Genomic DNA, 57671 nt, shown 5'->3' on the forward strand with positions numbered 1-57671 from the left:
GAATTCCATTGCGTCAGCGAAAGATATCATTGTTCATCTGTGGTGAAACCGTATTGGCGGGACTGTGCTAAAATTCGGGACGGTCGCGTGACGCACCATTTCACGCCGGGACTCATCGTGGGAGGGGGCTGTGACTCTGCACCCGCGCCGACTCCATTCCATCGCCGCCCTCGGCCTCGCCCTGTTGTGGATGGGCCCGGCCGCGCCCTCCCTTCGCGCGCAAACCGGAAACGACCCCACCTTTGAAGAAGACACGGCGGGGGAGGTCCACCCCCTGCAACAGGAAGCCCGCGCGCTGTACCACCGCGTGGTCAAAATCTACAAACAGAAAAAGCAGATCGAGTCGCCCGACGCCCAGTGGTGGTACGAGCTGGCCAAGGCCTGCGGCCTGCTCGCCTACCGCGACCCCACCTCCCTCACCCAGGCCCTCGCGAAGTTTGAACAATTGTTAAAACAAAAACCCGACGTCGAGGAAGCGAAGGATGGGTTGAGGTTGGCGGAATTGACATTGAAGTTTAAAAATTAACGCATAAGTATTTTTGATTTGAATGTTGTAATAAATTATTTAAAAATATCGAAATACCAAATAAAAAATACTAGTATTCAATTTTTCGGGGGTACAAAAATATGGCAGAGGCGACTTTTAGATCCCCACAGATTAAGTTTGGAAAACCGAGTCTTCGAACAACCTTTCAGCTTGTAGCTGAAATTCCATTAAATGGTAGAAACCCAAATTCTGTTTTTTTAAGTGCTATTAAGATTGCAATTGACTGGTTACAAAGCAAGCTATCCCAGTCAATTGATGGAACTGCTAAAAATGGAGATAGTTTTAAAATTGAGGTACCTGGTCAGCAAGTGGAATGCCTTTCAGTTCCAGAATTAAACCTCTGGGCACTTAGGTTTGATCACCCTGATGCTCCCTTTAAAGACAAACCTGCTGTGCCTGGAAGAACATGGCATACAGACATTTCACTGATTAAAAAGAAGGAATCCATTGGACTGGGGATTAAAGTTACGTGTGCATCACTGGAGTACTCAAAAGAAAATATAAGCTTTACCCGTCCTAAAATTGTAAGGGATATTGCTAGGGAATTGGGTCTTAGAGAAGCAAATAAAATAACTGAAAGTCCCTGGAAACTAAAAGACGAGTCTGATCTTTTGAGTTTCAAAAGTTTTTTAGAAAATAAAAAGAGAAGTCTGCCAGTAATTGTTCTTTCTCAACCTGACCGAACCCAGCCTAATGTTACAAAAGTTAGAGAATTTGTTCTTGACGCAGATTATCTGGCTAGACAAGCCTTAGGTTTGGCGCATGTTGTGTTAATGCCTTGGGAGATTGGTTATAAATGGACTGGAATTGTTGGAAAACCTTGGTCCGTTTATTTGGGAGCAGTAAAAACCTATTTCCCAAATTTAGATTTTAATGAAGATCCCCCTTATTTCCACCCGAGAAGAAAGTTAGAAGAAATATTATTCTGGCGTCACAATGGAGATATTGCGGAAAAGGCGTTTACAGAATTCTTGATTGAAAAAAACTTTCATTTTGCTGCGACTAAGCGGATAGATTGGAATGGTTGTCTTTTTTACTGGATTTAAAACGAAAAAAAGCTGAATTAGATAAGTTAAAGACTACTGAGGATGAGGACTGGAAGCAAACCTACGATGAACAGCTTGAGGCTTTAAATGAAAAGATTTCCGAATTAGAAAATGAGAAAAATGAATATGTTGATTTGGTTACTGAAGCTGAACAAGAGAGAGACCTTTACTTTCAGCAGTATAAGACATCACTTTGGAGGGTAAATCAACTGGAGGAAGCCATAAGGGCAGGTAAGTTTGAGGATACTGGAGAAGAGGATTACCCTGGAAGTTATGAAGACTTACCAGATTGGGTGGATAAAAATTTGAGTGGGCGGATATTTCTGCATACCCGCGCATTAAAGGGTTTAAAAAAAGCAAAGTTTGAAGACTTAGATTTGGTATGTAAGGCCTTGCAAATTTTAGGAATTGAGTATCGATCAATGCGACAGGGAATCCAAGGGGGTAAGGAAAAGTTTGATGAAAAACTTAAAGAGTTACACTTAGAAATTAGTGGGTCTATTGATCTAAGTCGTGCGGGCCAAGAGGGTGAACAATATTTTGTGCGTTATCCAACAGCAAACTCTCCGAGGCAATTTTTAGATAGCCATTTGCGCAATGGTTCAAAAAAGGACGACAGGTATTGCCTTAGAATTTATTTTTTTGGGATTTAGAAACACAACAGGTTGTCATAGGTTGGTTGCCTAGTCACTTGGATAACCGGATGACATAATCCTCTTAAATCTTGCTAAAACGAAAGTTTGCGCCTAGCTCTTCTCGGAGTTGATGAACTTTTTGAGGAAGGGGAACATGGCGCCGCGTTTTTCGATCATCTCCTCGCGCGACTTCTTCACGACGTGCTCGTCAATCAAGGCCACGCCGCGTTCGGCGGCGAACTTCTCGATGCCCTGCACCACCATGCCGCGAGCAAAAGAGGGGATGCGCTCCAGCCTCTGCTTCGCCTCCGGCGTCCATTTCTGACGGTACTCCACTTCCAAGCCCAGCGTGTCTTCGACTTTCAGCTCGATGGCCTTGCCGCCGTGCTGGCCCGGTTCGTAATCGCAGGACGGGTCTTCCGCCATGTAGTTGCCGGTCTCGGCGAACGCCCGCGCCCGGCAGCCGGAACACATCGCCGAGAACTCGCACGAACCGCATTTGCCGTCGAGGCCTTTGCGTTCACGGAGCTGGTTCATCAGCGGTGCGTTGTACCACAGGTTCTGGAAGGTGTCGGATTTCAGGTTGCCCACGGATTCGGCGATGAAGGGGCAGGGGGTGAGGTCGCCTTCCGGGCTGATGCGGCTGTAATGCGTGCCCGCCGGGCACCCGCCCGCATAGGTGCGCTGATAGACGGAGTCGGGATCGTTCTCGTACACGACGCGTTTGTACTGCGGCGCGCACTTGGAGTTGATCATCAGGCGGCCTTTGTACTTCATCTGTTCTTGGTACAGGATCTTGAGCGCTTCCTCGTAGGCGGCATTGCTGATGTCGGTGTTGCCCTGGCCGCGTCCGGTGCACACGAGGAAGTAGAGGTTGAAGGCCACCGCGCCGATCTTCTCGGCGTAGGCGATGACGTCCGGGATCTCTTTGTAGTTCATGTCGGAGACCGACATCTGGATGAGGAAATCGACGCCGACGTCGTTCAAAATGTCGAACGCCTCCATCGACTTCTCCCACGCTTTCGACACGCCGCGGAACTGGTCGTGCTTGCCAGGGTCCATGGAATCGATGCTGATGCCGACGCCGTGCGCGCCCGCGTCCTTGATCTTCTGCGCGTTCTCGCGGTTGATGATGGTGCCGTTGGTGCCGAGCACGACCATGAACTTGCGGTCGGCGGCGTAGCGGGTGATGTCGTAGATGTCCGGACGCAACAAGGGCTCGCCGCCGGTCAGGATCAGGAACGCGTTGGGGTTGACCTCGGCGATCTGGTCGATCACGTTGTAGCATTCCTGCGTGGTCAATTCGTCCACGCGGAAGCCGCCGCGGAAATCGGCGTCCAGGTAACAGTGCTCGCAATTGAGGTTGCACCGTTTGGTGATGTTCCAGGATATAGAGTAAGCCCGGTAGGGGCTGTTGTTGGGCGTCGGTGAAAAATCGATCTGAGAGGATTCCATGATATAGTCGCAAAACGTGTGGTAAATGGCTCAAAAACCGGGCGGTTGCGGCGGGTTCGCCGATTACGGCCCGGGAGCAAACTGAAATGTTAACACATTATTCCTGAAATGGAAGGGATACGCAAACCCCATGCGCGATTTCCGCCAAATTCTTTTAATACTGACCGTTACCGCGCTTCCCCTGTTCGGGCTGGCCTGTGGAAAAGGCGCCCCGGCGGGCGGGGTGGGGCCGGGCGTCGGGGTGGTGCAGGGCGACCTCGTGGGCATGCAGACGCGCTGGGTGGCGAGCGCCTACTTCGACCGGGCAATGGACACCACCGGCTCGCGCTTCCGCGTGGTGTCGATGACACGGCTGGTCGAACGCTTCGGCGACGCGGCCACCGATGCGGTTCTGCTCGACTGTTTCGACGACTACCAGGGCCTGCTTCCAGTAGCGGACATCCGCGAGCACGACCTGCAATTGGCGCTGGAGCTGGATATCGATCCGCAATTCAAACGGCCCGGCTGGTTGCAACCGATGCTGGTGATCGTGCCCAACGGGCAGGACGCGCCGAAGCAGGAACGGTTCATGACGGCCAACATCCGCGCGCTCCGGTTTGTGAAGCTGGCCGATTACTACGCGCCGATCGCCAACAAACTGCCGCAGGATGAAAAAGTGCAGGCGGGGTTTTCGTTTTTCACAGACAACTGCCTGTTCTGTCATGCGCTGGAAGGGGTGGGCGGCAACAAGGGCGCGCGCCTGTTGAGCGCGTTCGACTATCGGAAAAAGTCCGACCGCACAAAATTTGAAGCCGCGTTCAAAGCATTCCATTCTCCGGACAATCCGGACAAACAGAACATGGAGCAGTTCGTGAGCGGAGGCGAACTGGAAAACGTGGCGGCGTTCCTCGCCGCGTTGCAGTGAAGGGGTCCGTGTCGGGAGACGGCTTGCGCCGTGAGACGGCCATGCCGTTGTTTTGCCTTTTCAACGTGCTTGTACTAGAATGAGCGCACAGTTTGGGCCGCACCCTGGCCGCATATAATAATGAGACTCAACCCTGACCAACGCGTCTTGTTGGTATTTTGTTCACCGGAGTTTATATTGTGAGCTTTCCCGTCACCATTGTCATTCTGCTTTTTACCTCTGTCGTCGAGGTGTTTTCGCTGTCCTGGCTCGCCGGGGTGATCAGCACCATCAACACCATCTCGTGGGTCATGTTCACGCTGCTTCTGGGCGTGGTGATCGGCCGCGGTTACGGCGAGGAGTGGTGGGACAAAATGCAGTGGAACCTGAAGTCGCGCGAGATGCCTGCCGAGGAAGTGATCAACGGCGCGGTGATGCGTTTCGGCAGTTACCTTCTTTTGATGCCCGGCGCGGTGACGGATTTCTTCGGCCTGCTCATCATCATTCCGCAGACCCGCTTCATCGCCCGCGCCGTGGCGGCCGGCCTGTTCAAGCGCAAGCTGGCGAAAGGTGAGAAGTGGTTTTTCTTCAAGGAAGCCGAAGCCGGGTAAGGCCGGTTTCGATCGCCCAGCATGTTCGCCCCTCCCCGCAACCTTCGCGATGAACTCCTGGACCTCGACCAGGCCCCGTTCGAGGAAGTCAAAGACAGCTTGAACGACGTGCGCCGCGTGAACCGGTACCTCAGCGGCTACAAGGTGCTCTTGCACCACATGCGCCCGTTCCTCGAATCGCAACCGGAAGGCAAGCCGCTGACCGTGCTCGACGTGGCGACGGGATCGGCGGACCAGCCCATCGAACTGGTGCGGCTGGCCAGGCGCATGAAACGTCCCATCCGCGTGGTGGGGCTGGACATCAACGCGAAGATGTTGCATTACGCGCAGGAGGAGACGCGGCGGTATCCGGAAATCCGTTTTGTGCAGGGCGACGCGAAGCACATGCCGTTCCCCGACGGCGCGTTCGACGTGGTCATCAACAACCTCGCGTTGCATCATTTCTCGGAAGAGAATGCGGTGACCCTGCTCGAGCAGTTCACGCGGTTGTCGAAGCGGGGGGTGGTGGTCAACGACCTGCACCGGAGCCGCGTGGCGTGGGCGTCGATCTACATCCTGACGCGCCTGCTCACCAATAATCGGCTGACGCGCTACGATGCGCCGGTGTCGGTGATGAACGCGTTCACGCCGGGGGAGATCGCCGACCTCGCGCGCAAAGCGGGCTGGCGGGATTTTCAAGTTCACCGGCACTTTCCGTACCGCATCGCGCTGGTGGAAACCAAACGACCGGAGCCTGCCTGAATGACAGAGGAAAGTGTGATGTCGAAAACGTATGATGCGATCGTGATCGGAGCGGGACCCGCCGGCGCCGCCACGGCCCTGCTGTTGCAGGCCAAAGGGTATGAAGTGTGCGTGGTCGAGCGGGCGCGTTTTCCCCGCGATAAGGTGTGCGGCGAGTTCATCAGCCCCGCCGCCGACCCCATCCTAGAAAAATTGGGAGTGCTGTCGGCGATCGAGGCAGCCCACCCTATCCGGTTGCGCGGCGTCGCCATCTCTGCCTACGAAGGCGAGGAGCTTGCCATCGACTATCCGCCGCATGAAGGGCGTGCGATGACGAGCCTGTCGCTGTCGCGTCTGTCGTTCGACCACATCTTGTTTTCGAAAATGCAGGAGCGCGGCATCATGATTTTGCAGGAGCACCAGGTGGACGACCTGGTGTTCGACGCGGGGGTGGTCACCGGCATCACCGGGCGCGATGCGGAGAACAAGCCGTTCACGTTGCATGCGCGGGTGGTGGTCGATGCGGGCGGCAGGAACGCGGTGTCGATCCGCAGGATGGGATTGAAGCGCGGACCCCGACTGCGCCGCGGCAAGGTGGCCCTGGCGGCGCACTGGAAAAACGCGAAGCTTCCCGCCGACTACTGCTACATGCACGTCAGCCGTCCGGGTTACACCGGCATGGCTCCCGTAAGTGACGACACGGTCAACGTGGTGCTGGTGGTCGATGCCGACCGCGTGAAAGGAGAGGACATCAATGCCCTATACCGCAAAGTGGTTTTGGGCAACGCCCGGCGTCGTGAGATGTTGATGGATGCGGAACCGGCCGAAGGCGTGCGCACGGTGGATTCGCTGGCGTTCGACGTCGCACCGCTGCCCTGCGGCGGGTTGGTGCTGGTGGGCGATGCGATGGGTTTCATCGATCCGTTCACCGGCGAGGGCATTTACCTGGGATTGCGCAGCGCGGAACTGGCGGCGGCGACACTGGATGTCGCATTGCAGAGAGGGGATGTGTCCCGCTGGATGCTGGAACGGTATGCCATTCGAAGGAAGCAGGAGTTCCACAAGAAGTTTGTGTTAAGCCGGATTTTACAGAAGTTGATTTACCGCCGCGGACCCTGCCGCAGCGTGGTGGGCCTGCTCGCCGAGAACCCGACTTTGGCGGCGACGCTGGTGGGGGTGATCGGCGATTACATTCCCGCCGGGCGCGTGGTGTCTGTCCCCTTTTTGTTGAGATTGGTCTCAGCATGGGTGCGGTCGCCTGCCGGCGCGCGGTCCATCAAACTCTCACGCCACTCCACGCTCGACAAGCGTCCCCTCCCGGAGGAGGGGTGACGGTCGCTGTTCTTCAACTGGCTTCCGGTTCCAGTGTCTCCAGCATGCTTTCCAACTTGTCCTTGCAGATCAGTTTCTGTTTCTGAAATTTTTTCTTTTCCAGTTCTTCTTCCGGCGTCAGGTAAGGACGTTTGTTGAGTTCCTCGACCTGGTGTTTCAGACGGGTGTGTTCATCAAACAGGGGTTTGAATTCAGGGATTTCACTTTTGGCTTTTTCAAGGACTTCCGGATCGATGTCCATGGGTGGGTCTCCTTCCTCTAAATTATATGTGGGTCAACCTTTGTAATTGAGTTCGGCCTCGGATTTGCGGATGTATTGAATCTTTAACGTGTTGAGATCGTAAGAGCGCTCGCGTTCAAATCGCGTTGCCGCCCACAGGGCCGCACCGGCGGCGACGCTCCGGACCTGTGCCGTTTCTTCCGTAAGAAAACAGTCGCCCAGTTTTTCGCGGAATACATTCTGATAGACAGTCGCACCGGGGCCGACGAACAGGGTGGGTTGCTCGATACAACCGCACAGTGCTTCCGGGGCCAGAACCCGGTCCTCCATGTCACGTGTCCACTGGTTTCGCCCGCGGGAAAAACGGGCGGCGTACACTTCCTTTTTACGGGCGTCGAGCACGGCACAAAGGGCCACCTTTTCCGTTTCTACGGTGGCGGCCAGGGCATCGAAGGTGCCGACACCCAGAAACGGTTTTTCCGTCGCCAGCACAAACCCTTTCAACAGGCTGATACCGACCCGCAGTCCGGTGAACGATCCTGGTCCGGTGGTCACGGCAAAACCGTCCACCTCCTCAAGACGAACTTTGTTGTCGGTCAACACGCGGTTCACCAGCTCCAGAAGCCGGTTGGAAAACGCGGGTTTCCCCTGTGAGGTCAATTCCTGAAGGATGTTTTGGTCTTGAAGGAGGGCAACGCTGCATTGCGGGGTCGATGAGTCGATTGCCAGAATTCTCATCGTACTCCCTCTTCAATGTAATTTTGGTGAATCCTTTTCATGGTTCTGTCCGCCCATAAAAGGCATTCCATATCACCATCAACTTAGGCCATTCTCGGACAAAAGTCAACGCCACCCCAAAATGGCTTAATCAGCATAAATCAGGGGGTTTACGAGGAAGGTCCGGGCCAAATGGTTGATTCCAAAACGGAAAATATATCGGCTCTCACGTTGCCGGAAAAAATGAAGACGCGGCGTCCAAACCGTTTCCACAGGGGGCCCAGAACCGGATCGACAAAAGGTTCCGGGTCAGGTTTTACATCCTTAATTATTGATTTTATTGGGTTTATTTTCTTGACAATAATCCGGCTTACGGTTAATTTACAAGGCAGACTGCAGAATTAGTTATAACTAACTGAATTTATTATTTTTACATGATTAGTTTTGAATGTCGTGAGGGGATGGGGAACCAACATTTCATTCAAAGGGGAGGACGATCATGTTCTACCAAGTCAAGATTCTGGATGCCCAGGGCAATGTCAAGAAGGTGATTTCTTCCAACAAACTCAGCCGCAACCACTGGAAACAGAACGACCAGGCGCAAGATCACAAACTGACGGTGGAGTTTGAGGAACTGGAGGAGGAATCCCTCAATACGCAGACTGTAGGAAGCAGGGTCTCGGTGTTCAAGCTGGACGATTCGGTGGATTGAGAAGCAAGAGCTGAATGGCACTCTACGTTCGCTGCCGTTATAATACCCTCATTCAGTTGGAAACAATGCTTCGATGAAAATGGAACCGGACTTTACGAAGCCGGGTTTTCCGAGGCTGCCGGGGCCAGAGGGCCCCGGATAGAAATTCGAGATGCCATGTATGTGACCACCGAAAGCGGGTTGGCCGACCTGATCGCTCAACTTCAGGATTGCGACCAACTCGCCATCGATACGGAGTTTGTCCGGGAAAAAACCTATTTCCACCGCCTTGGGCTGGTGCAATTGGCATGCGATGGCATATGCGCCGCCATCGATCCGATTGCCATTCCCAACCTCGATCCGCTCATCGACCTGCTCAAGCGGCGTGATATTTTAAAAGTGTTTCATGCGGGCAAGCAGGATCTGGAGATCCTTTACCGGCTGGCGGGGGAAGTCATCGAACCCGTGTTCGACACGCAGGTCGCGGCGGCCATGATTGGCTGGGGCGCCCAGATTTCATTCGCCAAGCTGGTCAAACGTGCTACCGGCAAACGTCTCCATAAAAATGAAACTTACAGCGACTGGTGCCGGCGTCCCCTGAGCCCCAACCAGATCGAGTACGCCCTGGACGACGTGCGTTTCCTGGTCCCGGTGTACGAGAAGATCGTCGCCCAGCTCAAAAAGCTCAACCGGCTCGACTGGGTGCAGGAAGAGTTGAAATCCCTCACCGACCCAGAGCAGTTCGAACTTCCCGATCCCCAGACCCAGTTCATGCGCGTCAAAAACGTGCGTACCCTCAAGCCGAAACAGATGGCGGTTCTGCGAGAGGTCGCGGCCTGGCGGGAAAAGGAAGCGCGGCGCCGTGATTGCCTCGCCAAGTTCATTATACGGGACGAGACGCTGTTGCAGATGGCCCGGCAGTGCCCGGAAACCCCCCGGCAACTGCAGGACCTGCGTGGCATGAACGGCAAGGAAATCCAGAACCACGGCGACACTCTGGTCAAACTGATCCAGAAGGGGCGCTCCATTCCTGAAGACCAGTATCCCGAATTGCCGGAAGGCACCAGCTACGCCACCACCCGCGGCGTTGAGGAATTACTCGCAGCCTACGTGCAGATCCGTTCCGAGGAGTTGCGCATCGAACCCCATATCCTGGCCGACCGTAAACTGATTCATTCCTTCGTGCGCTTTCATGAACAGGAGGAAAACCTGGACGAGCATCCCCTGTTTCATGGCTGGCGCAAGCACCTCATCGGCCGCGATCTGCATATGATTCTGGAAGGGGAACAGGGGCTCATCATCAACAAGAAGGGCCGCGTGAGCCTCATCAACCCCCAACCCAACCCCAATCCTTCCTGACCGCTTCAAACCTTCACGTTTAACAACGGAAATTCACCCCAACGTGTTCATCCACATCTTGAACGCATCGGTCTGGCGCAGGGACGCGAGGTCGGGATCTGTCCGTATGGCGTCGAATTCCCGGTACCCCAGCTGAACCGATTGCTTGAGTGCGTCCAGTGCTTCGTCGGTGTGGTTCTGCAGGGCGTGGTAGCAGGCGAGGTTGTAATACAGGTGCGGGCTTTTCGGTTCCATCTCCTTCAGGGTATTGAGTGTCTTGAAAGCCGCGTCGAATTGCCGGCCCTTCAGGTAGGCAGTGCTGAGGTTGATGTACACCGGATGCAGGTGCTTGTCGTGGCGAAGAGCCATATTGTAATTGCGGACCGCTTCTTGCCAGTCGCCGCGGCTCAGGAATCCGTTGCCTTCGTTGTAGTGGTGAATGGCCATGCGGGTCTCGTCGCTGGCACGGTTTTTTGAGCCTTCGGAAAACCCGCTTGGCTGGGCACCGCCCGGAGTCTTTGTGGCGGAGCCTTCGCGCGCGCCGTTTTCCTTGGGTGAAGGATCGTTGAACGAAGCCTGGTCGCTCCACAAGGCGAGTCCCATGAACAGCACTACAAGCACAGGCAGGTAGCGCTGGACAATATGAGGGGGAATCTTCATACCCCTAGAATACCCGAGTTGCGGGGTCGATTGCATCCCCAACAGGGCAGGGTTTCAGTGAAGTCCGGCGGGGGTTGCAATCGGCCGCGATTGGTTTAAAATCCGGGAAGTTGTCCGCTTCGCAGGCGGCATTGGCCGCCACACTGCTTGCCCGCCAACCGGGACCCGGTGCCATGACCATCCAGATATTGCCAGACAGTCTTGCCAACCAGATCGCCGCCGGTGAGGTGGTGGAACGCCCCGCCTCCGTCGTCAAGGAACTGGTCGAGAACGCCATCGACGCCGGGGCGACGCGCATCGCCATCGAGGTCGAGGGTGCGGGCAAGGAATCGATCACCGTCCGCGACAACGGGTGCGGCATGAATCCGGATGATGCAAGGCTGGCGCTGGCGCGGCACGCCACGAGCAAGATCTCCCAGCCGGAGGACCTGGTGTCCATCCGCACCCTGGGGTTTCGCGGCGAAGCGCTTCCCAGCATAGCGTCTGTGGCAAAGGTGCGGCTCACCACCTGCCATGCGGAAGGGCAGGCCGGGACGGAGGTGACGGTCGAAGGCGGGCAGGCTGCGGTGATCAAAGAGACCGCGTGCCCCAAGGGAACCACGTTGGAGGTGCGGCAGTTGTTTTTCAACACGCCGGCGCGACATAAGTTTTTGCGGCGTGACCAAACCGAGGCGGGGTACATCACGCAGGTGGTGCAGCAGCAGGCACTGGCGCATCCCGGAATTCAGTTTTCCCTGTCACACAACGGACGCACGGTGATCAACACCCTGCCGACGGACCAGGTGTTGTACCGCATCGCCGAGTTGTTCGGTTCGGAACTCACCCGCGAACTGCTTCGCGTGGAAAAAGAAGAGGGACGCTACCGGATTGAGGGCTTCATATCGAGCCCGATTCTCACGCGGTCCAAGCGGGACGATCAGTTCAGCTTCATCAACCACCGTCACATCCGGGACAAAGTCATCCTGTCGGCGACGCAGAAGGGATACAGCCACCTCCTTCCACGTGGCCAGCATCCGGTCCTGTTTTTGTATTTCACCATGGACCCGGACCTCCTTGACGTAAACGTGCATCCGGCGAAAGCCGAGGTTCGGTTTGCGTACCAGAGCGAGGTGTACCGGTTTGTGATGGAAGCCATCCAGGAAGCGCTGGCCGGAAACGAAAAATCCGGCCTGCCGGAGCAGAAACCTCTTGCGCCTTCCGAATCGGCAGGTCAAAGCGCAGTCCCCCATGTGGCTAACGGAGCGTCGGCGGAGACCTACGCCAGTGTGCCGCGTCCGAACCTGGAACACGCCCCGGCGGGCCCGCCGCCACGGTACCAGCAGACGCATTCGTTTCAGGAGATGGGTCAGGCACTCCAATCGTTTTACGGCAAAGGCGGGGGACACGACTCCGTGCAACCCGGCAGACTTCCGCCGGAGATCGACTTGTTCCGCACCAAGCCGCGTGCGGTGTCGGATATGATCTACTCCGACTTCGAACCTTTGGGTCAGCTCAACAACTCGTTTATCGTCATGCAGGGGCGGCGTGGCGTGCTGGTGGTGGACCAGCACATTGCCCACGAGCGCGTCCTGTACGAACGGTTCAAGAAGGCGGCGATGGAGCGCAAGGTGGAGATTCAGAACCTGCTGTTTCCATTGGCCATCGAGTTTGCGCCGGCCGAAGCGCAGGCGCTGGTGGAGGAATTGCCGGAGTTGGCCAAGCTCGGTCTGGAGATGGAAGCGTTCGGCACCAACGGATTCTTACTGCGGTCGGTGCCTGCAATACTCAAGTCCCACGACCACGAAGCCGTGGTGCGGGAGATCGCCGCGGCGCTGGCCCGGGACGAAGCCCAGCACAGCCTGCAGGACAAGTACGACGACGTCATCATCATGATGTCGTGCCGCAACGCCATCAAGGTCAACCACCCGATGGAGCTGGACCAGATCAAGAAACTGCTGCATGATCTGGAAATGACCGAGATGCCCTACACCTGTCCGCATGGGCGCCCCATCGCACTTCTCTTCGATATCGAAGACATCCTCAAGCAGTTTCACCGCAAATAAAAAAGGCGTCCCCCTGTTGAAAGGAGACGCCCTGTTATCGTTCCGGAATAGCCCCGTGGTCACTTGACCGTGATCTTTTTGATCGACTTGACCATTTTTTTGAGCTTCTGTGTGTTCTTGGCTTTCAGCACTTTTTTAGGGGTCTGCGCGCCATTGCCTGCACGTTTGCGGCTGAGCGCCCAGTCCTGAACTTCCTTGAGGCATTTTTCCCTTGAACGTGGAGTCAGCTTGCGGTAATGGCCGAGCAGTTTTTTCTCGTTGGGTGTGGCGGTGATGTAGAAGTCTTCCTTGATGCCCTTGAACATCAGCCGGCCCTCGTTGAGCGACCCGCCGACCACCTCGATGTTGTCCGCTTTCACCGGCGGCAGTTCGCTGTCCGGCCGGGTCAACTCCTGCACGCTGACCCGGGTGGTCAGCAGGCGGTCGAGAGAAATATCGGCCAGCCGGGCAAGCTTGATGAGCACCGCCACCGGGGCGTCGCGTTCCCCGGATTCATATCGAACGTAGGTTCGGAAGCCAATGTCCATGATTTGGGCGAAAGCCATCTGCGTGCATTTCAGACTTTTCCGGATCGTTCGCATGTTCTCAGATAAAACCGTCATAGTACCTCTTTGGAAAAAATTCCCGGATGGGTAAACGGTTCCCGTCGGTACGTTGATCCTGTTTTCAGTATAGAAAAAGGAAGGGGGGCTTTTCAAAAAAACATTCCCGTTTCGGCCCAAAAAATGAAGGGATGAAAACTCTCCCAAATGGAGGAAAACGGATGCGGAAACTGGAAGGGACCCTCAGGCCAGCTCGATGCCGTTTTTGCGCAGGAATTTGTAGGCTTCGTCGATCCAGCGGCGCTCTTTTTCCAGCTTGTAGTCCGGAAGGTCTTTCGAGGAGCCGATGATGCTTTTCATGTAATCGATGGCTTCCTGCTTCTTGCCGCGTTTGTCGAGCAGTTTGGCGTAGTGGTAGTACGCCTTGAAGAAATGGTAGGAATTGATGACCGCTTCGTAGGTTTCGAGGGCCTTGTCTTCCTGCCCGGAGAGGCGGTAGCACTCCGCAAGCCCGAAAATGGCGTTGCCGTAATCGAACTTCTTGTCGATCTCCACCAGTTCCTCCAGCACCTCGGCGGCTTCAGAGAAACGGCCCTGGCCGTAATAGCATTTGGCGAGCCCGTAACGTGCCTCGTTCATTTCCGGGTCGCGCTTGACCGCCTCCTGAAACGGCTCGATAGCCAGGTCGTATTTCTTCTGTTCCAGGTAAATCTGGCCGAGCTTTTCGTAGTGGTAAGCCTTGTCGTATTTGCCGATCAACTCCTTGAGTTGCAGGGTCTCTTCCGTGTCCAGTTCCTTGCGCGGTGCGCTGGGTTGGAAGAAGGTCGACCGGCCCGAGCTTTGCTGTTCGGCTCCGTTGGCGGACGGTGCGGAAACGCGGTTTTTAACTGCAAAAAGTACGCAATGGCACCCACCGGCATCAGCACAATCATCACGATGATCCAGACGAAGTGCTCCTTGCGGTTGATGCAGTCGATGCACATGTATGTGGTGAAGATCAGCGAGGCGATCCAGAAAATTTCCGTCATGAAAAAGCTTTTTCAGAAAAGGCCAAGGCCCCCTGCCTTTCAACGACCTGATTGGACTCGTTCAGCAGAAGAACTTTGGGTTTGTAATCATTACTCTTATTTACACTCATCATACCATAAGCGGCAATTATAATGCGATCATTTCTCTCGACCATCCGGGCGGCGGCGCCGTTGACGGAAATGCGTCCCGAATTGCGGGGCCCGGGGATGACGTAGGTCAGAAAGCGGTTGCCGTTGTTGATATTATAAATGTGGACCTGCTCATAGGCCAGGATGTCCACCTCGTCCATCAGGTTTTCGTCGATCTCGATGCTTCCTTCGTACTCGATGTCACGGTCGGTGACCGTGGCCCGGTGGAGCTTCGCGGTCAGCATGGTTCTTTGCATGGCACTCTCTCAATCAAACAGTTATCGATCAACCTGGCTTTCCCGACGAACACCGCCAGGGCCACCAGGGCCTTGTCATGAATGACTTCCAACTCCTCAAACGTGTCCGCATCGCAGACCGATACGTAATCGATACGCGCATCGGCATACGGAGCAAGCACGGATTCGATTTCGCGGCGCAGCAGGGCGGCGTCGGCTTCCCCCGCTTCGATGCGTTCCCTCGCCATCTCCAGCGCGCGGTTCAGGGACAGCGCGGTATCACGCTGGCCCGCACTCAAATACTGGTTGCGCGAGCTTTTGGCCAGCCCGTCGGCATCGCGCACAATGGGGCATCCCACAATCTCTACATCCAGGTTCAGGTCCTCCACCATCCTGCGGATGACGTGCAACTGCTGGCGGTCCTTTTCGCCGAAATAAGCCGTGTGCGGCTGGACGATATGAAACAATTTCAACACCACCGTGGTCACCCCCTGGAAGAATCCGGGACGGCTTTTGCCGCACAGGTGGTTGGTGATGCCCTCGACGGTCACCGTGGTTTGGAATCCTTTCGGGTACATGAGATCGCGCGTGGGCAAAAACACCGCATCCACTCCCAGAGGCTCCAGCAGGTCGCGGTCCGCCTCCCAGTTGGCCGGGTAGGTGCCGAGGTCTTCGCCGGGACCAAACTGCTTCGGGTTGACGAAGATGCTGACCACGGTGAGATCCGAGCCGGCGAGCGATCGTTGGACCAGACTGAGGTGCCCTTCGTGAAGCGCCCCCATGGTGGGGACCAACCCGAGGGAGCGACCCGTACTCCGGACCCTTTGAGACCACGCTTTCATGTCCGCGATGGTGCGAAGGATTTCCATGATGCCGCCATCCGGGGATTCAGGAGGAACCCTGATTGCCCGCCTCCCTGAGAGGTTTGCGTTTCAGGTTGTAGGTGTGTTCGGCGGTGGGAAAGGCGCCGGTCTGCACCTCGTCCACATAATCGCGGAGCGCGCCCTGTACCGCCTCGCCCAGTTCGGCGTACCGTTTGACGAATTTGGGGGTGAACTCCTGGTTGAGGCCCAAGAGGTCGTTGAGCACCAGGATCTGCCCGTCGCATTCTTTGCCCGCTCCGATGCCAATGGTGGGGATGTCGACTTCACTGGTGATTTCGGCAGCCAGTTCCGCCGGTATGGCTTCCAGCACGATGGAGAACACCCCGGCCTTCTGCAGGGCCAGAGCGTCCTTTTTGATCTGGCGCGAGTCGTAGTAATTCTTGCCCTGCACGCGGTAGCCACCGAACTGGTGGATCGATTGTGGCGTGAGGCCGATGTGGCCCATCACCGAGATACCCGCATCGACCACGACACGGATGCGGTCGGCAAACTTCTGGCCGCCCTCCAGCTTCACCGCTTCGGCGCCGCCTTCCTGGATGAAGCGGCCCGCGTTGCGGATGGTTTCTTCGTCCGAGACGTGGTAGGACATGAACGGCATGTCGCCGACCACCAGCGCGCGGCCGGTACCCCGGCGCACGGCACGGGTGTGGTGGATCATCTCGTCCATCGTTACCGGAAGGGTGGTGTCGTATCCCAGCGAAACCATGCCGACGGAGTCACCCACAAGCACGAGATCGATGTCAACGTCATCCAGCAGGCGCGCCATGGAGTAATCGTAGGCGGTGACGGCGGTGATTTTGCGTCCGGTCTTTTTGCGTTCGACCAAGGCCGGCAGGGTCATGCGTTCGGTGTTCATGGGAACCCACTTCAAAATAGCCGGGATTCCGGGGACCGGAAAGGTCCCAAAGACAGGGAGGGAGGCGCACCCGGTACACCGCTCCAAATTGAAACGCCCCAGGTCTTGTGGTGACCGTGGGGACGATGAGGGCGTTCGGGCGTCGAAAGGTTGCAACGCTTTTTGGTTTGAAGCCCCCTCTCTCAGGGGGTCTCCGACCGCGCATGGCCTTTTGCTACTCGGTGTCGCTCCGTCCCGGTCTTGTCAGGATCCAAGCGGATTGTAATATTCTCGACCTATTCTATGATTATTGACTTTATGAATCAACTCCTTGAGATCGATTTTTTTGTCGACGATATCGATTTTGTTCGTGTTCACCACGAGAAGGGGGGTTTCGGTGTAATAAAAGAAGAAGTTATTGAATGCCCGATTGACCGAATCGAGGTATTCGTAATCGATCAACTGCTCGTAGTCGCGGCCGCGTTTCTCCACACGGGTGAACAGGATATCGGTGTCCGCCTGCAGGAAAATCACCAGGTCCGGCTTCGGGATCTTGATGCGGACCAGGTTGTAAATCTGCTGGTACAGCGTGTATTCGTGGTCCTTGAGGTTCAACTGGGCGAAGATGTGGTCGCGCTGGAACAGGTAGTCGGTGACGACGACGCTGCTGAACAGGTCGCGCTGGGCGAGTTCCCGGTACTGGTTGAAGCGGCTCAGTAAAAAAAAAACCTGGGTCTGGAAGGCGTTCGCTTCGCGGTCCTGGTAGAACTTGTCGATGAAGGGGTTGTCTTCGTCCACCTCGAGCACCAGTTTGGCGTCGTACTCCTGAGCCAGCCTTCGGGCGAGCGTGGTTTTCCCTGCGCCGATGCCGCCTTCGATTGCGATGAACCTGGGTTCGTTCATGAGATTGGGATTCGAGAGTGGGTTCCCGAAAGGCGCCACGGGTGGGCACCGCCTGCCCTAGGAACCGAAACTGAGCACTTCCTTGATGGTCAACTTGAGTTCCCGTAAATCCGCCGATTTCACCACGTATGCTTCCGATGCCCACACCTGGAAATCCTGTTTGTACGTTCCGTACGCCGAGCAGAGGATAATGGGGATGTTTTTTTTCTGCTCTTTGAGGAGTCGGAGGAAATCGATGCCGTTCATCCCGGGCATTTTGATATCCAGCGTGATGAGATCGGGTTCCTGGCCCTCGATTATCTTCAAGGCCTCTTCGGCACTCCGGGCGCAGGCCACTTCATAGCCTTCATCCTGCAACTCTTCCTTGTAGAGGAGGCGGATGTTGTCTTCGTCGTCCACGACGAGAATTTTCTTTTTGGACATGAATTGTGACGGTTGTGGAACGCAGGGAGCCCGGTACGGGCCGCTTTCCGGGTTTTGGATCAATCAGGTTTTATTATAATTGCCGAGTTTTTGCAACGGTAAATAAACGTAAACAGTGACGCCCTTGTTGATGTTGTTATTGACATGCAGGGTGCCGCCGTGCTCCTCGATGATGCGCCGGGATATGGACAACCCCAGCCCGGTGCCGGTTTCCTTCGTGGTGAAAAAGGGATTGAAGATGTTTTCGAACAACTCCGGTGGAATGCCTCCGCCGGTGTCCTCGATGCACAGGGTCAACGAATCCTTGTCTCCTTCTGTTTGCCCGACCCGGTGCCCGCGGTAGGTGGACACGGTCAGGTGGCCGTCGTGGGGCATTGACTCGATGGCGTTGAACAACAGGTTCATGATGACCTGCTTGATCTTCTTTTTGTCGATGTAAAACTCCACGTCCGGGTCCATGAAGCTCTTTTTGAGGTCGATATTTCTTTCCTCAATCCCCACCTCGAAAAAGTCGATCACTTCACACACCAGTTCGTTGAACCGGCACGGCTCGACTTCGAGTTCCTCGGCTTTCGAGTACAGCAGGATATCCTGCAGCAGGCGCTCCAGCCGTTCGGTTTCATTGACAATGATGCTTGCATACCGGTACAACCCTCTCAGGTCGGAGAGGGGGGGCATCGTGCCGTTTTCCTGGTCCTTCAGGTCGCCGATGCGGTCGCGCAGCCTGCGTGCGAATCCGCCTACGGAGACCAAAGGGTTTTTGATCTCGTGGGCGACCTCCGCCGACAACTCGCCCAGAGCCGCCAGTTTTTCCGATTGGATCAACTGTTCCTTGGTGCTCAGCAGTTCGCGGTTGGATTCCAGAAGCTTGTTGACCAGCCTTGAGTTTTCGATGACCCAGCCCAGGTGCGTGGCCAGCCGGCCTACCAGTTGCAAATTGGAATCGGTGATGGGTGCGTGGTTGTACAGATTGTCTACGAGCAGCACCCCCAGAACTTCCCGGTGGGGCATCAGAGGCACCGTTGCGAAACTCGGTGAGCCAAGGGCTTCGGCCAGGTCTGCCGGCACCAGGTCGTCGTTCGACGTGTCGTGAACAATGTAGGGCCTTTTATTGAGAGCGGTTTCCGACAGCACATTCCCGGACGACAGTGGAAACTTGAGCGATCGCGCGTACTGGTTGAGCCGGGTGTCGCGAAACCTTTCCCAGTGGGGGTTTTCCAGCAGACGGGTGAGTGTGAACTCCCAGTCCTCCGAGAGCTCGCGCCAGATGCGCCCGGCTTCTTCCGCGGAGTCGGGCCCCAGTCCCATGTGCCCGACAAGGTGGCCCGTTTTGTCATCCAGTAAAAACAGGATGGCGCGGTTGAATCCCCCGGCCCCGCCAAACGTGATGCCGGTCATGAGAATCCAGATGCGGTGGTCGAGCTTGGGGGTTTCCTGGACTGCGGTGTTGATGGTGTAGAGGAGGGTCTGCTCGCCAAGGAGGGCCTGGCTTTTCTGGTACTCGAGGGCGTTGCGGATGCACCCGGTGATCTGTGCGGAGAGGGTTTCCAGAATGGACACTTCGGTCAATGTGAACTGCCGACGGTCGAGTGTGTGCACGTTGATGACGCCGATGCACTGGTCGTGATCGACGAGCGGCACTGACAACATGGACGGAAATTTTTCTTCCTCGATCTCGGGAAAATACACGAATCGCGGGTCCTGCATGGCCTCGCTCAATGCCAGCGCCGTCTTGTTCTGCGCCACCCAGCCGGTCACTCCGCGACCGGGTTCCAGGTAGATGTGTGTGGCGGCGGATGGGGGCAGGCCGCTGGTGGCTTTCAGTTTCAACCGCACCTCACCGGAATACGATTGCTCCATGAGGTAAATGGAACAGGCGTCGATGCGCATTTTATTTTTGATGATTTCGATGGTCTGACCGAGGATTTCGTCCAGATTGAGGGGGGAAGTGGAAATGCGGGCAATCTCGCGGAGAACTTCCAGTCCTACGATGCTGTCATCCACCATATGCATTTCCCCAAGATCGGCGTGGTCAGGTTTCTCGGAGTGTTTTCCGGTAAAGTCGGATGTATTCCGTGGCGGCGCGTTTCCAGCTCAGGTTCTGCGACATGCCATTCTGCATCAGGCGGCGCCATTGCGTCCGGTCGGCAAACAGCCCGGTCGCTTTGCGGAGGGATTGCACGAGGTATTTTAATTCAAAGCGGCGGAAATTGAAACCGGTACCGCGTCCGGTTTCGGGATTGAAATTCTTCACCGTGTCCGCCAGTCCCCCCACCGAGCGGGCCACGGGCACGGTTCCGTAACGGAGCGCGTACATCTGGGTCAAGCCGCAGGGTTCGTACACCGACGGCATGAGAAGCAGGTCGCTCCCGGCAATGATTCGGTGGGCCAGTCCCTCGTCAAAAGCCAGCCTGCAGGCGAAGCGTCCCGCGTACCGCTGGGCCTGTTCGGTGAAGAACGCCTCGTACGCCGGATCGCCGACGCCGAGCAGCACGAGGCCGACCGCTTCTTTCATGATTTGGTCGAACCCCTTTTGGACGAGATCGATTCCTTTCTGCCAGGACAGGCGGGTCACCATCGCCACAAGCGGCTGCCGGGCCGGAACCTTTAACCTTAACTCTTTCAGCAAGGCCTCGCGGCACAGGGCTTTGCCTTTAAGGTTGCCGGAATCGAACGGCGCGGGGATCCATGGATCGTTTTCCGGGTTCCATTCTTCGTAATCCACGCCGTTCAAAACACCGTAAAGATTCTCCTTGCGGTCCCGAAGGATTCCGTCCATTTGAAACCCGTTTTCGGCAAGCAGGATTTCCTGCCGGTAACGTTTGCTCACCGTGGTCAACAGGTTGGAATAAACCAGCCCCGCTTTTAGAAAACTGAAGCGGCCGTGGAACTCCAGCCCCTGTGAGTGAAATGCGTCGGCAGGCAGGTGAACCGTGGACAGGGCGGAAGCATCAAAGTTTCCCTGGTAACCGAGGTTGTGGATGGTGAACAGCGTGCGCGTGTTTTTGAAGAAAGGATCGTCCTGGTAAACGAGTTTCAAATAGGCCGGCACCAGTCCTGCCTGCCAGTCGTGACAGTGAATGATATCCGGCTGAAACCGCGTGGCCTTGCACCACTCGAGAGCCGCCCGGCAAAAAAAGGAGAAGCGCGAGGCGTTGTCCGGATAATCGGTTCCCCCTTCGCCGTACAATCCCTTGCGTCCGAAATAAAAGTCGTTTCCGATAAGATAAAGCGGAACCCTGTTTTGGAGGTGCGCCAAATGAAGGGTGGCCTGCGGATTGGCGATGCCCACGGGTATGGAGAGGGTGCGTCCCGTGTTCTCGATTCCATTCCGGTGAAGTGCCGGTGTGAGCGAGGAATAGTGGGGAAGCACGCAACGCACGTCATGCCCCAGCCGGTGGTGTGCCAGCGGTAACGCGCCGCAGACATCCCCCAATCCGCCGGTCTTGGCGAAGGGATGCGCCTCGGCCGCGACGGAGAGGATCTTCAGGGGGCGCGCCATGTCACGGGTGCACGGTGCACGCCCTCAGGATATCGGCGGCCTCCTCGGGGCTCACGGGATTGATGTGAAACCCGGTCCCAGCCTCGAATCCCGCCAGCTTGGTGAGCTTCGGCATGATCTCGATGTGCCAGTGGAAGTACGCGCTGTGTTTGCTCTGCACGGTGGAGTTGTGCAGGACAAAGTTGTATGGCGGCTGATTGCAGACCATGCGTAATTTCAACAGCACGTCCTTCAAGATGTTGGCCGCTCCTGCCAGCGCTTCTGTTGAATCGTGCTCAAAATGGGCGGAATGGTACTTGGGCAGAATCCAGGTTTCGAAAGGAAACCGCGGAGCATAAGGACAGACGGCGATGAAGTCATGGTTCTCCATCACAACCCGGCGGCCGTCGCCCCGTTCCTGCGCTATGATGTCGCAGTAAATACAACGTTCCTTGTATTCGTAATGCCTCCTTGCTCCGTCCAGTTCTTCCAGCACCAGCTCCGGCACGATGGGGAGGGCTACCAATTGGCTGTGCGTGTGCTCGAGCGTTGCTCCCGCCGCTTCACCGTGGTTTTTGAACACGAGAATGTAGCGGAACCGCGGGTCGCGTTTCAGGTCAATGATGCGTTGCTGGAACGCCCACAACGTTTCCTGCACGGCGCGTTCCGGCAATTCTTCCAGCGCCACTTCGTGGCAGGAACCCTCGATGATGACTTCATGGGCGCCGATGCCGTTCATTTTGTCGTACATCCCTTCACCAACCCGGTCGATGCCGCCTTCGATGGTGAGGGCGGGGTACTTGTTCGGAACCACGCGAAGCGACCAGCCGGATTCGTTCGGCCCCGATCCGTTTGGCCGAAGGGCCAGGATCTCCTGCGGGGTCTTGCTTTCATTGCCAAGGCAAAAGGGGCAGAATCCCGCCTGGGAGTTGACCGTCGGGCTGGCAAAATCCGCAGGACGCTTGCCGCGTTCCTGCGCGATGATGACCCACCGGTCGACGATGGGGTCCTTTCTCAATTCAGGCATATCCGGTTTCGTTCTTTCGTTTTTCACCAGCCATGATAATGGTCTGAATACTAAGCAATGGCCCTTCAAAAGTCAATTTTAGCCGCCGGTTTTTCGTTGTGGTTGAGATTCCCGAAAACGATTGAATGACAACAGCTTGCAAACTATAATCGAGGCACAACCGATCATCATACCTAAAGGGCGGAATGCGGACATGAGTTCTCCCATGGAAGGCAGGAAAATTGTGCTGGGCGTCTCCGGCGGCATTGCCGCCTACAAGGCGGTGGAATTGTTGCGCCTTCTCACCAAAGCAGGAGGGGAGGTGTACGTGGTGATGACGGAAAACGCCAAGCAGTTCATCACGCCGCTCACCTTCGAGGCGCTTTCCGGCCGGCCGGTGTACCACAAGATTTTCGATTCGGAACGGTCGGCGTCGATGGAGCACATCCGTGCAGCGGAGCACGCGGATTTGATGGTCGTCGCCCCGGCCACCGCCAACACGATCGGCAAAATGGCCAACGGCCTGGCTGACGATCCGCTTTCTACTTTATATGCGGCGTTCCCGGGCACGGTGATCCTCGCACCTGCCATGAACGATCAAATGTGGGCGAATCAAGCGGTGCAGGCCAATTTGGTTAAATTAAAAATGCGGGGCGTGTTCGTGGTGGAACCGGACTCGGGCGAGCTGGCTTGCGGGGTCACCGGACTGGGCCGTCTGGCCGACCCGCAGGTCATTTTCGATGCGGTGCGCAAACGGTTGGAGCAAAAACAGGACTGGGCGGGACGTCGCGTTCTGGTGACCGCCGGGCCCACGCGCGAGCCCATCGACCCGGTGCGCTTCATCACCAACCATTCTTCGGGCAAGATGGGATACGCCATCGCCGCGGAAGCACAAAAACGCGGCGCCGTGGTGACTCTCATCAGCGGACCGACGTCGCTTGGCGCCCCCGCCGGGGTGGAGGTGGTACCCTGCCAGCGTGCATCTGAGATGCGGGACCTGGTAATGGAACATCTTGAAAATTGTGATGTGCTGGTGATGACGGCGGCGGTGGGAGACTTTGCTCCTGCGGACATTCAAAAGGAAAAGATCAAAAAATCCGGCGACCGGCCGCTGGTCCTCAACCTTCAACCGACTCCGGATATTTTAAAGGAAGTGGCCGCGAAGAAAACGCACCAGATCGTGGTGGGGTTCGCCGCAGAAAGTGAAAACGTGGTGCAGAGCGCGCTCGACAAATACCAGCGCAAGCAACTCGACCTTATCGTGGCCAATGACATCAGTGCACCGGGAATCGGGTTTCAATCCGACTTCAACCAGGTGCAATTGATTCGCGGGGTGGACAACATCGAAACCCTGCCGCGCCTGCCGAAGCATGAAATTGCGGGCATCCTTCTCGACCGCATTCGCGACCTTTCCAAATAACCCGGCGCTTGGCCGTTGTTCACCGTTTTCTTCATTTTCCGGAATTGTCTTCCGTTGTCTTGGGGGCTTCTTTTTGCATGACGCTTTTTGCGCAGCGGAAGCCTACGGAGTCCTGCCTGAGGGTGGGCACGGTCGCGTTTCTGTAACTGAGGCGAACGTCCTCCGCATTGTTGTGCCAGTGGCCTCCCCGTATGACCTTGTACATTCCCCGATCAGGCCCTTGCGGATCTTTCTTGGGTGAGAACAGGTAATATTCCGCAAAGTGCCAGTCCTTCACCCATTCGGCGACATTGCCGGAAAGATCGTACACCCCGTAAACGGATTTGCCCGCTTCATACGAACCGACGGGGGTGGATTTGCCAACGGTGCGGTTGAAATTCAGTTTGTCGGGAGTCGGCGCGGAGTCCCCCCAGGGGTATTTGATCGTGCCGGTTCCTTTTCCCGCTTTTTCCCATTCCGCTTCGGTGGGCAGGCGTTTGCCTTTCCATTGGCAATAGGCTTGCGCCTCTTTCCAGGTGACCCCCACCACCGGTTGCCTGGGCTGATTGAATTCGTGATCGTTCCAGTAACGGGGCTTTTTTTCAAGACCTGTGGCTTTCAGGAATTTCCAGTATTGTTCGTTGGTCACCTCGTAGATGTCGATAAAGTAGGCACTGAGATAAACGTCATGAGCCGGGTCTTCCGGGCCCAGCATATGACGGTCACTCTGGAAAATGCCGGTAGGATCGAGTTCCCTCAACGAGTGCATGCTCCCCATGACGAACTCGCCCTCGGGAATGAGCACCATGCCCTCTGGCGGCCGGGGTGTTTTGGTTTCAGCAAAAGCAGCGGTCACCGGGAGTGCGATCACTGAAATAAGGATAATGCATATTCTGGATACTGCGGTTGTTTTGAATTTCATAAGTTCGGGCAAATCAGTAAAGGTTGCGGGGTGTCGCGCCGGGGCTGGGGGTGGTCCGCCTATCAGGATTGACACGTAATTTTAATGGGTATAGAATCGCTTTACCTCATTATAAACAAAGATGCTTCCGGTGCCGACAGGTTTTCGGGCCGCAGGCGGATTGCGGGACCGGCGTGGACAAGCCCAAAAAAGAACCCATTGCACTGCATAACCGCCAGGATTACCGTTTGTGCCTCAATTGCGGCTTCCCCAACCGCCAGGCGGATACGACGTGCATGTATTGCAGCGCGAGCCTGGTCGAGGACAATGGGTTTTTCTCGTGGCTTCGCCAGAGTTACTACATCCTTCGCTGGCGTTACCAGTTGCGCCAGAAACGGGAAAACCTGAAGCAAGGCCACCGGGGCATGACCTGGGGCAAAGGGGTCGGCTATTTCAGCCTGGGCATTTTTTTGAGTTTCACCGGAGTCTACTTCTTCTCCCATTCCATCACAGAAAATTCCTTTTCCAATGGACTCATCGCCCTGCTTCTTCTTGGGTACGGCGTTTTCACCCTGCGTGGCCTGTTCCGCAACAAACAGTAAATTACAGATCATTTACGGAATCTCTGCAACGATACGGAGCGGCGCGCCACTGCCGCCGCCGATTTTCATTGGAAGGGCGATGACGCGGAAGCCGCGGGCGGGAAGGGTGCCCAACCGCGCCAGGTTTTCAAATCCCGGCACGTTGGCCGCGCCGAAGACGCGATGGGCCTTGAATTCCCTGGACTGGCCGTAATCGAGGCTCGCGGTATCGAGTCCCACCGCCGCCACGTTCCTTGCGTTGGTCAGAAAACGCGCGGCGCCTTCGCTGTAACCGGGAAAATGCAGGTTGGCCGTGTCGCCCGGCAGGTCGGTGCCGAGATAGCGTTTTTTATCCGGCCAGCGTGTGTCCCACCCGGTGCGCACGAGGACAATGGACCCGGCCTCGATGCGTCCGTGCCGTGCCTCCCATTGCAGGAAGTCCTCCCTTGAAATCAGATAATCCGCATCGCTGTTGACGCGCGCGCTCAAATCCACCATCACGCCGGGAGCGATCAATTTTACTAATGGAATGGCGTCGGCGGTCCAGCGTCCTTTGGCAAAATGCACCGGCGCGTCCATGTGGGTGCCGCCGTGCTCCGCCGCTTCAAAATTGTTGGCCTCGTACCAGTAGCTTTCGTTCATCAGTCCCTTGTGCACCTCGGACAGGGCGAACGGCTTGCTGGTGGGCCAGTAGATGGTGGTTTCGTCGAACGGGTGCGTCAGGTCCACCAACCGGGAGGGAGGTGCCGGGGAAGGCGGCGTCTGCGCGCATCCCGCGATCCATAGTACAATGAAGACAAGCACTCCGTACCATTGGTGTTTGAAATCAAGCATTTTGGGGTCTCCCAGGCCGGAGTCGAAAAAATATTTGTGGACGGACTGTATCCAACCCACGCGCGGCAACATCTCAAAGGAACAAACTTCCTTTTATAAGGATACGACAAAATGGCAGATACGAAAACTCAAGAGGGCAAAAGCCTGTCCCTCCCCATTCAGGGCATGAGTTGCGCCAGTTGCGCCGCGCGCATCGAGAAGAAGGTGGGCGAGGTGCCGGGCGTGAGCAAGGTCAGTGTCAATTTCGGCGCGGAACGGGCGGCGGTGGATTACGATCCGGAAACCGCCACGCCCGACGCAATCATTTCCACCATACAGAGAATCGGGTTCGAGGTGCCGTCGGTGCAGAAAACCTTCCCTGTCGAAGGCATGACCTGCGCCTCCTGTGTCGGTCGAGTGGAGAAGAAGCTGCGCGGACTCGACGGCGTCGTCGATGTGAGCGTCAACCTCGCCAGCGAACGCGCTACGGTGAGTTACATGGAAGCGCGCGTGGGTCTGCCGGATTTCCGCAAGGCGCTGGCGGACATCGGGTACTCGATGCCTGATGTCGATTTGGAAGCAGAAACGGCGACTCAGGAAGTGGAAGAGGCGCGACACCAGCGCGAGTACAGCACGTTGCAGTTCAAGTTCGCGTCCAGCCTGGGTTTGGCCGTCGGTATCATGACACTGGGCATGACCGGCTGGGTTGAAAACACCTCGACTTTGCACTGGCTGTTGTTCGTGCTGGCGACGCCGGTGCAGTTCTGGGGCGGATGGCAGTTTTACAAAGGAACGTGGGCGGGACTCAAACACGGGTATGCCGACATGAACACGCTGATCGCCGTCGGCACGACGGTGGCCTACGCCTACAGTGTTGCGGTGACGGCCCTGCCTGAACTCGCCACGTCCTTCGGCACGGAACTGGCCGTGTATTACGACACCTCGGCGATGATCATCGCGCTCGTGCTGATGGGACGCATGCTGGAGGCGCGGGCGAAAGGGCGGACTACGGAAGCCATCCGCAAGCTCATGGGCATGCAGGCGAAGACCGCGCGCGTCGAACGCGGCGGGGAGGAGCAGGACCTCCCCATCGACCAGGTGGGAGTGGATGACATCGTCTCCGTGCGTCCCGGCGAACGGATTCCGGTGGACGGCACCATCACCGAAGGACAGACGGCGATCGACGAGTCGATGATCTCCGGCGAGAGCGTGCCGGTTGAAAAAAGAGAAGGCGATGAGGTCATCGGCGCCAGCATCAACAAGACCGGTTTTTTCAAAATGAAAGCGACGCGGCTGGGCAGGGACTCGGTGCTGGCGCACATCATCCGCATGGTGCAGGAAGCGCAGGGCTCGAAGGCGCCGGTGCAGAGGCTGGTGGATCAAGTCGCGGGTATCTTCGTACCGGTGGTCATCGGGATCGCGATGTTGGCGTTCGGCTTCTGGTGGCTTGTGGGACCGTCGGTGGCGGAGTTGCCCACCGATCCCGGTCTGTTCGCCATGATGATTTTCATTTCGGTCATGATCATTGCCTGCCCGTGCGCGCTGGGGCTGGCGACGCCGACGGCGATCATGGTCGGAACCGGCAAGGGCGCGGAGATGGGCGTGCTCATCAAGGGCGGGGAGACGCTGGAGCAGGCGCAGAAACTGAACACCATCGTGTTCGACAAAACCGGCACGCTCACCGAAGGCAAACCGGTGGTGCGCAACGTGTGGGTGGCGAAGGATGCAGGCATGAATGCGGATACGTTGTTGATGTATGCCGCGTCCCTCGAAAAAGGGTCCGAGCACCCGCTGGGCGTGGCCATTGTCGAACACGCGAAGGAAAAAAACGTGTCGCTGAAATCCGCGGAGGGGTTCGAAGCCCTGCCGGGGTTTGGCGTGAAGGCGAAGGTGGACGGACACAACGTGGCGCTCGGCAATTTGCGCATGATGCAGGATGCGGGGCTCGATGTGGAAGCGGTGCGCGAACAGGCGGAAAGGTTCGCCGGCGAAGGCAGGACCGCTATGCTGGTGCAGGTGGACGGCCACATTGCGGGCATCATTGCCGCCGCCGACCGTGTCCGGCCGGAATCGAAATCCGCCATCCAGAGTTTGAAACAACGCGGGCTGGAGATCGTGATGATCACCGGCGATAACCAGAAGACCGCCGAGGCGGTGGGCAGGGAACTCGGCATCGACCGCGTGCTGGCGGAGGTATTGCCCGCCGACAAGGCCCGGCAGGTGAAGGGTCTACAGGATGAAGGCCGGTTCGTGGCGATGGTGGGGGACGGCATCAACGACGCGCCCGCTCTCGCGCAGGCGAACATCGGCATTGCCATGGGGTCGGGCACCGACGTTGCCATCGAGACCGCCGACATCACACTCATGACACACGATCTGAACGCGGTGGTGGACGCCATCGAACTCAGCCGCCGGACCATGACCAAGATCCGGCAGAACCTGTTCTGGGCGTTTTTCTACAACGTGCTCGGCATCCCCATCGCCGCAGGGGTGTTGTATCCGTTCAACGGCGTGTTACTGCAACCGATGTTCGCGGCCGCGGCGATGTCGTTCAGCTCCGTTTCCGTGGTCGGCAACTCACTGCTCTTGAAACGGTTCTCCTCCCGCCGAAGCGCGTGATCAAAACGCGTTCATCGCAAACTGCGGCAGTTTGTTGAACCCGGAGCTGAAATGCGCGGCTCCGGTTTCATCGATCACCATCACTTCCACGTTGTCCATCGACTCGATCCATTCGATGCCTTTTCTTTTCCCATTATGAACACCGCCGTGGACAAGGCGTCGGCGTCCATCACGGTGGGTGCCATCACCGTGACGGAGATGGGTCCCTCCGCGGGCAGTCCCGTTGCTGGGTCGAGGATGTGATGATACCGCTTCTCGCCTTTCATGAAATAGCGCTGGTAATCGCCCGAAGTTGCAACTCCCTGGTTGGCGAGCGCGAACGAAGCCAGCACACCCTGCGGTTTGCGGGGATGCTGAAGGCCGATCACCCAGGGCCGGTCCGGGCCGCGCTGGCCGAATGCGTAGAGGTCGCCGCCAGCATTGATAATACCGTTTGGCACCAGTCCTTTTAAAATTGTGATGGCGCGGTCCACCGCATACCCCTTGGCGATGCCGCCCAGGTTGATCGCCATGCCTTCGCGCGCCAGCCGCACCGTGTTTCCCTGGATGCGTATATCGCGGAAATTGACCAGGCCCGTTGCGGTTTTGAGTTGTTCCGGTGACGGCACCGTCTCGCCACCGCCATCGAAATCCCATGTCTCCACCAGCGGATGGATGCTGATGTCGAAGATGCCTTTGGTTTTTTCACCCCACGCAATGCCTGACTGAATAATCTCGAGCACCTCCGCCGACACCGGCAAAGCTTCCTTGCCTGCGGCTTCGTTGATGCGCGAGATTTCGGAATCCGCAATGTAAGTGCTCATCAGTTTCTCAATGCGGCTCATCTCGTCGAAGGCCTGGTTGGCCGCCGTTTGCGCCACTTTGGCGTCGGCGTTGACGATGGTGATCTCCACCAGCGTGCCCATGATGAATTGGGTGCGGCGCACGGGTTCGGCTGTGCTGGACTGCGAACAGGCGGCGCCTGACAAGGCGATGCACAAAAAAATACACATGAAGTACAGGCGAGCAGGGGTCATGATTATTTCAGTTTTCCATGTTTTGAATTAATTTTTCACGGTTGTACACCGCTTCCACATCGGCACGGTTGAGCATGCCGAGAATCTGGTTGGGATCGCTCACGCCGACCACGGGAATCTGATCGACGTCGAGTTCTGTGAACTTTTCCAGGGCTTCGTTCAAATTGTTGTGCGGCACCAGTGTCACCGGGTTGGGTGTTGCGAGGTCCTTTGCGGTGAGCGTGTCTTTGTTCACCGTGCCGTCGGGGTTGAGAACGGCCTCGCGGATGTCACTGAACGCGAGGATTCCGGTCAGTTTTCCTTCGCCACTCATCACCGGATAATGCAGGTCGCGCACCTGCCCCACACGATCGACAATTTCCTTGAACGGCGTGTTTTCATCAAAAATTACCGCTTCCTTGTTCATGACATCACGAACATAGATGGCTCGGAGAACCGACACCAGCCGACCCTGCTTGAGATCCACGCCTTTGTTGAGTAGAGCCTGGACGTACAGCGAATGTTTGCTGAAGCGGCGTGAGGTGTAGGCCGCGACGATGCAACACACCATGCTGGGCAGTATGATGGTGTAGTCGTTGGTCATCTCGAAAAGAATGAGGATGGCGGTCAGAGGTCCCTGAACCACGGCGCTGGCCGTTGCGCCCATGCCGACGAGGGCGTAAGTTTCGCTGGTGGCGGTCCATTCCGGAAGCAGGCCGTGGACCGCGAAGCCGAACGTTGCGCCCGTCATGGCGCCAACAAACAGGCTGGGCGAAAAAATGCCGCCGATGCCTCCCGAACCCAAAGTGATCCCGGTCGCCAGAGTTTTGCCGAAAATGAGGAGAAAGGTCAAGTACCAGATCAATTCTCCATTCAGCGCCTGCTCGAGAATGTCGAATCCGTTTCCCTTGACCTGTGGCAGCGCAACGGCCAGAAGGCCGACCAGCAACCCGCCCAGTGCGGGTTTCAGGATGACCGGGATGTTTTTCTTTTCTTCAAAGCGTTTCTGGATTTTGAAATAGGTCCAGATGAACAATTGCGCCGCCAGGCCGCACAGCACGCCGAGGATGAGATAAAAGAAAATCTCCCACGGCGTCACCACCTCATGCACCGGCGTCTGGAACGTCAGTTCGTTCCCGTGCAGGGCGCGCCCTGTCACCGTTCCCAGTACGGCGGCGATGACGATCGGACTGAACGATTGAATGGCGTATTCGCCCAGAATGATCTCCATTGAAAATATCACCCCTGCCAGCGGGGCGTTGAAGGAGGCGGCGATGCCTGCCGCTGCGCCACAGCCGACAAACACGCGCAGGCGATGGGTGGACATCCGGAATAACTGGCCTACGAGGGAACCGATAGCGGCGCAGATCTGAACCGTGGGTGCAACGCGTCCCGCCGAACCGCCGGAGCCGAGCGTGATCGACGATGCGGTGGCGCACATGACGATGGTGCTTTCGGGAACTTTGCCGTCGCGGAGGGCCATTGCCTCGGTCACTTTATAAATGCCGTTTTCTTCCATCCTTTTGGGCATCCATTTCCAGCCGCAACCGATAATCAGTCCCCCCAGCATGGGCATGAGAGGCATGAGCCACGGCACCGTTGACTCCGGTATGCCGCTCAGAATGCCCGAAGAGGAAAACACGCGTTCAAAAAATTCGATCATGCCGCGGAACAGTGTGGAGGCTGCCCCCGCCAGCACACCGATGACCGCTGCAAGGATGAGGAGGTTGTATTCCTTCGCAAAAAATTGACGCGTGCGCTCAGTGAATGCAGTGGTTTCCGCTGCCATGTAATTTGCTAGTTGTACCGGTTACGCGTCAGCCGCCTGGGCCATCGCGAAATCGGTTGAATTAAGCGTGATCGCCCGGGAAAGGGCGTGGGAAAGGGAAGCCGATTGCCCGGCCATGCACATTGTGCTATGCTCAAAACCGTTTTGGGACCCCCAAACCCGCCCGGTCATTCCTACTGGTCAGCCTGCCGTGGCATTCCACTATAACGTATGTTAAACAAATTGAATAGGTTGAGGTGACTATGGTGAAAATTGCACCTTCCATTCTGTCCGCCGACTTCAGCCGTCTCGGAGAAGAGGTGAAAGCGGTTGAGAAAGCGGGCGCGGACTGGATTCATGTCGATGTCATGGACGGCGCGTTCGTGCCGAACATCACCATTGGGCCCCCGGTGGTCGAATCCCTGCGCAAGGTCACCGATTTGCCGCTCGATTGCCATCTTATGATTGAAAATGCGGACAAGTACATTGCCGACTTCGTTTCCGCCGGCGCGGATATCATCTCCGTTCACGTGGAAGCGTGTCCGCATCTCCACCGCACCGTTCAGACGATCAAGGAACACGGAATCAAGGCGGGGGTGGTGCTCAATCCTGCGACAACGTTGTTCGCACTCGATGAAATCATCGAGGACGTGGATATGGTCCTATTGATGTCGGTGAACCCGGGGTTCGGCGGGCAGAAATTCATCCAGCAGGTACTGGGGAAAATTCAACTGCTCCGCAACACGCTGGACCAGTCGGACGCGGATATCGATGTCCAGGTCGATGGGGGGGTGAATCCGGAAAACGTGAACATCGTGAAAAAAGCGGGAGCGAACGTGATTGTCGCCGGTTCCGCCATTTTCAACGCACCCGATTACAAAAAAGCAATCGACGCCCTGCGAAACAATTGAGTGGGGTGAGGGAGCGCTTTTTTCTTCCTTATCTTTTCAAAAACTGGAACAGGCGTTCGATGAAACCGCCGGATTTCTGTTGTTTGCGCGCCTGTTGCACGAGGGTGCGTGTCTCCGCCAGGGTGGGATCGAGCCGGGTTGCTTCCTGAAACTCATTTTCCGCTTCCTGATTTTTCATGCGCGCTTCGTATACAAGCCCCAGGTTGAAGTGTGCGAGCGGATAGGTTGGGTCCCGTTGCACCGCCTCCTTCAATGCCTCTTCCGCCTCCTGCAGACGGTTGCGGGCGAAGCGGGCAAGTCCGAGATTGTTCCAGATCTGCGCGTCGTCGGGGGACACCTCCAGCGCCCGCCGGTAAACGGTTTCTGCCTCATCAAACCTTCCAATACGGTCCAGCACCAGCCCCAGATTGTACAGGGCGTTGATGTCCTCCGGCGCATGCAATAAAGCCTCACGCAGCAGGCGTTCCGCCTCTGCGTAGCGCTCTTCGTGTGAATAGAGCAGGCCCAGGTTGTTACAGACCGAGGCGTTGTCCGGTTGAAGGTGCAGGGCCTTGAGATACGCCGTCTCTGCGCTTCGGGGATCGTCCAGGTCCTGATGGGTGACACCGAGATAAAAATAATGCACCGGTTCGTGGGGGTCGAGTTCGGACGCCTTGAGAAATGCCCTCAGAGCTGCCTCCGGATTTCCTGATTCGAGATGAACGGATCCCAGCTTGCGCCAGGCGAACTGGTTGTCCGGCTCCTGATCCAGCACGTTACAAAGATGTTGTTCCGCCTGCAGGAATTTTCTTTCGTCTTCCAGGATACAGGCCATCCCGAAATGGGCCTTGGCGTGTTTTGAATCCAGTTCCAGCGCCTGCCTCAAATAAGGAATGGCCTCCTCACTTCGGCCAAGGTTGGAGTACAGGTTGGCGATATTGACAAGGGCTGAGAGGTGCTGTGGATTCAACCGCAAGGCATGCAGGTAATTGTCTTCCGCCTCCTGAAAGCGGTCCAGATCCTCATAAACCAAACCCAGGTTGAACAGGGGGAGGGGATTGTCCGGTTCCAGGGCAAAGGCCTTCTGGTAGGTTTCGATGGCCTCCTCGTATCGTTCCATTGAGGAAAGACTGTTCCCAAGGTTATTGTAAAAAGAAGCATTATCAGGTTCTCGTCGCAGGCAGGCGCGCCACTCTTTCTCTGCCTGCTCAAACAGACCGCTCTGGAAATGAATGAGCGCCAGGCTGTGGCGGGCGTCCACGGAGTTGGAGTCAATGGAGAGAGCCTTGTTGATGGCGTCTTCCGCATCGTTCAAGCGATCGGTGTCGACATACAGATTACCCAGACTCACATGGGCCGCTTCGAGTTTGGGATCGAGAAACAAAGACTCCTGGAATTCCTGCTCTGCTTCTTCATAACGGCCGAGATGATGATAGAGGTTGCCGAGCTCGTGGTGCGTGAAGGCGGAATCCGGATTGAGGCGCAAGGATTCCTTGTAGGCCTTTTCGGCCAACGCGTATTTTTGGTGATCGAAGTAAAGATTGCCCAGATTGTAATGGGCCTGATCGTATTCCGGGTCCAGCCTCATGGCGGTTTCAAAAGCGGCGCGGGCGCCTTCGAAATCCTGCCGGCGGGCGTGCAGGAGGCCGAGGTTGTTGTGTGGCAGGGCGTAGTCCGGGTCGATCTCCAACGCTTTCAAATATTCGCGTTCCGCTTCCTCCCAGCGTTCCTGGTCGTGGTACAGGCTTCCCAGGTTGTTGAGCGTGCGCGAATTTTCCGTGTCCAGTTTCAGGCTGGCTCGGTAATATTTCTCGGCTTCCGGGTAGCGTTGCTGTCGGTGACGTACAATGCCGAGACCAAGCAACGCTTCGGCGCAATCGGCATCGTATCCGAGGGCCTGGTTGTAATGCGCCTCCGCTTCTTCGTACCGATTGAGTTCGACGTAATAATCACCGAGGTCGCAATGCGGGTCCGGGTCGCCGGGGTTCTGCCGGATGATTTGTTTTAAAGATTCTTCTTCCTGAAAATTCATGGAAACAGGGCGTCCTGCGGCAATAGGTGATTCATGGGTCGTTGTGACCTTAGCTTTCTACTTGAATTGTATCCAAACTTTCAACTTTTTATGAGTGCAGGGGGCCAAAAAAATAGCCCCGCCGGGAAACCGAGCGGAAATCCCGCTGTTTTCCTTTTGAGAAATACCAAACGAAACCAGGAAAAAATTGCCGGGGGCCTTTCGGAACAATTCCTTACAGGGGTCATGGTTTGTCCTTGTCAGTGTCAGTAAAAACAATGTAAACTGAGCCAACTCAACAGGTTCAACCCTCGCCCGGGTTCGGGAAGGGTGTGGCCGGTGCAGAACCATTTAATCTCCACGGGAGGAATCGAATCATGATGGGAATTGGGTTTCCGGAACTGATGATCATTCTGGTCATCATTATGATTATTTTTGGCGCGGGAAAACTGCCTGAAATTGGAAGCGCTTTCGGCCGGAGTATCAAAAATTTCAAGACGTCAATGAAGGAAGCCGAGGAATTGGAATCCGGTGAACAGGCCCAGCAGGAAGGTGAGGCGCAACAACCCGCGGGTGAGCTTGAGCAGGAAAATTTAAGCGATGAAGAAAAAGAACGCCTGGCGCGGGAAAAGGCGCAGGCTGAAGGGGAGGCCAAAGACAAAGCCATGAAGGAAAAGGCGGAAGCCTTCACCGCTTCCCTGCCGCGTAAAGGCAGTTACGATTACACGAAGGATCAGGAAGAAACCGAAAAGAAAGCCTGAACAAGCGGCAACACTATCCAAATCCAAATGGGTGAGGAACCCGACTGATTATTTCCCGTGGAAAACAAAAGAGCCCTGGTCTCAATAAGACCAGGGCTCTTTTAAATTGTCCTCCGTCCAAACAGACCAGCCGTCGATGTCCTTATAAATTCCCTTGGTGTACAGGTTGAAGGGATCGAAAAACCGGATTCCCTTGTCCCGGTCCACTTCAAAATTGACCTGCTGGCTTTGCAGCGGGTTGCCTTTGCATTCGAGGAACTTGTTGCCGTCCACTTTGGAGATGGTGAAAATCTGCTCCATGATTTCCGGATCGAATTCGCCGGTATCGACCACCGTCCGGACTTTTTCCATGACTGTCTCAACTTCCTCCGGAGACAAATGGTGCATTTTCATTGCAAATTCCTTTCGTTCAAAGCTTGGACTCAGCGGTACCAACGGGACCCCAATTATATAATAATTTCCGCCTCATGACGAGGGTGTGCGGGGTTCGCTGAAGGAGGGTATAAACTGGCGTCAGGGCTTGGCGAGGGAAATGATCGGGTCCGGGAAGATACCGAGTTCCAGGGTTCCCAAAACGCCGATGCCGATGACCAGCATGGTGATGGGCGTCAATGACAACCTGAACTCCTGAACCGGCTCCTTCATGTACATGTACACGATTACTTTCAGGTAATAGTAGAAGGAGATGGCGCTGTTGAGAACGGCCAGTACCACCAGGATGACGAAGCCCTCCTTCAAAGCTGCCTGGAAGATGTAGAACTTGGCAACGAATCCTGCCAAAGGCGGAAGCCCACCCAGAGATAACAGGAATATGGACATCGACATGGCGAGCACAGGATGCTTGAAGCCGAGCCCCGAGTAGTTCTGGATGTCGAGGTTCTCGTCGCCGTCGCGACCCAGCAGGATCACCACGCCGAATGCGCCGAAAATCATGAACGCGTAGGCCAGCATGTAAAACAGCAGGCTTGCGCTGCCTAATGAGTTTTTGGCGATGATGGCGATCAGAATGTACCCAACATGGGACACGCTGGAGAAAGCGAGCAGTCGCTTGATGTTGGTCTGCATGATGGCGCCCAGGTTGCCGACAAACATCGTGATGACAGCGACGATCGACAGGATCATGTTCCATGAGGGTGCCAGTTCCGGAATGCCTTCCGCGAACACGCGGAAGAAAGCGGCAAAAGCGGCGGCTTTGGGACCCACCGCCATGAACGCGGTGATCGGAGTCGGCGCGCCTTCATACACGTCCGGCGCCCACATGTGGAACGGAACGGATGCGACTTTGAAGCCAAAGCCGATGACAAGGAGCACGACCCCCATCAGCATCATGGGTTGAGAGAATACCTCCCCACTGTTGAGAAGCTGTGCGATCTTCACCAGCTTGGTGCTGCCGGTGGTTCCGTAGAGCAGGGCCATTCCATACAGAAGGAATCCCGTCGCAAACGCGCCCAGCAGGAAGTATTTCAGCGCCGCCTCGTTGGAATGGGGATCGTATCGGCGGATTCCGGCAAGCACGTACAGGCAGATGGAGACGATTTCAATGCCCAGGAAAATCATGATGAGGTCTGTTGAGGACGCCAGCACGATCATACCGACGGTGCAGAACAGGATGAGGGCGTAATATTCGCCCATCTTGATCCGTTCGCGCCGGTTATATTCGATCGAAAGCAGGATGGCGAGCGCGGAGCTCAGGCAGAAAATACAGGTGAAGAAAACGGAAAGATTGTCCACCACGTATGCGCCGTCGAAGGAGTAAACCGGCAGGTCCTGTTTGGCAAAGGCGCTGATGGCGGCCATGAGTAGGCCGGTGAGGCTGATGAAAACGAGCCCGGATTTGTTCCTGCCTGCGAACAGATCGAACACAAGAACCATCATGGAAAACACACTCAGCACCAGCACGGGCGCGAGGCTGGTCAGGTCTATTTCAGGGGTCGGTATCATTTCCACGTGGTTGCGTCCTCAGTTCAATTCAGTTTTCCGTTTTGCTCGAATTTCAACTGCATCAGGTGCCGGTCCAGTTTTGCGGCGTGCTGGCCCTGTGCATGGGGCATGTATTGTTTTGGATCCACCTGGTGGACCAGTTTTTCGATTGAAGCGTCAAACGTTTTGGTGAACGGGGTGGGATAGAACCCGATCCAGAACACCAGCACGAGAAGCGGCGCCATGTAACCCCATTCACGCGGGGTCATGTCTGTCAGTTTTTCGTTTTCCGGATTTTCGATTTTCAGGAACATCACTCTCTGGAACATCCACAACATGTAGCAGGCGGCAAAGATGACTCCCGTGGTGGCGAGGCCGGCATAGAAGCCGTTCACCTGGAAAATGCCAAGCAATACCAGAAACTCGCCGACGAACCCGTTGGTTCCAGGCAGGCCGATGGATGATAACGTAACGATCATGAAACACACCGTGAACATGGGGATCACCTTGGCCAGCCCGCCAAAATCCTTTATCAGCCGCGTGTGCCGCCTGTCGTAAATCATGCCCACCATCAAAAAGAGGGCGCTGGTACTGATCCCGTGGTTCAGGTTCTGCAGCAAAGCACCCTGCAGGCCGTAGTGGTTGAATGCGAAGATGCCCAGCATGACGAAACCGAGGTGGCTGACACTGGAATACGCGACGAGTTTTTTGAGGTCCTCTTGTACCATCGCCACCAGCGCACCGTAAATGATGCCGATGATGGAGAGGCCCGCTATGAACGGCAGGAACTCGTTGCTGGCCACAGGAAAGAGCGGCAGGTTGAACCGCAGGAATCCATAGGTTCCCATTTTCAGGAGTACGCCCGCAAGGATGACACTGCCCGCCGTCGGCGCCTCCACGTGTGCGTCCGGAAGCCAGGTGTGAAACGGAAACATGGGAACCTTGATGGCGAATGCCAGGAAGAACGCGAGGAACAGCCATTTCTGCTGGTCCAGCGTCATATTCAAATGCTCCGTTATCAGCAGGATGTCGGTGGTGAACACGCCGACGGTTTCGTGAAAATGAAAGTACATCCAGATGATGGCGACCAGCATGAGCAGGGAGCCGACAGCGGTGTAAATGAAGAACTTCACCGCTGCGTAAATGCGGCGCGGTCCGCCCCAGACACCGATGATGATGTACATGGGGATGAGCTGGAATTCCCAGAAGACATAGAACAGGAAGAAGTCCAGGGCGATGAACACGCCCAGCATGCCGGTCGAAAGAGCCAGCATGGCCATCATGTATTCTTTGGTGTATTTTTTCACCTCCCAAGACGCGAGGATGGAGATGAAGGTCAAAAACGTGGTCATGATGTACAACAACAGGGAGATCCCGTCGATGCCGACGTGATAGCTGATGCCCCATTGCGGGATCCATGGCACGATGTACTCGAACTGCATGTCCGCCGTAGTCATGTTGAAATCAAAATACAACGGCAGAGACAGGATGAAATCCGCGCCCGCGACGATGAGTGCGAACCACTTGACGCCGGCCGTGTTCTCGCGTGGCATCAACGCCATCACGAAGCAGGCGAGTAACGGTAAGAATGTTACGAATGTCAGGTACATCGTTTCGCTTCTAGATAAGGATCAACAGTAAAATGAATCCGACCACCATGAACATGGCGTAGTTGCGGACGAATCCGGACTGGAACTCGCGGGCCTGCTTGCTGAACCAGCCAATGGTCTGCGCCACGCCGTTGACGGCTCCATCCACGCCCTTGGCGTCGCCTTCCTTCCATAACAGGTAGGAGCCTTTGACCGTGGGCTGAACGAAGATGGCGTCGTACGCCTCGTCCACCAGGTATTTGTTTTTCACAAGGTCATACCCCCACTGACCCTTGGTGTATTCGTCCGGCAACTCTGGGCGCTTTATGTAGAACAGGTAGGCAAGGAAAATGCCCGCCAGCGCGACGCCCATGGAGAAAATCATTAGGAAAATTTCGAGCCATACGTTGTGTTCGCTGTGCGTTTTCTCGTGCAGGATCTCGGCGTAGGTCACATGGTGACCGTGCTCCGCCTGCATGACTTCAGAATTGTGCAGGGCGGTGGCGAAATCGAAGGAAAGCACCGGTTCCAGGAAATTGTGCAGGATGTGCCAGCCATGAATGAGCGGCAGGCCCAGCAGTCCGCCTCCCAGTGCCAGCCCCGCCAGAACGATCAGCGGCAGGGTCATGACTTTCGGCGACTCATGCGGATGGACGTGCGGGTCCACACGGGACGGGCCGTGGAACGTCAGGAACACCAGCCGGAACATGTAGAAAGCGGTGATGAAGGCTCCGGCCACACCCATGCCCCAGTAAATGACATTTCCGTCCATCAGCGCGTGGTACAGGATTTCGTCCTTACTGAAAAAACCGGAGAACGGGAAGATACCTGCAATCGCTATGGTTGATACGAGAAAGGTGACGTAAGTGATCGGGAAATGGTCTTTCAACCCACCCATCTTGCGGATGTCCTGCTCGTGATGCATGCCGTGGATGACACTTCCGGAACCAAGGAACAGGCAGGCCTTGAAGAACGCGTGCGTCACGAGATGGAAGATCGCCGCCGTGTAGGCGCCAACGCCGCAGGCCAGGAACATGTAACCGATCTGGCTCACGGTGGAGTAGGCGAGAACGCGCTTGATGTCGTATTGGGTGCAACCGATGGTCGCGGCAAAGAGCGCGGTACCGCCGCCTACGAGCGCGATGACCATCATCGTGATCGGGGCCATGTTGAACAGCGCATTGCAACGGACCACCATGTACACGCCCGCGGTTACCATTGTCGCCGCGTGGATGAGTGCACTGACCGGGGTCGGCCCCTCCATTGCGTCCGGCAACCAGGTGTAAAGCGGAATCTGCGCCGACTTCCCGGTCGCACCGATAAAGAGGAACATCGTGATCAGGGTGGCCGCCTCGCTGTTGTAAACCAGGGTCGAGGGAACCGCGTTGAAGACGCTGGTGAAATCGATGGTGCCGAATTCGTGGAAAATGTAGAAGACGCCCAGCAGAAACGCGAAGTCGCCGACGCGGTTGACCACGAAGGCTTTCACGCTGGCGTCACAGGCCGATTTCTTTTCGAAGTAGTAACCGATGAGGAAGTAGGAGCAGACACCCACGCCTTCCCACCCGATGAACATCATCAGGAAGTTGTTGCCCATGACGAGAATCAGCATGGAGAACAAAAAGAGGTTCAGGTAAGAGAAGTAGCGGTAGTAGCTATACTCCTCGTACATGTAACCTATGGAGAAGATGTGGATGATGGTGCCGACGCCGGTGACCACCAGCATCATGACCATCGACAGAGGGTCGATCTGGAAACCGAACTCGACGGTGAAATCGCCCGCCGCCATCCACGTCCACAGGATCTGCTCAGGGTACGCCTGGCCTTCCGGATGGAAGAACAACGCCACCCACAGGATCACCGTGACAAAGAAGGACATTGCGGGGAAGCCGCAGGCAATCCAGCTGACTTTGTCTTTTCCCAGTTTGAGGCCGAAAACTCCGTTGATGATCGAACCGATCAACGGGAAAAGGGGAATCAGCCAGGCGAGTTTGAAAAGCACGATACGATCCTTACCACTTCATCAGGTTGAATTCATCCAGGTTGACAGTCGGCTTGTTGCGGAACAGGGCAATGACAATGGCCAGTCCCACGGATACTTCCGCCGCCGCGACGCACATCACCATGAAACTGAAAATCTGACCGTCGTGGTGGTTCAGATACCGGTCAAAGGCAATCAGGGAAATGTTCACCGCATTGAGCATGATTTCAATGCACATGAACACGACGATGGCATTGCGCCGGATCAGCACGCCCAGGACCCCGATGGTAAACAGGGTGGCGCTCAGTATCAGGTAATGCGAAAGAGGTACCATAATAATCAATCAATCCAGTTTTGACTTGGCCAGCACCACGGCACCGACCATTGCCGCGAGAAGCAGGATGGACGCCACTTCGAACGGCAGAACGTAATCGGTAAACAGTTTCGTTCCGACCTCTTCCGTGGTGCCGAATGTGTCCGGAACCGTCGCGGGGTTGTTGAATTGCGTCCCCAGCGTGATGTCGATGAATTTGTACAGGACACCCAGCACCAAAAGGCCGGTGAGGATGGACAAGAGCAGGTTGCGGTCCCGGGTTTTCCAGGTCAGGTCCTGTTTCAGGTTCAACAGCATGATGACGAACATGAACAAAACCATTATGGCGCCGGCATAAATGATGACCTGTAGAATGGCGAGAAAATGCGCCTGCAGGAGAACGAAGATCCCCGCCAGACCCAGCATCATGCCGATGAGGGACACCGCCGACCCGATGGGACTGTTGTTGAACACCACTCCCAGTGCCAGGAGGAGACACACTCCGCCCAGTGGATAGAAAATCAGTAATTCCATTTTCCGTACATTTTCCGGCAGAAGTCGATGCGGTCTTTCAACTCGGAAGTCGGCATCAACAACTGTTGCATGTTGTATTTCATTTTTTTACGGTCGAGCATCGAGATGTCGCAGTCGTTGCTCATGAAAATCGCCTCTTCCGGGCACGCTTCTTCGCAGAACCCGCAGAAGATGCAGACCGCGTAGTCAATGGTGAACTCGACCGGGAAACGCTCGACCTCGTTCTGCTTGCCGCTGTTGGCGCCGGGATCGATGTCGATGCAGTAAGCGGGGCAGGCGATCTCGCACAGGCCGCAGGCCACGCAGTTGGGGCGGCCTTCATCATTCAGGGCCAGCACCGGCCGCCCGCGGTAAGCGATCGGGTATTCCCGTGTTTCTTCGGGATAGTAAATCGTGAAAATCTCCCGTTCTTTTTTCTTTCCCAGGAAAAAGGGAATGAACCCAAACAGGTTCTTGAAGAAATGACGTGAGGTGATGATCATGCCCCGGATGATTTCGGGGATATATAAACGTTCCCACCACGTCATCTTGACATTGCGTTCGACGTAGTAAGCCATAACTTCTCCTTATTGAAGAGCCAGAATGACGATGCCCGTGACGACGACGTTCGCCAGCGAAAGGGGCAACAGGATTTTCCATCCCAGCTTCATGATCTGGTCATAACGGAAACGCGGCAGCGTCCACCGGATGACCATTTGGACAAACAGGAAGAAAATGACCTTGGCGAAAAACACGCCGACATGGATGAACATGACGACGAGGTTCGATCCTGTTTCTCCGAGAAAGTCGAAGATTTCCAGCAGGGTGGCGGTACCAATAAAAGGAATGTGCCACGCGCCGAAAAAGAGGATGGTTACGATCGCGGCGATCGTCACCATCTCAATGAACTCGGCCATGAAAAACATGCCGAATTTGAGGCCACTGTATTCGGTGAAGTACCCGGCCACCAGTTCGGATTCCGCTTCCGGGTTGTCGAACGGGATACGCTTGTTTTCCGCGATCGACGCCGCAAAGAACATGAAGAACCCGACCGGCTGGAGAAAGATACCCCAGTGCAGGAAGTTTTCCTGGGCGTTGCCGATCTCCGTCAACTGCATGGTGCCGTAAACCATGAGCACGCCGATGATGGTGAGGCCCATCGTGACCTCGTACGACACCATCTGCGAGGCGGTGCGCATGGAACCGAGCAGGGAATAGTTGTTGTTGGAACTCCATCCCGCGACAACGTAGCCGTAGGTAGCAATCGACGCAATGGCGAACACGAACAGGAGGCCGACATCCAGATCGGAGATGACCAGCTTGACTTCCTTGCCGAACAGGGTGTACTCGCCGCCAAAGGGAACCACCGCGAAAGTCAGGATGGCGGGAATCAGTGCGATGATGGGGCTGAGTGTATGGAGAAACTTGTTCGCGCCCTGGGGGATGAAGTCTTCCTTGGTGAACATCTTCAGCCCGTCGGCCATGATGTGAAACAGGCCCAGTGCGGTGAAGCCCATGATGTCCGCCCGGTTCGCGCCGATGCGGTCCTGCATGATGGCGCTCTGCTTGCGTTCCACCCATGTCAGAATGGGAGCGAAGAAGCCGACCGTAACCCCCAGCACAAAAAAGATTTTCGCCAGGGTGATGGCCAGATCAATCAGTATATCGTCCATTTCTCCTCAGTTCAGCGGACCGATCAACGGCTGTCGTTTGTTGATGGGGTAGTCTTTGCGTAGCGGATGTCCTTTAAAGCCTTCATACATGAGAATCCGCTTGAGGTTCGGGTGCCCTTTGAACTTGATGCCATACATGTCCCACACTTCGCGTTCGTACCAGTTCGCGGAATGGTACAGAGGCACTACGGAATCGAGGATGCATTCCTCCTCGTCCACCGGCGCTTTCACACGGAAGCGGTGGTTGTGTTTGAGCGAAAAGAAGTGATACACGACCTCGAAACGAACCTTCTTTTTGTCCAGGTAATCGACCGCCGTCAGGTCCATCAGAAAATTCATATCCAGTGAAGGCTCGTCCCGCAGATACTGCGCCACTTCATAGACGCAGGCCTTGTCCACCACCACCGTCTGGTCGCCGCGGAAATTGTGCGAGTCTTTCACCTTGTCGCCGAACTTGGCTTTGATTTTGTCGATGATTTCAGTGCTCATATCAGGTATCGGTCACCGGGCGCGGATCATTCCCAGTCCAGGCCCCCCCGGATCCAGACATAGGTCAGCCCGATCCCAAGAATAATAAGGAACAAAACCATTTCCACCAGCCCGAACAGGCCGAGCTTTTTGTAGAGAATGGCCCAGGGGAACAGGAAAACGGCCTCAATGTCGAAAAGGATGAACAGCACCGCCACGAGGTAAAACTTGACGGAAAACCGTTGATATGGCGAGACAATCTGGCTTTCTCCACACTCAAACGGTTCCATTTTGTCCGCGAATTCGCGTTTGGGCCCGAGGAGGGAGGTGGCCACCACCATGCCCACGGCAATGGCTGTGGCAAAAAACAAAAGGATAGCTGCGCCTGTGTAGCTGTCAAGCATAGATCACTACCTTGTAAGTCCGACTTTTATAAGGGTTTCGGGAGGTACGCCCCTGCAGGGCAAGGTCCCCGGGTCCTTAAAAAAAGGGGATTTTAACCTGTAATTTCTTAAAAAACCACAGGTTTCTCAACAATTTTAAAAGAGTCGGATGGAACCCGCCATTTGGAAAAATGGTGACGGTGGATACTACCGGAGCACCCACGGGTTGTCAATGAAAAAGCGGGGTTTCCGGGCGGGAGAAAAGTCTGCAATCTGCGCAATTTAGACCCGCCAGCAAAAAGGGAAGTGTTTAGAACAGGTTGAAGGGAAAAACCGGAAACGTTCATTTGACCCAGTTCCGATTTTGCGTCCCCTGTTTATCATTTTACCGATACAATGGCTTCATCAGGCTGTTGAGGCTTGAATTCAAGTACAACCTTGGGGAGGGTTTGGCCATGAAGCGGAAAAGGGGAGAGGGGGAACTAAATGGAAAAAAGGGGATGGCGGGACGCCTGCTCGCCGCAGGCCTTCTGATTGCCACCTGCCTGGGCGGAGTCACTCCGGTCCCGGCCGCGGCCCAGCCGGGCATGGATTGTCCGGAATACTTCTTCAACGCCACCGACGCCAACGATTTCTTCTTTGGCCGAACCGACCGCCACTTCACCCAGGGCCTGCGGTTGTCCCTCGTGGAACGCCGGTTCAACAAGAAAAGGCCCGATTACGACTCCCATATAAAGGATAACTGCACGTCAGAGCGACTGCCTGTCCGTATCAGCAGGGGGGTGGCCGGATTTTTCACCGGACTGGCGCACAAAATCGGTGAGGCGACGCTGGAGAAGGGGCTGGGTTTTGAGTTTGAAACGGCGAGCTTCATCGTCGGCCACAACATCTACACGCCGGAGGATCTGTCGAAAACCGGACTCATCAGCCGCGACCGCCCGTATGCCGGATGGTTCTATATCGGGTTCGGATTTTTTGATGAAAACAAACGGCAGGTGTTGGAATGGGACGACGTGTCCGTTCTGGATTCGGTGGAGATCGACCTCGGTGTGATCGGTCCCGCCTCGGGCGGAGAGCGGGTGCAACGCACGTGGCACGAGCTGATCGACGACGAGGACCCGAAAGGTTGGCACAACCAGCTCCACAACGAGTTCGCACTGCTGATTTCCTACGACCGCAAGTACCGCCTCCCTTTATGGAAAGAAGACGGCATTCTGCCGGCGGGCGACTGGATTCCCGGCGGCGGGGTGGCGCTGGGCAATGTGTTCACCTATGTCGCGCTGGGCGGCATCATGCGGGTGGGATACAACCTGCCCGCGGATTACGGCCCGCCGCGCATCCGTCCCGGCACGCAGGGTTCCGACTTTTTTGAAACGGGGGCCGGACGCGACCGCAAACGGCTGATGGCGTACCTGTATATGGGATTGGAAGGCCGGGCGATCGCGCAGAACATCTTTCTCGACGGCAATACCTTCCGCACCAGCCACGCGGTGAACAAACGGTACCTGGTGGGCGACTGGCAGTTCGGCGGCGCGCTCGCCTACGACTGCATCCGCCTGGCGTACACGCAGGTGTTCCGCTCGCAGGAATTCAAAGGCCAGTTCGAACCCGACGTCTTCGGCTCGGTGACGCTGTCGGTGCGGTTTTAGGGAAAAGCCGGACTCAAGTTTTTGAGGTGTCTTCCCCCTCAACTTCCGGACTTGCCCGTGCCCAATTGCCTGAGATACTCATCCACCAGAGCCTCAACGATGGGGGCGGATTCGGTAGCACACGAACAAACCTTTGACAGCACTAGTTTTTCGGCACATTCTCGAAGGGACTCTTTGGAATGAATTTCTTTGCACGCATCCATATCCGCCTTGGCCAATTCCACAAGTTCGTCCCAGGGGATGGCCTGTGAGTATTGGTCATAAAAATCAGGGGCACTCTTGTTTCCTGCCATGGCTTCCTCCTTTAATACGCTGCGTTCCGTTGCCTTTCCTCAGCAACAACAACTTTGATGACGAAAGATTTTCGCCTCAGTACTTTTGATTATATCAGCGGTGTGATGTAACCCGTCCGTTGATTTTTATTCTCAGGCCTTTCCGGTTTCTCAGGTATTGCTCGAAACCACCGCGTTAAACGCCCCGACGTGCGAGCTCGGGTTTCCATAGGATCGGGGTGTAGGCCAGAATATAAAAAGCATAACAAAATGCCCAGAGAGTGGCAGAACCCATGATCCAGTTGACGGTGTGTTCGGGTACCAGAATCAAGCCGAACACCCGCATCAGGGCCGATCCCTGCAACAGGATGAAACTCAACAGGGTCAGCCTGGTGGCGCGCACGGTTCGCCCGGTATGGGCCAGCGGCACGCGGGACATCATGCCGAGCGTCATGGAACCGATCGCCCCGGCCGTAAAAGCATGCAACGCAATGGGGAAGGAAACCAAACCCAGTGCGGAAAACCCCGTTAAGATCAACCCTGCAATCACCCAGATATAGCCAATGTGCAGGATCAGGGCCATCGGATCCCCCAGAATTCGATGGGTGTGGTAATGCCGCATGCGCATAGCATGTATGATTGCGGAAACAAAAGAAGCGCCGGCCAGAAACATTCCCTCCTTACCTTCAAATATCAGAACGAGAATAATCAAAGCCAGCGATAAAAGCGCCAGTATGTCCAGCTTTTCCTGGGGCACCTGTCGGGCTTTTTCCCCGCGCTGATGCAGGGCCGCAACGGTGAAGGAGGGAATCACGCGTCCGCCAATCAGGGATATCAAAGCGACGATGATCATCACCGCAACGTAAAGAGAGGGATTTTCTTTCGTGACCAGGAAGGTCATGTCGCATGCCAGCAGGATACTGAGCAAAACCAGAAACACGAAATTGCGTTTGTTCCAGCTTTTGAGGAGCGGAAAGGACAGGGTGAGGGCCAGCGCCAGGATAAATGATCCTTCAATAAGGATGATGGCGATCTCCGGCAGTCCCAGATCAAACTGCATGACTACCCGTCCGGCCAGCCAGAGGAGGGACAATCCCGCGAGATGCATGGGGCCTGCGGGATTCCGCCCCGTCCAGTTGGCGACGGCGGTGAGCAGAAATCCCGCAACGATGGCGATGGTGAACCCAAAGACCATTTCATGCGCATGCCACTGAATGGGGTCCAGCATGAATGTCGGCGGCGGCCGGTGTCCGGCAAAAAAACCGCCCCAGATGAGCAGGTTGGTCACGCTGTACAGCGCTCCCAAAAGGAAGAAAGGGCGAAACCCGTTCCGCAGAAAGGGGTGGGCCGTTGGGCTTTTGCATGAATCCTGCATGACGATCCTTTATAGATGGATTGATTGTATCTCAGAGCGGCGGCCACCCGAAGCGCTGCTCGATGATTTTGCGGTAGGGGGTGTCGATTTGGAGGGGCGCTTTGCGGATGTATTCTTCCGCGTTAGCGTGTTCGTTGCGTTTGATGAGTCCTTCCAGGTAAGCACACACATCTTCCACCGTGGGCAGGTGTCCGGGGTTCGCTTTGAATCCAAAGGGCAGTTCCGTCCACACCAAACCGCTTAAATTTTTCGATTCCATCCACGTTTTTAAAACATCGAGCAGGGCCGGGGTCAGGGCGGATTCGGTGCGCCCGCTCGCGGTCAGAAGGCCGATGTGCTCGGTGCCGCAGCACTCCCGGCCGGCCAATTGTTCGCGTGCTTCGTCAATATTTGCATGGTTGTACGGCGTCCAGTACGTGGTGCTTTCCGGGTGGCCGGGGACGATGACCAGGGTGATGCGTCGGCGGTCGGATTCGCGGGCGAACTCGACGGGCAGGGCGGGTCCGTCGCCTAACCAGCGGTCACCGTGCTGGAGGTGTTTTGCGAGGTCGCGCGGGCTCCATATCAGCGAGCCGTATCCGATGCAGCCAAGGGTCATGACTGGATTTTAATCACAGATGAAGGGAAATTGAAAAAGTATTGAGAAAGCCGCCGGGTGAAAATGGGCACAGTCCTTGAATTCTGAATGGAAATAAAAAAGCCGCTTTGGAATGAATCCAAAGCGGCTTTCAAATGAATAACCCGGCGTTGACCTACTCTCCCACACGGTCCCCCATGCAGTACCATCGGCGCTGAAGGGCTTAACTTCCGTGTTCGGAATGGGAACGGGTGTATCTCCTTCGCTATCAAGACCGGGAAAACAGTCTCAAAAGAATTTATACAATTGATATCGCAGACAAAGTAGCTGAAAAAAGGTCAAGCCTCACGACTGATTAGTACCGGTTAGCTAAACACATTACTGTGCGTACACATCCGGCCTATCAACCTTGTAGTCTTCAAGGAGTCTACAGTCCCCGAAGGGAAGAGAGATCTTGTTTTGGGGTTGGCTTCCCGCTTAGATGCTTTCAGCGGTTATCCTGTCCAGACATAGCTACCTGGCAATGCATCTGGCGACACAACCAGCACACTAGAGGTCTGTCCACTCCGGTCCTCTCGTACTAGGAGCAGCTCCCCTCAAATCTCTAACACCCACAACGGATAGGGACCGAACTGTCTCACGACGTTCTAAACCCAGCTCGCGTACCGCTTTAATTGGCGAACAGACAAACCCTTGGGACCTGCTTCAGCCCCAGGATGCGGTGAGCCGACATCGAGGTGCCAAACCGCCCCGTCGATATGGACTCTTGGGGGCGATAAGCCTGTTATCCCCGGCGTACCTTTTATCCGTTGAGCGATGGCCCTTCCACACGGGACCACCGGATCACTAAGACCTGCTTTCGCACCTGCTCGACCTGTCGGTCTCGCAGTCAAGCCCTCTTATGCCTTTACACTCGACGGCTGGTTTCCAATCAGCCTGAGAGGACCTTCGCGCGCCTCCGTTACAATTTAGGAGGCGACCGCCCCAGTCAAACTACCCGCCTGACATTGTCCCTGATCCGGATTCACGGACCGAGGTTAGAATATCAATGTAATAAGGGTGGTATTTCAAGGGTGACTCCCCCGAAGCTAGCGCTCCGGATTCAACGTCTCCCACCTATCCTACACATACTAGATCAATACTCAATATCAGGTTGTAGTAAAGGTGCACGGGGTCTTTCCGTCCTGTTGCGGGAAACCGGCATCTTCACCGGTATGTCAATTTCACTGAGTCCCTGGTTGAGACAGTGCAGCCATTGTTACGCCATTCGTGCAGGTCGGAACTTACCCGACAAGGAATTTCGCTACCTTAGGACCGTTATAGTTACGGCCGCCGTTTACCGGGGCTTCAATTTGGAGCTTCGTCCGAAGACTAACCCCTCCTTTTAACCTTCCGGCACCGGGCAGGCGTCAGACCCTATACATCGTCTTGCGACTTCGCAGAGTCCTGTGTTTTTAGTAAACAGTCACAGCTGCCTGGTCACTGCAACCCCTCTCGGCTCCAGAAGCAAGTTCCTTCACCTAATAGGGGCACTCCTTATCCCGAAGTTACGGAGCTAATTTGCTAAGTTCCTTAACCAGAGTTTTCTCAAGCGCCTTAGGATTCTCTCCTCATCCACCTGCGTTGGTTTAGAGTACGGTCCCGTATAACCTGAAGCTTAGAGGTTTTTCTCGGTAGCCTGGGATCATCTAGTTCGTTTTCTCCGTAGAGAAGACTCCCCATAACGTCTCGGAGTTAAAGAGGTCCGGATTTGCCAAAACCTCCCTCCTACATGCTTGGACCGGGACGTCCATCACCCGGATAGATTACCCTTCTACGTTACCCCATCGCAGTTATACGAGGTACGGGAATATTAACCCGTTTCCCATCAGCTACGCTTTTCAGCCTCGCCTTAGGGGCCGACTTACCCTGAGAGGATTACCCTTCCTCAGGAAACCTTGGATTTTCGGCGAACAGGTTTCTCACCTGTTTTAACGTTACTCATGCCGCCATACTCGCTTCCATACAGTCCACCCGTCCTTACGGTCGAGCTTCAACCCGGTATGGAACGCTCCTCTACCACTGAATGGCACCGAGGTGTCATTCAGTCCACAGCTTCGGTGATAAACTTAAGCCCCGATACATTTTCGGCGCAGGGACACTTGATAAGTGAGCTGTTACGCTTTCTTTAAAGGATTGCTGCTTCTAAGCCAACCTCCTTATTGTCTGAGTATTCCTACAACCTTTCCCACTTAGTCTATCTTAGGGACCTTAGCTGGTGGTCTGGGCTCTTTCCCTTTCGACCACGGATCTTAGCACCCGTAGTCTGACTCCTGCGATACGGCCTGCGGTATTCGAAGATTGGTTGGGTTTGGTAACCTGGTGAGGCCCCTAGCCCATCCAGCGCCCTACCTCCGCAGACTATTACGCAAGGCTAGTCCTAAAACTATTTCGAGGAGAACCAGCTATTGCCGGGTTTGATTGGCCTTTCACCCCTATCCACAGCTCATCCAAAGGCTTTTCAACGCCCACTGGTTCGGACCTTCACGAAGTGTTACCTCCGCTTCATCCTGGCCATGGATAGATCACCCGGCTTCGGGTCTACTCCATTCAACTGATCGCCCTGTTCAGACTCGCTTTCGCTACGGCTCCACCTAACGGCTTAACCTTGCTGAATAAAGTAACTCGGCGGCTCATTATGCAAAAGGTACGCGGTCACACCTGCATCCGGCAAGCCGGATGTATAGTGCTCCCACTGCTTGTAGGCACATGGTTTCATATTCTATTTCACTCCCCTCACCGGGGTGCTTTTCACCTTTCCCTCACGGTACTGGTTCACTATCGGTCGCCAATTGGTATTTAGCCTTGGGGGGTGGTCCCCCCGGATTCCTACAGGATTTCTCGTGTCCCGTAGTACTCGGGTGCCCGATCGAGAATGAAGATGACTTTTCGTTCACAGGGCTTTCACCTTCTATGGCCAGGCTTTCCAGCCTGTTGAACTAAGACACCTTTTTTTTACATTCCGACAGGTCCGTATCCCTGTCAAATCAGGTCCCACGACCCCGGACGCACAACGCACACGGGCTTGACATACGTCCGGTTTAGGCTATTCCCGTTTCGCTCGCCGCTACTAAGGGAATCGCGGTTGCTTTCTACTCCTCGGGGTACTGAGATGTTTCAATTCCCCCGGTTGCCTTCACTGCCCTATGTATTCAGACAGTGATGACACGGTATGACCCGTGTCGGGTTGCCCCATTCGGGAATCTCCGGATCAACGCCTGTTAGCGGCTCCCCGAAGCTTATCGCAGCTTGCTACGCCCTTCATCGACCATTGGCGCCAAGGAATCCACCATGCGCCCTTATGCGCTTGACCAAAATCCTCAGCTACTTGTCTTGCGATATTCAATTGTAAAAGAGCAGTGCCCCTCATCAGGGAAGGGCAATTCCGAAAATTCGGTACGGTTCCAACGAAGATGATGATTTCGTTTTAGGTATGGAGGTGAACGGGATCGAACCGATGACCTCCTGCGTGCAAGGCAGGCGCTCTCCCAGCTGAGCTACACCCCCATATACGGTGCCAGACTGGCCCACCCGGGCCGGCCATCGATCATCTCAAATCAAATGGTGGGCCTAGGTAGATTTGAACTACCGACCTCACGCTTATCAGGCGTGCGCTCTGACCAACTGAGCTATAGGCCCCTGATACCTGTCAGGCTTTAGCTCCCGATCATGCCAAATAACCTGGTGCCGAATTTTTATAGAAAGAAAAGGTGCCAACCCAACTCACGGATGGTTGATCTCGTCGATTTCGACCGACAGATTTGCCGGATCAAAATCTCCTTAGAAAGGAGGTGATCCAGCCGCAGGTTCCCCTACGGCTACCTTGTTACGACTTCACCCCGATCACCAACCATACCTTAGGCAGTAGCTCCCCGAAGGTTAGCATCGTGACTTCTGGTACAGTCGGCTTTCATGGTGTGACGGGCGGTGTGTACAAGGCCCGGGAACGTATTCACCGTGGCATGCTGATCCACGATTACTAGCGATTCCAGCTTCATGGAGTCGAGTTGCAGACTCCAATCCGAACTGAGACCGGCTTTTTGAGATTAGCTCCACCTCGCGGTATTGCAACTCTTTGTACCGGCCATTGTAGCACGTGTGTAGCCCTGGACATAAAGGCCATGAGGACTTGACGTCATCCCCACCTTCCTCCGGTTTATCACCGACAGTTCCTTTAGAGTTCCCGGCATTACCCGCTGGCAACTAAAGGTAGGGGTTGCGCTCGTTGCGGAACTTAACCCAACATCTCACGACACGAGCTGACGACAGCCATGCAGCACCTGTGCAAGGGCCCCGAAGGGAAACCTTGTTTCCAAGGCGGTCCCAAGCAAGTCAAATCCAGGTAAGGTTCTTCGCGTTGCGTCGAATTAAACCACATGCTCCACCGCTTGTGCGGGCCCCCGTCAATTCCTTTGAGTTTCAGCCTTGCGACCGTACTCCCCAGGCGGGGCACTTAATGCGTTAGCTGCGGCACAGAAGGGATCAACACCTCCTACACCTAGTGCCCATCGTTTACAGCCAGGACTACCGGGGTATCTAATCCCGTTCGCTCCCCTGGCTTTCGTATCTCAGTGTCAGTTGCAGGCCAGAAAGCCGCCTTCGCCACTGGTGTTCTTCCCAATATCAACGCATTTCACCGCTACACTGGAAATTCCGCTTTCCTCTCCTGCACTCAAGCCGAATAGTTTCAAACGCAATTCCACGGTTGAGCCGTGGGCTTACACGTCTGACTTATCCGGCCACCTACATACGCTTTACGCCCAATGATTCCGAACAACGCTCGCCCCCTCCGTGTTACCGCGGCTGCTGGCACGGAGTTAGCCGGGGCTTCCTTTGGTGGTACCGTCATTGTGTTCTTCCCACCCGACAGAGCTTTACGACCCGAAGGCCTTCATCGCTCACGCGGCGTTGCTGCGTCAGGCTTTCGCCCATTGCGCAAAATTCCCCACTGCTGCCTCCCGTAGGAGTCTGGACCGTGTCTCAGTTCCAGTGTGGCCGATCACCCTCTCAGGCCGGCTAACCATCGTAGCCTTGGTGAGCTTTTATCTCACCAACTAGCTAATGGTCCGCGAACTCATCTTTGAGTGGAGTTTGAGACTCCTTTTACCGCATCTCTTATGAGACGTGGTCTTATTCGGTATTAGCCTAACTTTCGTCAGGTTATCCCAATCTCAAAGGCAGATTATTCACGTGTTACTCACCCTTGCGCCACTTTACTCATTCCCGAAGGAACTTTCTCGTTCGACTTGCATGTGTTAGGCACGCCGCCAGCGTTCGTTCTGAGCCAGGATCAAACTCTCCAGTTGTAAAACTCGAAAATTTGACCAAATTACAAATTAACAGGCATCCGCAAGCTTAGGTTGGCACCTTATTCTGCTTTCAAAGAACAGTGATGGCTGGAGTGGCCGTTTGAACGACCCTCAGGTCCATCGAAAAAATTTCAATCTGAAACAAATATAGGAAGGTCATCGGGGACCTAACTTTCGAACCCCGGATGCTTGAAAATCCTAGGTGTTGTTCAAGTGATTAAAGTTATATCGGCTTTATCAGAGTTGCGCAAGTGTTTTTTTAGAAAATTCTGTAATATTTTTTAGGACCTTGGCCGAACCGCCACCAGCCTACAGATCCGCCTCGTCCAGGGCCTCGGGCTCGTGCTCCAGCTGGTAGCTTTTGAGGGTGTAGAGGTAGTGATACAGCCCCTCCTTGTCCATCAACTCCTGGTGACGGCCCATTTCCACCACCTGTCCGTGTTCCAGCACGATGATCCGGTCGGCATTGTGGATGGTGGACAGCCGATGGGCGATCACAAACGAGGTTTTGCCCTTCATCAGCCGCTCCAGGGCCTCCTGAATGAGCTTTTCCGACTCGTTGTCCAGCGCCGAGGTGGCTTCGTCCAGGATCAACATGTGCGGGTTTTTGAGAATGGCGCGGGCGATGGCGATCCTCTGCCTCTGCCCCGCCGACAGGCGGATTCCCTTTTCCCCGACGATGGTCCGGTAGCCGTCCGGGCAGGCGCGGATGAAGGCGTCGGCGTTGGCGCTCTTCGCCGCCTCGACGATCTCTTCCTCGCTGGCCTCCGGCTTGGCGTAGCGGATGTTTTCTTCAATGGTGCCTCCAAACAGCAGGGTCTCCTGCGGCACCAGCGCCACCTGCTGCAAATAGCTGCTCAACTGCACGGTGTGGATGGGGATGCCGTCCACACAAATCTCACCTTCCACCGGATCGTAAAAGCGGTGCAGGAGGTTGATGAGCGTGGTCTTGCCGGCGCCGCTGGGGCCAACCAATGCCACCATCTCGCCTGGCTCGGCGGTGAAATTCAGCCCCTTCAATACTTCCTGGTCCGGCCTGTAGTGGAAATGCAGGTTCTTCACCTCGACCTTGCCGACGATGGCCGGCATGGGCTGGGCACCGGGGATGTCCTTGACTTCACCCTCCGTATTCAATATGTCGAAAATGCGCTGGCTCGCCCCCAGCGCTTCCTGAATACGCGTGTACAACCGGGCGAAACTGCCCATGGGCCCGGCGATGATGGTGGCGTACAGGATGAAGGCGATCAGTTCGCCCGGGCTGATGTTGCCCGCAATCACCTGGTGCCCGCCGTACCATAAGAGAACCAGCGCGGTGATGAAGGCGATGAATCCGATCGACGGGCCAAAGAACGCGGAAATCTTCACTCGCTTCTTCGCCGACTCAAAACTGTCCTCCACCGCCGCCTCGAAGCGGTCGATCTCCAGCTTCTGTTTGACGAACGATTTCACCACCGCCATGCCGCTCAGGTTTTCCTCCAGGATGGTGGTGGAGTTGGAAAGCTTGTCCTGGATCTCCGTGGACAACGCCCGCAGGCGCTTGCCATAGTAACGCGCGAACAGAACCAGTATCGGTGCGAGCACGAGAATCATGAACGTCAGCTTCCAGTTCATGTAGATGATGATAATGATGCCGCCGAACAGGCGGATCGACTGCTGCAGCACTGTCGCGGGCAGGTCGGTGATGACGCCCTCGATGGTGGAGATGTCATTGGTCATGCGCGACATGATCTCGCCGGTCCTGCGCTTGACGAAAAAGCTCATCGACAGTTTGTGGATGTGGCGGAAGATGCGCTTGCGGAAGTCGGTGGTGACGCGCTTCTCAGTGATGTCGTACAGGTAATTGTGCGCGGTGCTGAACAGCATCTGCGAAAGGAACAGCAGGGCGATGATCCACGCCATGTCGTTCAGCAGTTCCACATCCTTCTTCACCATCACCACGTCCACCAGTTGTTTGACGAACAACGGGATCGCCAGGTTGGTGGCGGACGCGAGGATCAGCAGGATGCTCCCCCAGAACAGCATGGTGCGGTAGGGGTGCAGAAAACGGGCGAGTTGTCTTACGTATTTCATGTCGAAACTGGGGTTGGGGTTGATTGGGAGGCCACATCATACCGTCAACCGCCACCACGCGGAACCGAAATTTTGAACAGGGCAGAGGACGATCAGTGCATCATCCCGGAGAGGCCGGGGATAAAAGGGAGGAGGATAGACACGGCGATCAGCACGATGATGATCCACTCCAGCGTCTCGAGGCGGCGGTTCGACTCGGCGTCCGACAGCTTGCCGTAGATGCTCTCGATGGTGTCCAGCTTGCGCTGGATGCTCTCCTGCCAGTCTTCCAGTCCGAGTTGCCGCGAGGCAAGATCGTACAGCCTGGCCAGGAACACGTCGCCAAACAGTTTCAGCGAATTGGTCACGCCGTCGAAGATGATCTCGGTGTCGAGCTGAAACTGCCCGATGGTGCGCAGTTTCGGCGCCAGTGACTTGAACTTGCTCGGCGACTTCCCGCCCGCGGGCGGCGGCAGGTAATCGTAAAACTCGTCGAGCGCCTGGTTGAGTTTGTCATTCAGGAACGCGAACTCGAGAAGCGCCACGTTGGTGTACTCGAGCACGGTGCAGATGTCCTCCGGCTCGGTGTCGTACACCAGCGCGCAGTCCCAGCCGACGAAGGTGACGTCTTCCAGCCCGTAGGAGATGCGGTTGGAAATGATATCCTCGGTCTCCTCGTGCGACAACCGCTCGCGCTCGCCGCGCAGCAGGCGGGCGACGGTCTCCGGATACTTTTCGATGAGATCGTGCACGCTGACGTGGGGATCGAACTCCTCGACCTGGAACACGAAGTAGTCCTCGAAATGCGGCGAGACCGACAGGCGGCTCACCGCCGGGCCGATGTCCTGCAATACCTGGGAGAGCGCGCGCCGGGCGTGTTGCCGCAGTCCTTCGCTTTCGTATGCGGTTTCGATGAACGCCACCAGCTCCGTCAACGTGCCGGAGAAAGGCACGACGAGGTCGATCGACACCGCGCCGAATTCGAACAGCAGGGCGTGCACCCGGTTCTCGGTGGTGTGGCGCGGGGTGATCTGGAACGCATCGACCGGCGTGGACATCCATACGGGTGACGGGGTCAGCTGGAAATACTTGCTGACGCGCCGCTTCGCCTGGATCTGCGAGCGGCCTTTGGGCGCGGTGATGTGACGGTCGGCTTCATCGAGGTTGATGGCGAAGCCGACGTCGTAGGCGAAATATAGATGCGCGGTGCCGTTTTTTATGGAAATATCGGGTCGCTCGGCGGGCTTCCCGGCGGTCTCGGTGACGGTCATAATCTTTCCCTGTTGCCGGACGTAGTCCAGGCTCCCCCTTCTCCGAAGGGGGCTGGGGGCTTTTTCCTTCAGTGAAAACCTTCGCTTTGCGAAGATTTAAAAAAGAGAACTTAAAGATTCTTCGCTATCCCTCTCTTCAAAATTAGTTTGGACGAAACCGCATGTGGGAACAACTGAAAATCATCTTCGCCGACATCAAAATCCAACACACCGTGTTCGCCCTGCCATTCGCCGTGATGAGCGCCTTCCTCGCCGCCGAGGGCCTGCCCACCTGGGAGCAACTGCTGTGGATCCTGCTCTGCATGTTCGGCGCGAGAAACGCGGCCATGGCGTTCAACCGCATCGTTGACGCCCGCCTCGACTCGAAAAACCCGCGCACCGAAAACCGCGCCCTGCCCGCGGGCAAGGTGGGGATGGGACAGTACTGGGCGTTTCTCATCGTGTCGTCCGCCGTCTTCATTTTCGCCGCCGGGATGCTGAACCGCCTCGCCCTGTGGCTGTCGCCGGTCGCGCTGGCCATCGTCTTTTTCTACTCGATCACCAAACGCTTCACCCCGTACTCGCACGTGTTCCTCGGCTTCGCCTTGTCGGTGGCACCGGTGGGAGCATGGGTGGCGATCCGCGAGGAAATTTCCTTCACCTCGCTGGTGCTGGGCGCGGCGGTGGTGTTCTGGCTCACCGGTTTCGACATCATTTATGCGTGCATGGACGTCGAGGCCGACAAGAAGAACCGGTTGCACTCCATCCCGGAGCATTTTGGGGTTGGACGTGGACTGCTGTTCGCCCGCGCCGCGCACGCCATGATGGTGCTGTTCCTGCTGGGCGTGATGGCGCTCTCTCCCTTGCTCGGCGTGACGTATCTGGTGGGCGTGCTGGCCGTGGCGGGACTGCTGATCTACGAGCATTCCCTTGTCAGGGAAGACGACCTGACGCGCGTCAACATCGCCTTCTTCAACGTGAACGGACTCATCAGCCTCACCCTCATGACCCTGGTCATCATCGACTGCATGTGGGTGTAGCAGGGGAGGGGAGCCACAGATAAACACAGATGAACACAGATAGAGGCCGACCCGACCGGTCCTGGAGCCAGCACCGCTGTTGAATTTCCGGCTACCCTCCGATTCCCATTCTACTTCCAACCCTTGAGTGGGAAAGCGGACGCGTCCCCCCTTCTCCGAAGGGGGCTAG

At 56.0% G+C, this 57671-nt stretch carries 51 protein-coding genes, 2 tRNA genes and 3 rRNA genes; 17 read left to right on the top strand and 39 right to left on the bottom strand.

All coding sequences use genetic code 11. The features are described 5' to 3' along the window. The first annotated feature begins 130 nt into the window (after positions 1-130). The 3 genes from TX82_RS08815 (at position 131) to TX82_RS08820 (ending at position 2246) form a co-directional block, all read left to right on the top strand. A complete protein-coding gene (locus TX82_RS08815) occupies positions 131-526 on the top strand; it encodes a hypothetical protein (RefSeq protein ID WP_005009447.1) in 396 nt (131 codons plus the stop codon). Positions 527-627: 101 nt separating this feature from the next. Beyond that, positions 628-1593, top strand: coding sequence for a hypothetical protein (locus TX82_RS16010; protein WP_005009448.1), 966 nt, complete (start codon positions 628-630; stop codon positions 1591-1593). After that, a complete protein-coding gene (locus TX82_RS08820) occupies positions 1563-2246 on the top strand; it encodes a hypothetical protein (protein ID WP_005009449.1) in 684 nt (227 codons plus the stop codon). Before TX82_RS16010 ends, TX82_RS08820 begins: the two co-directional genes overlap by 31 nt. Positions 2247-2339: 93 nt before the next feature. Here TX82_RS08820 and TX82_RS08825 read toward each other — a convergent pair whose 3' ends face one another. Then, positions 2340-3683 carry a radical SAM/SPASM domain-containing protein gene (locus TX82_RS08825; RefSeq protein WP_005009450.1) on the bottom strand — a complete coding sequence of 448 codons (1344 nt, stop codon included), beginning with the start codon at positions 3681-3683 and terminating at the stop codon, positions 2340-2342. A gap of 130 nt (positions 3684-3813) precedes the next feature. On the opposite strand from TX82_RS08825, the gene TX82_RS08830 reads away from it, so the two are divergent. The 4 genes from TX82_RS08830 to TX82_RS08845 all read left to right on the top strand — a co-directional run bounded on the left by TX82_RS08830 (position 3814) and on the right by TX82_RS08845 (position 7229). Further along, entirely contained in the window at positions 3814-4587 is a 774-nt protein-coding gene (locus TX82_RS08830) for a c-type cytochrome (RefSeq protein WP_005009452.1), read from the top strand. 179 nt (positions 4588-4766) lie between these two features. Then, positions 4767-5177, top strand: coding sequence for an FxsA family protein (locus TX82_RS08835; protein WP_005009453.1), 411 nt, complete (start codon positions 4767-4769; stop codon positions 5175-5177). A 21-nt stretch (positions 5178-5198) separates the two neighbouring features. Continuing rightward, positions 5199-5918: a methyltransferase domain-containing protein gene (locus tag TX82_RS08840; RefSeq protein ID WP_005009454.1), complete on the top strand. Its 720-nt coding sequence runs from the start codon at positions 5199-5201 to the stop codon at positions 5916-5918. Further along, positions 5919-7229, top strand: a complete 1311-nt coding sequence (locus TX82_RS08845) for an NAD(P)/FAD-dependent oxidoreductase (protein WP_005009455.1) — start codon at positions 5919-5921, stop codon at positions 7227-7229. Positions 7230-7242: 13 nt separating this feature from the next. On the opposite strand, the gene TX82_RS08850 is transcribed toward TX82_RS08845, so the two are convergent. Both TX82_RS08850 and tsaB read right to left on the bottom strand, forming a co-directional pair. Beyond that, positions 7243-7470, bottom strand: a complete 228-nt coding sequence (locus tag TX82_RS08850; protein WP_005009457.1) for a DUF465 domain-containing protein — start codon at positions 7468-7470, stop codon at positions 7243-7245. 33 nt (positions 7471-7503) lie between these two features. After that, on the bottom strand, positions 7504-8187 hold the full coding sequence (gene tsaB, locus TX82_RS08855; protein WP_005009458.1) for a tRNA (adenosine(37)-N6)-threonylcarbamoyltransferase complex dimerization subunit type 1 TsaB: 684 nt from the start codon (positions 8185-8187) through the stop codon (positions 7504-7506). Positions 8188-8665: 478 nt separating this feature from the next. Here tsaB and TX82_RS08860 point away from each other — a divergent pair, with 478 nt between their 5' ends. Then, on the top strand, positions 8666-8878 hold the full coding sequence (locus TX82_RS08860) for a hypothetical protein (protein ID WP_005009460.1): 213 nt from the start codon (positions 8666-8668) through the stop codon (positions 8876-8878). A gap of 156 nt (positions 8879-9034) precedes the next feature. Beyond that, positions 9035-10216, top strand: coding sequence for a ribonuclease D (rnd, locus tag TX82_RS08865; RefSeq protein WP_005009461.1), 1182 nt, complete (start codon positions 9035-9037; stop codon positions 10214-10216). Positions 10217-10249: 33 nt separating this feature from the next. Here rnd and TX82_RS08870 read toward each other — a convergent pair whose 3' ends face one another. After that, the gene (locus tag TX82_RS08870; protein WP_005009462.1) at positions 10250-10855 is read right to left on the bottom strand and encodes a TPR end-of-group domain-containing protein; all 606 of its coding nucleotides are present in this window, start codon (positions 10853-10855) and stop codon (positions 10250-10252) included. A gap of 110 nt (positions 10856-10965) precedes the next feature. On the opposite strand from TX82_RS08870, the gene mutL reads away from it, so the two are divergent. Next, the gene (gene mutL, locus TX82_RS08875) at positions 10966-12897 is read left to right on the top strand and encodes a DNA mismatch repair endonuclease MutL (RefSeq protein WP_005009463.1); all 1932 of its coding nucleotides are present in this window, start codon (positions 10966-10968) and stop codon (positions 12895-12897) included. Positions 12898-12956: 59 nt separating this feature from the next. Here mutL and TX82_RS08880 read toward each other — a convergent pair whose 3' ends face one another. From TX82_RS08880 to TX82_RS08930, 10 genes are all read right to left on the bottom strand, one after another. Further along, a complete protein-coding gene (locus TX82_RS08880) occupies positions 12957-13499 on the bottom strand; it encodes a helix-turn-helix domain-containing protein (RefSeq protein WP_005009464.1) in 543 nt (180 codons plus the stop codon). A gap of 183 nt (positions 13500-13682) precedes the next feature. After that, on the bottom strand, positions 13683-14420 hold the full coding sequence (locus TX82_RS15715) for a tetratricopeptide repeat protein (protein WP_187291940.1): 738 nt from the start codon (positions 14418-14420) through the stop codon (positions 13683-13685). Between the two features lie 43 nt (positions 14421-14463). Continuing rightward, positions 14464-14853: an aspartate 1-decarboxylase gene (gene panD, locus TX82_RS08895; protein ID WP_005009469.1), complete on the bottom strand. Its 390-nt coding sequence runs from the start codon at positions 14851-14853 to the stop codon at positions 14464-14466. Next, complete coding sequence (gene panC / locus TX82_RS08900; RefSeq protein WP_005009470.1) at positions 14835-15701, bottom strand: pantoate--beta-alanine ligase; 867 nt, start codon at positions 15699-15701, stop codon at positions 14835-14837. The genes panD and panC overlap by 19 nt, the downstream gene beginning before the upstream one ends. A 19-nt stretch (positions 15702-15720) precedes the next feature. Further along, the gene (gene panB / locus TX82_RS08905; RefSeq protein ID WP_005009471.1) at positions 15721-16572 is read right to left on the bottom strand and encodes a 3-methyl-2-oxobutanoate hydroxymethyltransferase; all 852 of its coding nucleotides are present in this window, start codon (positions 16570-16572) and stop codon (positions 15721-15723) included. 243 nt (positions 16573-16815) lie between these two features. Next, complete coding sequence (locus TX82_RS08910) at positions 16816-17454, bottom strand: deoxynucleoside kinase (RefSeq protein ID WP_005009472.1); 639 nt, start codon at positions 17452-17454, stop codon at positions 16816-16818. 57 nt (positions 17455-17511) lie between these two features. Beyond that, a complete protein-coding gene (locus TX82_RS08915; protein WP_005009474.1) occupies positions 17512-17877 on the bottom strand; it encodes a response regulator in 366 nt (121 codons plus the stop codon). A 63-nt stretch (positions 17878-17940) separates the two neighbouring features. Continuing rightward, a complete protein-coding gene (locus TX82_RS08920; RefSeq protein ID WP_005009475.1) occupies positions 17941-19884 on the bottom strand; it encodes a GAF domain-containing sensor histidine kinase in 1944 nt (647 codons plus the stop codon). A gap of 25 nt (positions 19885-19909) precedes the next feature. Then, positions 19910-21379: a glycogen synthase GlgA gene (gene glgA / locus TX82_RS08925; protein ID WP_005009476.1), complete on the bottom strand. Its 1470-nt coding sequence runs from the start codon at positions 21377-21379 to the stop codon at positions 19910-19912. A gap of 1 nt (position 21380) precedes the next feature. Further along, complete coding sequence (locus tag TX82_RS08930; RefSeq protein ID WP_005009477.1) at positions 21381-22385, bottom strand: galactose-1-phosphate uridylyltransferase; 1005 nt, start codon at positions 22383-22385, stop codon at positions 21381-21383. Positions 22386-22578: 193 nt separating this feature from the next. Here TX82_RS08930 and coaBC point away from each other — a divergent pair, with 193 nt between their 5' ends. Then, entirely contained in the window at positions 22579-23784 is a 1206-nt protein-coding gene (coaBC, locus tag TX82_RS08935) for a bifunctional phosphopantothenoylcysteine decarboxylase/phosphopantothenate--cysteine ligase CoaBC (protein WP_005009478.1), read from the top strand. A gap of 31 nt (positions 23785-23815) precedes the next feature. On the opposite strand, the gene TX82_RS08940 is transcribed toward coaBC, so the two are convergent. Next, positions 23816-24685, bottom strand: coding sequence for a formylglycine-generating enzyme family protein (locus tag TX82_RS08940; RefSeq protein ID WP_144079142.1), 870 nt, complete (start codon positions 24683-24685; stop codon positions 23816-23818). 173 nt (positions 24686-24858) lie between these two features. Between TX82_RS08940 and TX82_RS08945 the strand changes: the two genes are divergently transcribed. After that, positions 24859-25266 (top strand): cytochrome b family protein, encoded by a 408-nt coding sequence (locus tag TX82_RS08945; protein WP_005009480.1) that lies wholly within the window; start codon positions 24859-24861, stop codon positions 25264-25266. Between the two features lie 12 nt (positions 25267-25278). On the opposite strand, the gene TX82_RS08950 is transcribed toward TX82_RS08945, so the two are convergent. Continuing rightward, complete coding sequence (locus TX82_RS08950) at positions 25279-26079, bottom strand: cyclase family protein (RefSeq protein WP_144079143.1); 801 nt, start codon at positions 26077-26079, stop codon at positions 25279-25281. Positions 26080-26190: 111 nt separating this feature from the next. Between TX82_RS08950 and TX82_RS08955 the strand changes: the two genes are divergently transcribed. Further along, complete coding sequence (locus tag TX82_RS08955; protein ID WP_005009483.1) at positions 26191-28677, top strand: heavy metal translocating P-type ATPase; 2487 nt, start codon at positions 26191-26193, stop codon at positions 28675-28677. Between the two features lie 80 nt (positions 28678-28757). Here the strand turns inward: TX82_RS08955 and TX82_RS08960 are convergent, their stop codons facing one another. Beyond that, entirely contained in the window at positions 28758-29693 is a 936-nt protein-coding gene (locus TX82_RS08960; protein ID WP_005009485.1) for an FAD:protein FMN transferase, read from the bottom strand. Positions 29694-29700: 7 nt separating this feature from the next. Continuing rightward, positions 29701-31461, bottom strand: coding sequence for a chloride channel protein (locus tag TX82_RS08965; RefSeq protein ID WP_005009486.1), 1761 nt, complete (start codon positions 31459-31461; stop codon positions 29701-29703). Between the two features lie 242 nt (positions 31462-31703). On the opposite strand from TX82_RS08965, the gene rpe reads away from it, so the two are divergent. Continuing rightward, on the top strand, positions 31704-32351 hold the full coding sequence (gene rpe, locus TX82_RS08970; RefSeq protein WP_005009487.1) for a ribulose-phosphate 3-epimerase: 648 nt from the start codon (positions 31704-31706) through the stop codon (positions 32349-32351). A 28-nt stretch (positions 32352-32379) separates the two neighbouring features. Here rpe and TX82_RS08975 read toward each other — a convergent pair whose 3' ends face one another. After that, a complete protein-coding gene (locus tag TX82_RS08975; RefSeq protein WP_005009488.1) occupies positions 32380-34362 on the bottom strand; it encodes a tetratricopeptide repeat protein in 1983 nt (660 codons plus the stop codon). Positions 34363-34718: 356 nt separating this feature from the next. Here TX82_RS08975 and tatA point away from each other — a divergent pair, with 356 nt between their 5' ends. Beyond that, positions 34719-35102 carry a twin-arginine translocase TatA/TatE family subunit gene (gene tatA, locus TX82_RS17005; RefSeq protein ID WP_005009491.1) on the top strand — a complete coding sequence of 128 codons (384 nt, stop codon included), beginning with the start codon at positions 34719-34721 and terminating at the stop codon, positions 35100-35102. 81 nt (positions 35103-35183) lie between these two features. Here tatA and TX82_RS08985 read toward each other — a convergent pair whose 3' ends face one another. The 10 genes from TX82_RS08985 to TX82_RS09030 all read right to left on the bottom strand — a co-directional run bounded on the left by TX82_RS08985 (position 35184) and on the right by TX82_RS09030 (position 43963). Continuing rightward, positions 35184-35495 carry a hypothetical protein gene (locus tag TX82_RS08985; protein ID WP_005009492.1) on the bottom strand — a complete coding sequence of 104 codons (312 nt, stop codon included), beginning with the start codon at positions 35493-35495 and terminating at the stop codon, positions 35184-35186. 120 nt (positions 35496-35615) lie between these two features. Continuing rightward, positions 35616-37049, bottom strand: coding sequence for an NADH-quinone oxidoreductase subunit NuoN (locus tag TX82_RS08990; RefSeq protein WP_042250974.1), 1434 nt, complete (start codon positions 37047-37049; stop codon positions 35616-35618). A gap of 17 nt (positions 37050-37066) precedes the next feature. After that, positions 37067-38632 (bottom strand): NADH-quinone oxidoreductase subunit M, encoded by a 1566-nt coding sequence (locus TX82_RS08995; RefSeq protein WP_005009497.1) that lies wholly within the window; start codon positions 38630-38632, stop codon positions 37067-37069. Between the two features lie 10 nt (positions 38633-38642). Next, positions 38643-40613 (bottom strand): NADH-quinone oxidoreductase subunit L, encoded by a 1971-nt coding sequence (gene nuoL / locus TX82_RS09000; RefSeq protein WP_005009498.1) that lies wholly within the window; start codon positions 40611-40613, stop codon positions 38643-38645. A gap of 10 nt (positions 40614-40623) precedes the next feature. Beyond that, positions 40624-40926 carry an NADH-quinone oxidoreductase subunit NuoK gene (gene nuoK, locus TX82_RS09005; RefSeq protein WP_005009499.1) on the bottom strand — a complete coding sequence of 101 codons (303 nt, stop codon included), beginning with the start codon at positions 40924-40926 and terminating at the stop codon, positions 40624-40626. A 9-nt stretch (positions 40927-40935) separates the two neighbouring features. After that, entirely contained in the window at positions 40936-41439 is a 504-nt protein-coding gene (locus TX82_RS09010) for an NADH-quinone oxidoreductase subunit J family protein (RefSeq protein ID WP_005009500.1), read from the bottom strand. Further along, positions 41427-41996, bottom strand: a complete 570-nt coding sequence (locus tag TX82_RS09015; RefSeq protein WP_005009501.1) for a 4Fe-4S dicluster domain-containing protein — start codon at positions 41994-41996, stop codon at positions 41427-41429. The genes TX82_RS09010 and TX82_RS09015 overlap by 13 nt, the downstream gene beginning before the upstream one ends. 9 nt (positions 41997-42005) lie before the next feature. Continuing rightward, complete coding sequence (nuoH, locus tag TX82_RS09020) at positions 42006-43091, bottom strand: NADH-quinone oxidoreductase subunit NuoH (protein WP_005009502.1); 1086 nt, start codon at positions 43089-43091, stop codon at positions 42006-42008. A gap of 6 nt (positions 43092-43097) precedes the next feature. Beyond that, complete coding sequence (locus tag TX82_RS09025) at positions 43098-43580, bottom strand: NADH-quinone oxidoreductase subunit C (RefSeq protein ID WP_005009503.1); 483 nt, start codon at positions 43578-43580, stop codon at positions 43098-43100. Between the two features lie 26 nt (positions 43581-43606). Further along, a complete protein-coding gene (locus tag TX82_RS09030) occupies positions 43607-43963 on the bottom strand; it encodes an NADH-quinone oxidoreductase subunit A (RefSeq protein ID WP_005009504.1) in 357 nt (118 codons plus the stop codon). 434 nt (positions 43964-44397) lie between these two features. Between TX82_RS09030 and TX82_RS15240 the strand changes: the two genes are divergently transcribed. Further along, a complete protein-coding gene (locus tag TX82_RS15240; protein WP_005009506.1) occupies positions 44398-45591 on the top strand; it encodes a lipid A deacylase LpxR family protein in 1194 nt (397 codons plus the stop codon). A gap of 38 nt (positions 45592-45629) precedes the next feature. Here TX82_RS15240 and TX82_RS09040 read toward each other — a convergent pair whose 3' ends face one another. The 10 genes from TX82_RS09040 to TX82_RS09085 form a co-directional block, all read right to left on the bottom strand. Continuing rightward, positions 45630-45884 (bottom strand): hypothetical protein, encoded by a 255-nt coding sequence (locus TX82_RS09040; RefSeq protein ID WP_005009508.1) that lies wholly within the window; start codon positions 45882-45884, stop codon positions 45630-45632. A 175-nt stretch (positions 45885-46059) separates the two neighbouring features. Beyond that, entirely contained in the window at positions 46060-47238 is a 1179-nt protein-coding gene (locus TX82_RS09045; protein WP_005009511.1) for an NnrS family protein, read from the bottom strand. Positions 47239-47269: 31 nt separating this feature from the next. After that, a complete protein-coding gene (locus TX82_RS09050; RefSeq protein ID WP_005009513.1) occupies positions 47270-47836 on the bottom strand; it encodes a hypothetical protein in 567 nt (188 codons plus the stop codon). A 141-nt stretch (positions 47837-47977) separates the two neighbouring features. Then, a 5S ribosomal RNA gene (rrf, locus tag TX82_RS09055) occupies positions 47978-48094 on the bottom strand. 55 nt (positions 48095-48149) lie between these two features. After that, positions 48150-51167 (bottom strand): 23S ribosomal RNA (locus TX82_RS09060). 121 nt (positions 51168-51288) lie between these two features. Continuing rightward, positions 51289-51361 (bottom strand) — tRNA-Ala (locus TX82_RS09065). 55 nt (positions 51362-51416) lie between these two features. Further along, positions 51417-51493 (bottom strand) — tRNA-Ile (locus TX82_RS09070). 145 nt (positions 51494-51638) lie between these two features. Further along, a 16S ribosomal RNA gene (locus tag TX82_RS09075) occupies positions 51639-53160 on the bottom strand. Together the 16S, 23S and 5S rRNA genes with 2 tRNA genes alongside form the textbook arrangement of a ribosomal RNA operon. Positions 53161-53472: 312 nt before the next feature. Then, complete coding sequence (locus TX82_RS09080) at positions 53473-55233, bottom strand: ABC transporter ATP-binding protein (RefSeq protein WP_005009515.1); 1761 nt, start codon at positions 55231-55233, stop codon at positions 53473-53475. 92 nt (positions 55234-55325) lie between these two features. Further along, positions 55326-56483, bottom strand: coding sequence for an RMD1 family protein (locus TX82_RS09085; RefSeq protein WP_005009517.1), 1158 nt, complete (start codon positions 56481-56483; stop codon positions 55326-55328). Between the two features lie 161 nt (positions 56484-56644). Here TX82_RS09085 and TX82_RS09090 point away from each other — a divergent pair, with 161 nt between their 5' ends. Further along, a complete protein-coding gene (locus TX82_RS09090) occupies positions 56645-57502 on the top strand; it encodes a UbiA-like polyprenyltransferase (protein WP_005009519.1) in 858 nt (285 codons plus the stop codon). The last annotated feature ends 169 nt before the right edge of the window (positions 57503-57671 follow it).

This window comes from Nitrospina gracilis 3/211 (genome assembly GCF_000341545.2).
GTDB lineage: Bacteria > Nitrospinota > Nitrospinia > Nitrospinales > Nitrospinaceae > Nitrospina > Nitrospina gracilis.

What these genes read in the sequence shown, in the direction of transcription:
- TX82_RS16010 (WP_005009448.1), top strand. Translation starts at nt 628, where the DNA reads ATGGCAGAGGCGACTTTTAGATCCCCACAGATTAAGTTTGGAAAACCG.
- TX82_RS08825 (WP_005009450.1), bottom strand. Translation starts at nt 3,683, where the DNA reads ATGGAATCCTCTCAGATCGATTTTTCACCGACGCCCAACAACAGCCCC.
- TX82_RS08830 (WP_005009452.1), top strand. Translation starts at nt 3,814, where the DNA reads ATGCGCGATTTCCGCCAAATTCTTTTAATACTGACCGTTACCGCGCTT.
- TX82_RS08840 (WP_005009454.1), top strand. Translation starts at nt 5,199, where the DNA reads ATGTTCGCCCCTCCCCGCAACCTTCGCGATGAACTCCTGGACCTCGAC.
- TX82_RS08845 (WP_005009455.1), top strand. Translation starts at nt 5,919, where the DNA reads ATGACAGAGGAAAGTGTGATGTCGAAAACGTATGATGCGATCGTGATC.
- TX82_RS08850 (WP_005009457.1), bottom strand. Translation starts at nt 7,470, where the DNA reads ATGGACATCGATCCGGAAGTCCTTGAAAAAGCCAAAAGTGAAATCCCT.
- tsaB (WP_005009458.1), bottom strand. Translation starts at nt 8,187, where the DNA reads ATGAGAATTCTGGCAATCGACTCATCGACCCCGCAATGCAGCGTTGCC.
- TX82_RS08860 (WP_005009460.1), top strand. Translation starts at nt 8,666, where the DNA reads ATGTTCTACCAAGTCAAGATTCTGGATGCCCAGGGCAATGTCAAGAAG.
- rnd (WP_005009461.1), top strand. Translation starts at nt 9,035, where the DNA reads ATGTATGTGACCACCGAAAGCGGGTTGGCCGACCTGATCGCTCAACTT.
- TX82_RS08870 (WP_005009462.1), bottom strand. Translation starts at nt 10,855, where the DNA reads ATGAAGATTCCCCCTCATATTGTCCAGCGCTACCTGCCTGTGCTTGTA.
- TX82_RS08880 (WP_005009464.1), bottom strand. Translation starts at nt 13,499, where the DNA reads ATGACGGTTTTATCTGAGAACATGCGAACGATCCGGAAAAGTCTGAAA.
- panD (WP_005009469.1), bottom strand. Translation starts at nt 14,853, where the DNA reads ATGCAAAGAACCATGCTGACCGCGAAGCTCCACCGGGCCACGGTCACC.
- panC (WP_005009470.1), bottom strand. Translation starts at nt 15,701, where the DNA reads ATGGAAATCCTTCGCACCATCGCGGACATGAAAGCGTGGTCTCAAAGG.
- panB (WP_005009471.1), bottom strand. Translation starts at nt 16,572, where the DNA reads ATGAACACCGAACGCATGACCCTGCCGGCCTTGGTCGAACGCAAAAAG.
- TX82_RS08910 (WP_005009472.1), bottom strand. Translation starts at nt 17,454, where the DNA reads ATGAACGAACCCAGGTTCATCGCAATCGAAGGCGGCATCGGCGCAGGG.
- TX82_RS08915 (WP_005009474.1), bottom strand. Translation starts at nt 17,877, where the DNA reads ATGTCCAAAAAGAAAATTCTCGTCGTGGACGACGAAGACAACATCCGC.
- TX82_RS08920 (WP_005009475.1), bottom strand. Translation starts at nt 19,884, where the DNA reads ATGGTGGATGACAGCATCGTAGGACTGGAAGTTCTCCGCGAGATTGCC.
- glgA (WP_005009476.1), bottom strand. Translation starts at nt 21,379, where the DNA reads ATGGCGCGCCCCCTGAAGATCCTCTCCGTCGCGGCCGAGGCGCATCCC.
- TX82_RS08930 (WP_005009477.1), bottom strand. Translation starts at nt 22,385, where the DNA reads ATGCCTGAATTGAGAAAGGACCCCATCGTCGACCGGTGGGTCATCATC.
- coaBC (WP_005009478.1), top strand. Translation starts at nt 22,579, where the DNA reads ATGAGTTCTCCCATGGAAGGCAGGAAAATTGTGCTGGGCGTCTCCGGC.
- TX82_RS08940 (WP_144079142.1), bottom strand. Translation starts at nt 24,685, where the DNA reads ATGAAATTCAAAACAACCGCAGTATCCAGAATATGCATTATCCTTATT.
- TX82_RS08950 (WP_144079143.1), bottom strand. Translation starts at nt 26,079, where the DNA reads ATGCTTGATTTCAAACACCAATGGTACGGAGTGCTTGTCTTCATTGTA.
- TX82_RS08955 (WP_005009483.1), top strand. Translation starts at nt 26,191, where the DNA reads ATGGCAGATACGAAAACTCAAGAGGGCAAAAGCCTGTCCCTCCCCATT.
- TX82_RS08960 (WP_005009485.1), bottom strand. Translation starts at nt 29,693, where the DNA reads ATGACCCCTGCTCGCCTGTACTTCATGTGTATTTTTTTGTGCATCGCC.
- TX82_RS08965 (WP_005009486.1), bottom strand. Translation starts at nt 31,461, where the DNA reads ATGGCAGCGGAAACCACTGCATTCACTGAGCGCACGCGTCAATTTTTT.
- rpe (WP_005009487.1), top strand. Translation starts at nt 31,704, where the DNA reads ATGGTGAAAATTGCACCTTCCATTCTGTCCGCCGACTTCAGCCGTCTC.
- TX82_RS08975 (WP_005009488.1), bottom strand. Translation starts at nt 34,362, where the DNA reads ATGAATTTTCAGGAAGAAGAATCTTTAAAACAAATCATCCGGCAGAAC.
- tatA (WP_005009491.1), top strand. Translation starts at nt 34,719, where the DNA reads ATGATGGGAATTGGGTTTCCGGAACTGATGATCATTCTGGTCATCATT.
- TX82_RS08985 (WP_005009492.1), bottom strand. Translation starts at nt 35,495, where the DNA reads ATGAAAATGCACCATTTGTCTCCGGAGGAAGTTGAGACAGTCATGGAA.
- TX82_RS08995 (WP_005009497.1), bottom strand. Translation starts at nt 38,632, where the DNA reads ATGTACCTGACATTCGTAACATTCTTACCGTTACTCGCCTGCTTCGTG.
- nuoK (WP_005009499.1), bottom strand. Translation starts at nt 40,926, where the DNA reads ATGGTACCTCTTTCGCATTACCTGATACTGAGCGCCACCCTGTTTACC.
- TX82_RS09010 (WP_005009500.1), bottom strand. Translation starts at nt 41,439, where the DNA reads ATGGAATTACTGATTTTCTATCCACTGGGCGGAGTGTGTCTCCTCCTG.
- TX82_RS09015 (WP_005009501.1), bottom strand. Translation starts at nt 41,996, where the DNA reads ATGGCTTACTACGTCGAACGCAATGTCAAGATGACGTGGTGGGAACGT.
- nuoH (WP_005009502.1), bottom strand. Translation starts at nt 43,091, where the DNA reads ATGGACGATATACTGATTGATCTGGCCATCACCCTGGCGAAAATCTTT.
- TX82_RS09025 (WP_005009503.1), bottom strand. Translation starts at nt 43,580, where the DNA reads ATGAGCACTGAAATCATCGACAAAATCAAAGCCAAGTTCGGCGACAAG.
- TX82_RS09030 (WP_005009504.1), bottom strand. Translation starts at nt 43,963, where the DNA reads ATGCTTGACAGCTACACAGGCGCAGCTATCCTTTTGTTTTTTGCCACA.
- TX82_RS15240 (WP_005009506.1), top strand. Translation starts at nt 44,398, where the DNA reads ATGAAGCGGAAAAGGGGAGAGGGGGAACTAAATGGAAAAAAGGGGATG.
- TX82_RS09040 (WP_005009508.1), bottom strand. Translation starts at nt 45,884, where the DNA reads ATGGCAGGAAACAAGAGTGCCCCTGATTTTTATGACCAATACTCACAG.
- TX82_RS09045 (WP_005009511.1), bottom strand. Translation starts at nt 47,238, where the DNA reads ATGCAGGATTCATGCAAAAGCCCAACGGCCCACCCCTTTCTGCGGAAC.
- TX82_RS09050 (WP_005009513.1), bottom strand. Translation starts at nt 47,836, where the DNA reads ATGACCCTTGGCTGCATCGGATACGGCTCGCTGATATGGAGCCCGCGC.
- TX82_RS09080 (WP_005009515.1), bottom strand. Translation starts at nt 55,233, where the DNA reads ATGAAATACGTAAGACAACTCGCCCGTTTTCTGCACCCCTACCGCACC.
- TX82_RS09085 (WP_005009517.1), bottom strand. Translation starts at nt 56,483, where the DNA reads ATGACCGTCACCGAGACCGCCGGGAAGCCCGCCGAGCGACCCGATATT.
- TX82_RS09090 (WP_005009519.1), top strand. Translation starts at nt 56,645, where the DNA reads ATGTGGGAACAACTGAAAATCATCTTCGCCGACATCAAAATCCAACAC.